48 protein-coding genes, 1 pseudogene and 1 riboswitch (1 of these 50 cut by a window edge) are annotated in these 57,250 nt (G+C 71.4%); of the genes and pseudogenes, 12 read left to right on the forward strand and 37 right to left on the reverse strand.

Annotated features, from left to right (window positions below; genetic code table 11):
* Positions 1-147: 147 nt before the first annotated feature.
* From ilvC to ACFWRT_RS07700, 5 genes are all read right to left on the reverse strand, one after another.
* Positions 148-1,149: a ketol-acid reductoisomerase gene (gene ilvC / locus ACFWRT_RS07680; protein ID WP_073878074.1), complete on the reverse strand. Its 1,002-nt coding sequence runs from the start codon at positions 1,147-1,149 to the stop codon at positions 148-150.
* A gap of 110 nt (positions 1,150-1,259) precedes the next feature.
* On the reverse strand, positions 1,260-1,787 hold the full coding sequence (ilvN, locus tag ACFWRT_RS07685) for an acetolactate synthase small subunit (protein ID WP_006127785.1): 528 nt from the start codon (positions 1,785-1,787) through the stop codon (positions 1,260-1,262).
* Positions 1,788-1,810: 23 nt separating this feature from the next.
* Complete coding sequence (locus tag ACFWRT_RS07690; RefSeq protein WP_380950933.1) at positions 1,811-3,679, reverse strand: acetolactate synthase large subunit; 1,869 nt, start codon at positions 3,677-3,679, stop codon at positions 1,811-1,813.
* A 232-nt stretch (positions 3,680-3,911) separates the two neighbouring features.
* The gene (locus ACFWRT_RS07695) at positions 3,912-6,731 is read right to left on the reverse strand and encodes a putative bifunctional diguanylate cyclase/phosphodiesterase (RefSeq protein ID WP_380950934.1); all 2,820 of its coding nucleotides are present in this window, start codon (positions 6,729-6,731) and stop codon (positions 3,912-3,914) included.
* Positions 6,732-7,066: 335 nt separating this feature from the next.
* A complete protein-coding gene (locus ACFWRT_RS07700; RefSeq protein ID WP_380950935.1) occupies positions 7,067-8,029 on the reverse strand; it encodes a 2-hydroxyacid dehydrogenase in 963 nt (320 codons plus the stop codon).
* 175 nt (positions 8,030-8,204) lie between these two features.
* On the opposite strand from ACFWRT_RS07700, the gene ACFWRT_RS07705 reads away from it, so the two are divergent.
* The 3 genes from ACFWRT_RS07705 (at position 8,205) to ACFWRT_RS07715 (ending at position 10,892) form a co-directional block, all read left to right on the forward strand.
* The gene (locus tag ACFWRT_RS07705) at positions 8,205-9,161 is read left to right on the forward strand and encodes an aldo/keto reductase (protein ID WP_380950999.1); all 957 of its coding nucleotides are present in this window, start codon (positions 8,205-8,207) and stop codon (positions 9,159-9,161) included.
* A 123-nt stretch (positions 9,162-9,284) separates the two neighbouring features.
* Positions 9,285-10,496: a PQQ-dependent sugar dehydrogenase gene (locus ACFWRT_RS07710; protein ID WP_380950936.1), complete on the forward strand. Its 1,212-nt coding sequence runs from the start codon at positions 9,285-9,287 to the stop codon at positions 10,494-10,496.
* Positions 10,497-10,571: 75 nt separating this feature from the next.
* Positions 10,572-10,892, forward strand: coding sequence for a DUF6191 domain-containing protein (locus tag ACFWRT_RS07715; protein ID WP_380950937.1), 321 nt, complete (start codon positions 10,572-10,574; stop codon positions 10,890-10,892).
* Positions 10,893-10,902: 10 nt separating this feature from the next.
* On the opposite strand, the gene ACFWRT_RS07720 is transcribed toward ACFWRT_RS07715, so the two are convergent.
* From ACFWRT_RS07720 to ACFWRT_RS07795, 16 genes are all read right to left on the reverse strand, one after another.
* Complete coding sequence (locus ACFWRT_RS07720; protein WP_380950938.1) at positions 10,903-14,052, reverse strand: helix-turn-helix transcriptional regulator; 3,150 nt, start codon at positions 14,050-14,052, stop codon at positions 10,903-10,905.
* Positions 14,053-14,105: 53 nt separating this feature from the next.
* On the reverse strand, positions 14,106-14,282 hold the full coding sequence (locus ACFWRT_RS07725) for a hypothetical protein (RefSeq protein ID WP_380950939.1): 177 nt from the start codon (positions 14,280-14,282) through the stop codon (positions 14,106-14,108).
* Between the two features lie 305 nt (positions 14,283-14,587).
* The gene (locus ACFWRT_RS07730) at positions 14,588-15,274 is read right to left on the reverse strand and encodes a hypothetical protein (RefSeq protein ID WP_380950940.1); all 687 of its coding nucleotides are present in this window, start codon (positions 15,272-15,274) and stop codon (positions 14,588-14,590) included.
* Positions 15,275-15,336: 62 nt separating this feature from the next.
* Entirely contained in the window at positions 15,337-15,894 is a 558-nt protein-coding gene (locus ACFWRT_RS07735; RefSeq protein WP_380950941.1) for a GNAT family N-acetyltransferase, read from the reverse strand.
* Positions 15,872-18,112, reverse strand: coding sequence for an MMPL family transporter (locus tag ACFWRT_RS07740; RefSeq protein ID WP_380950942.1), 2,241 nt, complete (start codon positions 18,110-18,112; stop codon positions 15,872-15,874). Before ACFWRT_RS07740 ends, ACFWRT_RS07735 begins: the two co-directional genes overlap by 23 nt.
* Before the next feature lie 213 nt (positions 18,113-18,325).
* Positions 18,326-20,437, reverse strand: coding sequence for a phosphocholine-specific phospholipase C (locus ACFWRT_RS07745; protein WP_380950944.1), 2,112 nt, complete (start codon positions 20,435-20,437; stop codon positions 18,326-18,328).
* Between the two features lie 124 nt (positions 20,438-20,561).
* Positions 20,562-21,845 carry an arsenic transporter gene (locus ACFWRT_RS07750; RefSeq protein WP_380950945.1) on the reverse strand — a complete coding sequence of 428 codons (1,284 nt, stop codon included), beginning with the start codon at positions 21,843-21,845 and terminating at the stop codon, positions 20,562-20,564.
* 191 nt (positions 21,846-22,036) lie between these two features.
* Complete coding sequence (gatB, locus tag ACFWRT_RS07755; protein ID WP_380950947.1) at positions 22,037-23,545, reverse strand: Asp-tRNA(Asn)/Glu-tRNA(Gln) amidotransferase subunit GatB; 1,509 nt, start codon at positions 23,543-23,545, stop codon at positions 22,037-22,039.
* 17 nt (positions 23,546-23,562) lie between these two features.
* Positions 23,563-23,796 (reverse strand): hypothetical protein, encoded by a 234-nt coding sequence (locus tag ACFWRT_RS07760; protein ID WP_380951000.1) that lies wholly within the window; start codon positions 23,794-23,796, stop codon positions 23,563-23,565.
* Positions 23,797-23,801: 5 nt separating this feature from the next.
* Complete coding sequence (gatA, locus tag ACFWRT_RS07765; RefSeq protein WP_380950948.1) at positions 23,802-25,304, reverse strand: Asp-tRNA(Asn)/Glu-tRNA(Gln) amidotransferase subunit GatA; 1,503 nt, start codon at positions 25,302-25,304, stop codon at positions 23,802-23,804.
* A gap of 5 nt (positions 25,305-25,309) precedes the next feature.
* Positions 25,310-25,606, reverse strand: a complete 297-nt coding sequence (gatC, locus tag ACFWRT_RS07770; protein ID WP_003966094.1) for an Asp-tRNA(Asn)/Glu-tRNA(Gln) amidotransferase subunit GatC — start codon at positions 25,604-25,606, stop codon at positions 25,310-25,312.
* Positions 25,607-25,894: 288 nt separating this feature from the next.
* Entirely contained in the window at positions 25,895-28,042 is a 2,148-nt protein-coding gene (locus ACFWRT_RS07775; RefSeq protein ID WP_380950949.1) for a putative bifunctional diguanylate cyclase/phosphodiesterase, read from the reverse strand.
* A 391-nt stretch (positions 28,043-28,433) separates the two neighbouring features.
* On the reverse strand, positions 28,434-30,731 hold the full coding sequence (ligA, locus tag ACFWRT_RS07780; protein WP_380950950.1) for an NAD-dependent DNA ligase LigA: 2,298 nt from the start codon (positions 30,729-30,731) through the stop codon (positions 28,434-28,436).
* Positions 30,732-30,764: 33 nt separating this feature from the next.
* The gene (locus ACFWRT_RS07785) at positions 30,765-31,793 is read right to left on the reverse strand and encodes a methionine synthase (RefSeq protein ID WP_380950952.1); all 1,029 of its coding nucleotides are present in this window, start codon (positions 31,791-31,793) and stop codon (positions 30,765-30,767) included.
* Positions 31,794-31,865: 72 nt separating this feature from the next.
* Positions 31,866-32,555, reverse strand: a complete 690-nt coding sequence (locus ACFWRT_RS07790) for an SDR family oxidoreductase (protein WP_380950953.1) — start codon at positions 32,553-32,555, stop codon at positions 31,866-31,868.
* A gap of 61 nt (positions 32,556-32,616) precedes the next feature.
* Positions 32,617-33,156 (reverse strand): LOG family protein, encoded by a 540-nt coding sequence (locus tag ACFWRT_RS07795; RefSeq protein ID WP_380950954.1) that lies wholly within the window; start codon positions 33,154-33,156, stop codon positions 32,617-32,619.
* Positions 33,157-33,272: 116 nt separating this feature from the next.
* Between ACFWRT_RS07795 and ACFWRT_RS07800 the strand changes: the two genes are divergently transcribed.
* Both ACFWRT_RS07800 and ACFWRT_RS07805 read left to right on the forward strand, forming a co-directional pair.
* Positions 33,273-33,608, forward strand: coding sequence for a DUF427 domain-containing protein (locus ACFWRT_RS07800; protein ID WP_380950955.1), 336 nt, complete (start codon positions 33,273-33,275; stop codon positions 33,606-33,608).
* Positions 33,609-33,674: 66 nt separating this feature from the next.
* Positions 33,675-34,472, forward strand: a complete 798-nt coding sequence (locus ACFWRT_RS07805; RefSeq protein WP_380950957.1) for an alpha/beta fold hydrolase — start codon at positions 33,675-33,677, stop codon at positions 34,470-34,472.
* A gap of 6 nt (positions 34,473-34,478) precedes the next feature.
* Here the strand turns inward: ACFWRT_RS07805 and mnmA are convergent, their stop codons facing one another.
* A complete protein-coding gene (gene mnmA, locus ACFWRT_RS07810) occupies positions 34,479-35,612 on the reverse strand; it encodes a tRNA 2-thiouridine(34) synthase MnmA (RefSeq protein ID WP_380950958.1) in 1,134 nt (377 codons plus the stop codon).
* Between the two features lie 61 nt (positions 35,613-35,673).
* Between mnmA and ACFWRT_RS07815 the strand changes: the two genes are divergently transcribed.
* The gene (locus ACFWRT_RS07815; RefSeq protein WP_380950959.1) at positions 35,674-36,471 is read left to right on the forward strand and encodes an N-acetylmuramoyl-L-alanine amidase; all 798 of its coding nucleotides are present in this window, start codon (positions 35,674-35,676) and stop codon (positions 36,469-36,471) included.
* 9 nt (positions 36,472-36,480) lie between these two features.
* On the opposite strand, the gene ACFWRT_RS07820 is transcribed toward ACFWRT_RS07815, so the two are convergent.
* The 3 genes from ACFWRT_RS07820 to ACFWRT_RS07830 form a co-directional block, all read right to left on the reverse strand.
* Positions 36,481-37,650, reverse strand: coding sequence for a cysteine desulfurase family protein (locus ACFWRT_RS07820; protein WP_380950960.1), 1,170 nt, complete (start codon positions 37,648-37,650; stop codon positions 36,481-36,483).
* Between the two features lie 40 nt (positions 37,651-37,690).
* Complete coding sequence (locus ACFWRT_RS07825; RefSeq protein WP_380950961.1) at positions 37,691-38,041, reverse strand: hypothetical protein; 351 nt, start codon at positions 38,039-38,041, stop codon at positions 37,691-37,693.
* 64 nt (positions 38,042-38,105) lie between these two features.
* Positions 38,106-38,252, reverse strand: coding sequence for a hypothetical protein (locus ACFWRT_RS07830; protein WP_380950962.1), 147 nt, complete (start codon positions 38,250-38,252; stop codon positions 38,106-38,108).
* Between the two features lie 138 nt (positions 38,253-38,390).
* On the opposite strand from ACFWRT_RS07830, the gene ACFWRT_RS07835 reads away from it, so the two are divergent.
* Positions 38,391-39,026 carry a TetR family transcriptional regulator gene (locus ACFWRT_RS07835; RefSeq protein ID WP_380950963.1) on the forward strand — a complete coding sequence of 212 codons (636 nt, stop codon included), beginning with the start codon at positions 38,391-38,393 and terminating at the stop codon, positions 39,024-39,026.
* Positions 39,027-39,097: 71 nt separating this feature from the next.
* Here the strand turns inward: ACFWRT_RS07835 and ACFWRT_RS07840 are convergent, their stop codons facing one another.
* The 10 genes and pseudogenes from ACFWRT_RS07840 to ACFWRT_RS07885 all read right to left on the reverse strand — a co-directional run bounded on the left by ACFWRT_RS07840 (position 39,098) and on the right by ACFWRT_RS07885 (position 49,537).
* Positions 39,098-39,970 (reverse strand): thioesterase family protein, encoded by an 873-nt coding sequence (locus ACFWRT_RS07840; protein WP_380950964.1) that lies wholly within the window; start codon positions 39,968-39,970, stop codon positions 39,098-39,100.
* Between the two features lie 68 nt (positions 39,971-40,038).
* Positions 40,039-40,698, reverse strand: coding sequence for a trimeric intracellular cation channel family protein (locus tag ACFWRT_RS07845; protein WP_380950965.1), 660 nt, complete (start codon positions 40,696-40,698; stop codon positions 40,039-40,041).
* Positions 40,699-40,716: 18 nt separating this feature from the next.
* A complete protein-coding gene (locus ACFWRT_RS07850) occupies positions 40,717-41,901 on the reverse strand; it encodes an ABC transporter ATP-binding protein (protein ID WP_380950966.1) in 1,185 nt (394 codons plus the stop codon).
* Positions 41,898-42,890, reverse strand: a complete 993-nt coding sequence (locus tag ACFWRT_RS07855) for an ABC transporter ATP-binding protein (protein ID WP_380950967.1) — start codon at positions 42,888-42,890, stop codon at positions 41,898-41,900. The genes ACFWRT_RS07850 and ACFWRT_RS07855 overlap by 4 nt, the downstream gene beginning before the upstream one ends.
* Positions 42,891-42,896: 6 nt before the next feature.
* Positions 42,897-43,859, reverse strand: a complete 963-nt coding sequence (locus tag ACFWRT_RS07860; protein WP_380950968.1) for an ABC transporter permease — start codon at positions 43,857-43,859, stop codon at positions 42,897-42,899.
* 1 nt (position 43,860) lies between these two features.
* Positions 43,861-44,865, reverse strand: coding sequence for an ABC transporter permease (locus ACFWRT_RS07865; protein ID WP_073878137.1), 1,005 nt, complete (start codon positions 44,863-44,865; stop codon positions 43,861-43,863).
* A gap of 85 nt (positions 44,866-44,950) precedes the next feature.
* Positions 44,951-46,622, reverse strand: a pseudogene (locus ACFWRT_RS07870) (ABC transporter substrate-binding protein).
* 325 nt (positions 46,623-46,947) lie between these two features.
* Positions 46,948-47,778, reverse strand: coding sequence for an enhanced serine sensitivity protein SseB C-terminal domain-containing protein (locus ACFWRT_RS07875; RefSeq protein ID WP_380950970.1), 831 nt, complete (start codon positions 47,776-47,778; stop codon positions 46,948-46,950).
* 201 nt (positions 47,779-47,979) lie between these two features.
* Positions 47,980-48,750 (reverse strand): enhanced serine sensitivity protein SseB, encoded by a 771-nt coding sequence (locus ACFWRT_RS07880; protein WP_380950971.1) that lies wholly within the window; start codon positions 48,748-48,750, stop codon positions 47,980-47,982.
* A 52-nt stretch (positions 48,751-48,802) separates the two neighbouring features.
* Complete coding sequence (locus ACFWRT_RS07885; RefSeq protein ID WP_380950972.1) at positions 48,803-49,537, reverse strand: AAA family ATPase; 735 nt, start codon at positions 49,535-49,537, stop codon at positions 48,803-48,805.
* Between the two features lie 190 nt (positions 49,538-49,727).
* Positions 49,728-49,825: riboswitch (glycine riboswitch) on the forward strand.
* Positions 49,826-50,002: 177 nt separating this feature from the next.
* Here ACFWRT_RS07885 and gcvT point away from each other — a divergent pair.
* The 4 genes from gcvT (at position 50,003) to ACFWRT_RS07905 (ending at position 54,470) form a co-directional block, all read left to right on the forward strand.
* A complete protein-coding gene (gcvT, locus tag ACFWRT_RS07890; protein ID WP_380950973.1) occupies positions 50,003-51,118 on the forward strand; it encodes a glycine cleavage system aminomethyltransferase GcvT in 1,116 nt (371 codons plus the stop codon).
* A gap of 130 nt (positions 51,119-51,248) precedes the next feature.
* Complete coding sequence (gene gcvH, locus ACFWRT_RS07895; protein WP_018509777.1) at positions 51,249-51,626, forward strand: glycine cleavage system protein GcvH; 378 nt, start codon at positions 51,249-51,251, stop codon at positions 51,624-51,626.
* Positions 51,627-51,652: 26 nt separating this feature from the next.
* Entirely contained in the window at positions 51,653-52,912 is a 1,260-nt protein-coding gene (gene glyA, locus ACFWRT_RS07900) for a serine hydroxymethyltransferase (RefSeq protein ID WP_380950974.1), read from the forward strand.
* A 172-nt stretch (positions 52,913-53,084) separates the two neighbouring features.
* A complete protein-coding gene (locus ACFWRT_RS07905) occupies positions 53,085-54,470 on the forward strand; it encodes an L-serine ammonia-lyase (protein ID WP_380950975.1) in 1,386 nt (461 codons plus the stop codon).
* Between the two features lie 146 nt (positions 54,471-54,616).
* Here ACFWRT_RS07905 and ACFWRT_RS07910 read toward each other — a convergent pair whose 3' ends face one another.
* Positions 54,617-55,528: a DUF6615 family protein gene (locus ACFWRT_RS07910; protein ID WP_380950976.1), complete on the reverse strand. Its 912-nt coding sequence runs from the start codon at positions 55,526-55,528 to the stop codon at positions 54,617-54,619.
* Positions 55,529-56,285: 757 nt separating this feature from the next.
* Here ACFWRT_RS07910 and ACFWRT_RS07915 point away from each other — a divergent pair.
* Complete coding sequence (locus ACFWRT_RS07915) at positions 56,286-56,996, forward strand: helix-turn-helix domain-containing protein (RefSeq protein ID WP_380950977.1); 711 nt, start codon at positions 56,286-56,288, stop codon at positions 56,994-56,996.
* An 80-nt stretch (positions 56,997-57,076) separates the two neighbouring features.
* Here the strand turns inward: ACFWRT_RS07915 and ACFWRT_RS07920 are convergent, their stop codons facing one another.
* On the reverse strand, positions 57,077-57,250 hold the final stretch of the coding sequence (locus ACFWRT_RS07920) for a glycosyltransferase family 2 protein (RefSeq protein WP_380950978.1). Its footprint extends 705 nt past the window's final position; the window shows 174 of its 879 coding nt (coding positions 706-879); its start codon lies off the right edge, out of view; the stop codon is at positions 57,077-57,079.

The following is a 57,250-nucleotide window of genomic DNA, read 5'->3' on the forward strand; positions in this document are numbered from 1 at the left end:
TTTTTTTTTTTTTTTACTTTTCTTGGTTGTTTTTCCTCCCTCTGGTTGTGTGTTTTTTTTTACTTCGGGGGGGGGGGGGCGGCCGGCGTGGGGGGGGGGGGGGGGGGGGCGGGCCCCCCCCCCCCCCCCCCCCGCTCCCCCGAGGCCTTACGCCTCTTCGTCGTTCACCCAGCTCATGAGCTTGCGCAGCTCACGGCCGGTGGTCTCCAGCAGGTGGTCGCTGTCGGCCTTCTTGTACTCGTTGTACTTGGGCAGACCGTTGTGGTACTCGGCCATCCAGGCATTGGCGAAGGTGCCGTCCTGGATCTCGGTGAGGACCTTCTTCATCTCGGCCTTGGTGGCGTCGGTGATGATCCGCGGGCCGGTGACGTAGTCGCCCCACTCGGCGGTCTCCGAGATGGACCAGCGCATCTTCTCCAGGCCGCCCTCGTACATGAGGTCGACGATGAGCTTCAGCTCGTGCAGGCACTCGAAGTACGCGATCTCGGGCTGGTAGCCCGCCTCGGTCAGCGTCTCGAAACCGGCCTTCACCAGGGCGGCGGTGCCACCGCAGAGGACGGCCTGCTCACCGAACAGGTCGGTCTCGGTCTCCTCGGTGAAGGTGGTCTTGATGACCCCGGCCCGGGTGCCGCCGATGCCCTTGGCGTACGACAGGGCGAGCTCCAGGCCCTTGCCCGAGGCGTCCTGCTCGACGGCCACGATGCACGGAACGCCGCGGCCCTCCTCGTACTGGCGGCGGACCAGGTGGCCGGGGCCCTTCGGGGCGACCATGCAGACGTCCACGCCTGCCGGCGGCTTGATGAAGCCGAAGCGGATGTTCAGGCCGTGGCCGAAGAACAGCGCGTCGCCGTCCTTGAGGTTGTCCTTGACGGACTCCTCGTAGACCTGGGCCTGGATCGGGTCCGGGACGAGGATCATGATGACGTCGGCCTCGGCGGCGGCCTCGGACGGGGTCACCACGCGCAGGCCCTGCTCCTCGGCCTTGGCCTTGGACTTCGAGCCCTCGTGCAGACCGACGCGGACGTCGACGCCGGAGTCACGGAGCGACAGCGCGTGGGCGTGGCCCTGGCTGCCGTAACCCAGAACCGCGACCTTGCGGCCCTGGATGATGGACAGGTCGGCATCGTCGTCGTAGAACAGCTCGGCCACTGGGTCTTCTCCTTGGTGTGCAGGTGTTGCGTCCCACCGTACGGCGGGGGCGTCGTGTACGTGATCGGGTCTCGCCATGCGAACCGGAGCCAGGGGCTCCGCGGATCCGCTCAGGCCGAGCGGTCGAGGGCGCGCAGGGAGCGGTCGGTGATGGAGCGCGCGCCGCGCCCTATGGCGATGGTGCCGGACTGGACGAGCTCCTTGATGCCGTACTGCTCCAGCATCTTGAGCATCGCCTCCAGCTTGTCGGCCCCTCCGGTCGCCTCGATCGTGACGGCCTCCGGGGAGACGTCGACGGTCTTGGCGCGGAACAGCTGGACGATCTCGACGATCTGGGAGCGGGTCTCGCTGTCGGCGCGGACCTTCACCAGGACGAGCTCCCGCTGGATCGCGGCGGACGGCTCGAGTTCGACGATCTTCAGGACGTTGACCAGCTTGTTGAGCTGCTTGGTCACCTGCTCCAGGGGCAGGCCCTCGACATTCACGACGATGGTGATGCGGGAGATGTCGGGGTGTTCGGTGGTGCCGACCGCGAGTGAGTCGATGTTGAAGCCGCGTCGGGAGAACAGGGCGGTGATCCGGGCGAGGACACCGGGCTTGTTCTCGACCAGGACGGAGAGCGTGTGCTTTTCGGACATGGGAGTCGTTCTCTCTCTGTCTCTCAGTCGTCTTCGTTGTCGCCGAAGTCGGGGCGGACGCCGCGTGCGGCCTGGACCTCGTCGTTGGAGGTGCCGGCGGCGACCATCGGCCAGACCATGGCGTCCTCGTGGACGATGAAGTCGATCACGACGGGGCGGTCGTTGACGGAGTTGGCCTCTTCGATGACCTTGTCCAGGTCGGCCGGGTCCTCGCAGCGGATGGCGTGGCAGCCCATGGCCTCGGAGAGCTTGACGAAGTCCGGGACGCGGGTGCCCTTGGCGGCGTTGCCGTCCGTGTCCGCGCCGGAGTGCAGCACGGTGTTGGAGTAGCGCTGGTTGTAGAAGAGGGTCTGCCACTGGCGGACCATCCCGAGGGCGCCGTTGTTGATGATGGCGACCTTGATCGGGATGTTGTTGAGCGCGCAGGTGGCCAGTTCCTGGTTGGTCATCTGGAAGCAGCCGTCGCCGTCGATGGCCCAGACCGTGCGGTCGGGTGCGCCGGCCTTGGCGCCCATCGCGGCCGGGACCGCGTATCCCATCGTCCCGGCGCCGCCGCTGTTGAGCCAGGTGGCGGGCTGCTCGTAGTCGATGTAGTGGGCGGCCCACATCTGGTGCTGGCCGACGCCGGCCGTGAAGATCGTGCCTTCGGGGGCGAGCTTGCCGATGCGCTGGATGACCTGCTGCGGCGAGAGGCTGCCGTCGTCGGGCAGGTCGTAGCCGAGCGGGTAGGTGTCGCGCCAGCGGTTGAGGTCCTTCCACCAGTCTGCGTACTGCCTGGCGGCCTCACCGGTGATGCCCTCGGTGTGCTCGGCCTGGACGGCCTGGACCAGGTCGGCCAGGACCTCGCGGGCGTCGCCGACGATGGGGACGTCGGCGGTGCGGTTCTTGCCGATCTCGGCCGGGTCGATGTCGGCGTGGACGATCTTGGCGTACGGGGCGAAGCTGTCCAGCTTGCCGGTGACGCGGTCGTCGAAGCGGGCTCCGAGGGCGACGATCAGGTCGGCCTTCTGCAGCGCGGTGACGGCGGTGACCGCACCGTGCATGCCCGGCATTCCCACGTGCAGCGGGTGGCTGTCGGGGAAGGCGCCGAGCGCCATCAGGGTGGTGGTGACGGGCGCTCCGGTCAGCTCCGCGAGGACCTTCAGCTCGGCGGTGGCCCCGGCCTTGATGACACCGCCGCCGACGTAGAGCACGGGGCGCTTGGCCTGGGTGATCAGCTTGGCGGCTTCGCGGATCTGCTTGGCGTGCGGCTTGGTGACGGGCCGGTAGCCGGGCAGGTCCTGGGCGGGCGGCCAGCTGAAGGTGGTCTGCGCCTGGAGGGCGTCCTTGGCGATGTCGACGAGGACGGGGCCCGGGCGGCCGGTGGAGGCGATGTGGAAGGCCTCGGCGATGGTGTGCGCGATGTCCTCGGCCCGGGTGACCAGGAAGTTGTGCTTGGTGATCGGCATCGTGATGCCGCAGATGTCGGCTTCCTGGAAGGCGTCGGTGCCGATCGCCTTGGAGGCGACCTGGCCGGTGATCGCGACGAGCGGCACGGAGTCCATGTGCGCGTCGGCGATCGGGGTGACCAGGTTGGTGGCGCCGGGGCCCGAGGTGGCCATGCAGACGCCGACCTTGCCGGTGGCCTGCGCGTACCCGGTGGCGGCGTGGCCCGCGCCCTGCTCGTGGCGGACCAGGACGTGGCGGACCTTGGTGGAGTCCATCATCGGGTCGTAGGCGGGGAGGATGCAGCCGCCGGGGATGCCGAATACCGTGTCGGCGCCGACTTCCTCGAGAGAGCGGATGAGGGACTGCGCGCCCGTGACGTGCTCAACGGTGACGGACGGCTGTCCGCCGTTACGGGCGCGCGGCTGCGGGTGGTGGGCCCCGGTGGCCTGCTCGGTCATCGGCATTCTCTTCTCGAAGCTGAGGGTGTTCGCGGGTGGTTTTTCGCGGGTGTTTTGCAGCGTTTTGAGAGGTGTCAGTGCAACAAAAAACCCCTCGTGCCGTGAGGCAAGCGAGGGGAGCGCGCCGGGTGCGGTCCGCAGAGTGTCGTGGAGTGACTCTGCTTCAGCCGACGCGCTTTCCAAGTACGAGAATTCGGGTGCGCATGGCATTGACCCTCTCTCCGGCACGCATGACGTGTCAAGTGGGTGGGACGGGCGTCTCAGCATGTGATCCGGTGAGCAGCGGGATCGAGCCGCCCGCCATCACCGTACGGGGGCCGGGGACGCCCGGCACGGGGAACTGGCCGCGCACCAGGGCGCGGCGCAGCCGGTACTCGTCGAGCGGGCCGGAGAAGGCCATCCCCTGGCCGTGGGTGCAGCCCATGGCGCGGAGCGCGAGGACCTGCTCGGGGACGTCGACCCCGTCGGCGACGGACTGGAGGCCGAGGTCGCAGGCGATCCGGAGCAGCCCGCTGGTGATCTTGTGCAGCCTGGCCGATTCCACCACCCCCTCGACCAGGTTCCGGTCGAGTTTCAGTACGTCGATGGGGAGGCGGCGCAGCGCGTTGATCGCGGCGAAACCGCTGCCGAAGCCGTCCAGGGCGATCCGGACGCCGAGCCGGCGCAGGGCCACCAGGCGCCGCTCCAGCTCGTCGAAGGAGACCCGGGGGTCGCTGTCGGCCACCTCGATCATCAGCGCCCCCGACGGCAGCCCGTGGCGGGTCAGGAGCGCCTCGATGGAGCCGAAGGGCAGGGCCTTGTCGAGCAGCCGGGTGGCGGTCAGGCGGACGGAGACGGCGACGGGATGTCCGGCCCTGGCCCGGTCGGCGGCCTGCTTCACGGCCTCCTCCAGCAGCCAGCGGCCGAGCTCGGCGGTGCGGTCGTCGTCGCCGGTGACCCGGAGGAACTCGGCGGGGGTGAAGAGGATGCCCTGCGCGGAGCGCCAGCGGGCCTGGGCGGCGACGGCGGCGACCGAGCCGCTGGCGAGGTGGACGACGGGCTGGTGCAGCAGGGCGAACTCGCCCTCGCGCAGGGCGGTGCGCAGCCGGGTGGCCAGCTCGGACCGGCGTACGACGTCGGCCTGCATCTGGGGCGCGTACAGCTCGACCCGGTCCTTGCCGCCGGCCTTGGCGCGGTACATCGCGAGGTCCGCGTTGCGCATGAGGTCGGTGGGGGTGATGCCGGGCTCGGCGAAGGCGACGCCGATGGAGGCGGCCACCCGGACCTCGCTGGGGCCGATCCGGTAGGGCTGGGAGAGGGTGAGGCGGAGGCGGTCGGCGATCTCGTGGACCTGGTACTCCCGGGCGCCCTGGTCACGGGTGCCGTCGCCCGTGATGAGCGCGGCGAACTCGTCGCCGCCGAGGCGGGCCGCGGTGTCGCCGGCCCGGACGGACTCCTGGAGGCGGCGGGCGGCCTGGATGAGCAGCTCGTCGCCGGCCTGGTGGCCGATGGTGTCGTTGACCGCCTTGAAGCCGTCGAGGTCGATGAAGAGCACGGCGGTGCCGGAGTCGCCGGCGCGGCGGCCGGTGAGCGCCTGGCGGACCCGGGAGGTGAACAGGGCCCGGTTGGGCAGGTCGGTGAGCGGGTCGTGCTCGGCGTTGTGCTGCAACTGGGCCTGGAGCCTGACCCGTTCGGTGACGTCCCGGCTGTTGAGCAGGAGCCCGCCCTGGTGCCGGTTGACGGTGGACTCGGCGTGGAGCCAGTCGCCGGTGCCGGAGCGGAAGCGGCACTCGATGCGGGTGGTGGGCTCCTCGTGGGGCGGGGCGGCGAGGAAGCGCCGCACCTCGTGGACGACCCGGCCGAGGTCCTCGGGGTGGATGATCGAGGAGAGCTCGGCGCCGACGAGATCCTCCGCGTCGCGCCCGTAGACCCCGGCGGCGGCGGGGCTGACGTAGCGCAGGGTGCCGCTGGGGGCGGCGATCATGATGACGTCGCTGGAGCCCTGGACCAGGGAGCGGAAGTGGTTCTCCTTCTGGGCCAGCTCCTGGGTGAGGGAGATGTTGTCCAGCAGCATGATCCCCTGCCGGACGACCAGGGCGAGGACGACCGTGCAGCCGGTGAAGATGACGACCCGGTCCACCCGGCGCCCCTCGACCACGTTGTACAGGATGCCCAACGTGCAGACGGCGGCGGCGAGATACGGGGTCAGCGCGGCCAGCGACCCGGCGATCGGGCGGCTCATGGCGCGCGGCGGGCCCGGGCGGTCGGTGCCGGGTGCCCGGCTCCGTACGCCCCAGGGCGCGTAGGCGAGGAGCAGCGAGCCGGCGAACCAGCCGGCGTCGAGCAACTGGCCCGAGTGGTAGGTGGATCGCAGCAGCGGCGAGGTGAACACCGCGTCGCACAGGACGGTCAGCGCCAGGGCGGCGATCGCGGTGTTGACCGCCGAGCGGTTGGCCCCCGAGCGGCGGAAGTGCAGCGCGAGCACCATGGAGACGAGCACGATGTCCAGCAGCGGATAGGCCAGCGAGAGCGCCGCCGGGCCCACGCTGGCGTCCTGGACGCCCGCCATGTGCGCCGCGTGCGCGAGGGCGAGGCTCCAGGCGAGGGTCAGCAGGGAGCCGCCGATCAGCCAGGCGTCCAGGGCCAGACAGACCCAGCCGGCCCGGGTGACGGGGCGCTTGGCGAGCACGAGCAGTCCGACGATGGCGGGCGGCGCGAAGCAGAGGAAGAAGGCGTCGGCCGCCGACGGGGTGGGCACGGGGACGCCGAGCACCACCTCGTACCACCCCCAGACGGCGTTGCCGCAGGCCGCCATGAGGGAGGAGAGCGAGAAGAGCAGCCAGGCGGGCCGCAGCCGCCCGGCGCTCACCCGGGCGTAGAGGAAGCAGGAGACGGCGGCGACCAGCGCCGCCGCGGCGAGGCCGAAGTCCCCCATGAAGCGGGCCAGTTCCGGTGATCCCCAGCCGACGGCCGCTCCGACCGAATATCCGCCGCAGACGACGCCGAGCAGGATCCGGGCCCGCAGCCCCGAGGAGCCGACGGCGGAACGCGGCGAGAGCCAGGCCCCCAGGGCGCTCACCGGAGGGCTCCCCGCCCCGGCCCCGGGCGCCGGCCCGGGGTGGAATCCGGCCACCCGCGGGCGGCCTGTCCGGGCAGCGGCGATGGCCGCCGCAGCCCGCTCGGCCGCCTCGGATCGTCTCTCCATGGCCAGCACATCGTCCGTCGCCCCCTCGCGTTCCGATGCTGCCCCCGCGCCGCCCCTGCCACCGCGCGGCGCTCCGGTCCGGACGATACACCAGATTCGTCACTCAGGGCCATAGCTTCTCTACGCTCCGTGACGAAACACGAGGTGGGCGGCACTGTACGCATGCGGATCACGCCTCGGCGTGATCGCCCGGGGCCGTCCGGGGCGCCTCAGCCGGTGGTGCTGACGACGTTCGCGAGCGCCTCCCCCGCGGCGAAGCGGGTGAGCTGCGTGGCCAGCAGCCGCTTGGCGCGCGGTTCGAACGCCGAGGTGCTGCCGCCCACATGAGGCGTGATCAAGACATTCGGAGCATGCCAGAGAGGATGGCCGGACGGCAGGGGTTCCGGGTCGGTGACGTCGAGTGCCGCCCGCAGCCGTCCGGATTCCAGTTCGGCCAGCAGGGCCTTGGTGTCCACTACCGGGCCCCGGGCGACGTTGACGAGGAGGGCCCCGTCCGGCATCGCGGCGAGGAAGTCGGCGTCCACGAGCCCCCGTGTGGAGGGGTTCAGCGGGGTGGAGAGCACGACGACGTCGGCCTCGGGCAGCAGGGCCGGGAGGTCGTCGAGCGTGTGTACGGGGCCGCGCCCGGTGGTCCGGGCGGAGCGCGCGACGCGGGCGACCCGCGCGCACTCGAAGGGCGCGAGCCGGTCCTCGATGGCCGCGCCGATGGAGCCGTACCCCACGATGAGGACGGACTTGTCGGCGAGCGCCGGGTAGAAGCCGGACCGCCACTCCTGCCTGTCCTGGCCGTGGACGAAGCCGGGGATGTCGCGCAGGGAGGCCAGGATCAGGGCGAGCGTCAGCTCCGCCGTGGACGCCTCGTGCACCCCCTTGGCGTTGCAGAGGCGTACACCGGCGGGCAGCAGGCCGAGCCCCGGCTCCACGTGGTCGATGCCCGCGGAGAGCGTCTGCACGACCTGGACGGCGCTCATGGCGTCCATCGGCCGGACGGCGACCTCTGAACCCTTCAGGTAGGGGACGACGTAGTACACGCAGTCCGCGGGGTCGCCGGGGAACTCCGGGCCGCCGTCCCAGAAGAGGTAGTCGAGGCCTTCGGGGAGGCCGTCGATCTCCTCGGCCGGAAAGGGCAGCCATACATCGGCACGTGTCGCGCCGGCAGTCGTCTCAGTCATGGTCAGGAGGCTATGCGACGGGTGTGCGAGTGCTCCAGGACGGCTGCGGGACGGCTGATCGAAGTCGTGGCCGGGCCAGAGGTTAGTTTGGGGTGCGGTACGGCCCCGTGACCGCGGGAACGAGGGAGGGTTCGGGGAGTTGGAGCGCAGGACGATCGGGGCGTCGGGGCTCGCCGTGGGCGCGGTCGGGCTGGGCTGCATGCCGATGAGCTGGGGCTACAGCGCGTCGCAGCAGCTCGGTGACCGCTCGGTGCGTACGGTGCACGCGGCGCTCGACGCCGGTGTCCGGCTGCTCGACACCGCGGACATGTACGGGCCGTTCACCAACGAGCTCCTGGTGGGGCGAGCGCTCAAGGGGCGCCGCTCCGAGGCGTTCCTCTCCACCAAGTGCGGGCTCCTGGTGGGCGATCAGCACATCGTCGCCAACGGCCGCCCCGGTTACGTACGACGGGCCTGTGACGCCTCGCTGCGACGCCTCCAGACCGATGTGATCGACCTCTACCAACTGCACCGGGCCGACCCCGAGGTGCCGGTGGAGGAGACCTGGGGCGCGATGGCGGAGCTGGTGACCGCGGGCAAGGTGCGTTCGCTGGGACTGTGCGCGGTGGGGGCGCGCGCCCCGCGCAGATCCGCGGCCGGGCCGCATGCGGGAACGATCCGGCAGTTGGAGCGGATCCAGCAGGTCTTCCCGGTCAGCGCCGTGGAGGCGGAGCTGTCGGTGTGGTCGCCGGAGGCGCTGGAGGAGCTGCTGCCCTGGTGTGCGGCGCGGGGGGTCGGGGTACTCGCCGCGATGCCGCTGGGCAGCGGCTATCTGACCGGGACGCTCAAGCCGGGCCAGGGGTTCGAGCCCGAGGATCTGCGGGCCCGGCACCCCCGGTTCACGGCCGAGATGATGGCGGCGAACCAGCCGGTGGTGGCCGGGCTGCGGCGGATCGCGGAGCGGCGCGGGGCGAGTGTGGCGCAGGTGGCGCTGGCGTGGGTGCTGCGGCAGGGGCCGCACGTGGTGGCGGTGCCGGGCGCGAAGCGGGAGGAGTGGGCGGTGGAGAACGCGCGGGCGGCTGAGGTGGAGCTGGACGAGGCGGACCTGGCGGAGATCGCCGGGCTGCCCCGGGCGCGGGGGTCGTGGGACTGAGGCCGCGCGCCCGGAAGAGGGTGGCGGGAGAATGGGCCGCACCGGGAACTTCGGGCGGGGCCGCGAGGTAAGAACAGGTAGAGCGAAAGAGCCAGTCGGGCAGCCGTCGAAAGGATCGGTCCAGTGCGCGGTGCTGTGTTCGGGTCAGTTCAGTCCCCCGCGGTGCGCAGGGGGGTGGTGGCCGCACTGGCGACGGCCTCGCTGGTCCTGTCCGCCGCGTGCTCCACGGGCGGGGAGGAGGGCACGTCCGGTACGGGCGCCGCCTCACCGACCGCCTCACGGAGCCCCGGTTCCTCCGCGTCGCCGAGCGCGTCGGCCGATCTGCCCCCCGCCAAGGGCTCGGCGAAGGTGGTCTCGACGCTGACCGAGGGGCTGAAGTCGCCCTGGGGGCTGACCGCGCTGCCGGGCGGTGACCTGCTGGTCGCCTCGCGTGACGAGGGGACGGTCCACCGGATCGACGGCGAGAGCGGGAAGCAGACCCTGCTCGGCTCGGTGCCCGGGGTCTCCCCGGCGGGCGAGGGCGGTCTGCTGGGGCTCGCGGTCCCCTCGACGTTCGCCGCGGACGGATGGGTGTACGCGTACCTCACCACCACCTCCGACAACCGCATCGTCCGCATGAGTTACGACGAGAAGCGCCCGGCCGGACAGCAGCTCGGCGCCCCGGACACCATCCTGCGCGGCATCCCCAAGGGGAACATCCACAACGGCGGCCGGATCGCGTTCGGCCCGGACAAGATGCTGTACGCGGGCACCGGGGAGACCGGGGACACCGGGCTCGCGCAGGACAAGGAGTCGCTGGCGGGCAAGATCCTGCGGATGACCCCGGACGGGGAGCCGGTGCACGGCAACCCGGAGGCGGACTCGGTGGTGTATTCGTACGGGCACCGCAATGTCCAGGGGCTCGCCTGGGACGCGCGGAAGCGGCTGTGGGCGGCCGAGTTCGGCCAGAACACCTGGGACGAGCTCAACCTGATCGAGCCCGGCGGCAACTACGGGTGGCCCGAGGTGGAGGGCCAGGAGGGCGAGGACGGGTTCATCGACCCGGTCGCGCAGTGGAAGACCTCCGAGGCCTCGCCCAGCGGTATCGCGTACGCGGAGGGCTCGATCTGGATGGCGGGGCTGCGGGGCGAGCGGCTCTGGCGCATCCCGCTCTCCGGTGACGCGGACAAGGAACCTTTGGCCGCCCCCCAGTCGTTCCTGGATGAGAAGCACGGCCGGCTGCGCACCGTGGTGAGCGCGGGCGGCGACCGGCTCTGGCTGGTCACCAGCAACACGGACGGCCGGGGAGAGCCGAGGTCCGGGGACGACAGGATCCTGCTGGTCGAAGTGGGGTAGGCGGACTCGGACACCCCGCGCCCCGCCCGGCGCACCACGTCCGGCCCACGCACCATGTTCGGAGGGAGCACGACCGTGTTCAATTTCTTCGAGGAGCTCTTCGCCCCGGGGCGCAAGCACGGCGCCGACGAGCAGAAGAGGCTGGAGCTGAGCCGGGTGGACGTCGCCGCCGGTGACCCGGGCCGCGGGCCGATAGACCTCACCTCCGGCAAGGTGACGGTCCGGGCGCCGGAGGCGGAGCCGGCCCCGGACGATGAGCGCGGACCGGCCGACCGCATGCGGAAGGCGCCGCTGGAGCAGGACGCCGTGCTCGCCCCCCGTACGCGCGTCGTCACGGAGCCGGCGGACGACCGGGGCGACGGGGACGACGGTCACGACGGGCCGCACGAGCGCTGACGGGCAGGGTCTACGGGGCCGGGTAGAGGCGGAGGCGGTGGGCCAGGGCCGCCGCCTCGCCGCGAGAGGCGACACCGAGCTTGGCCAGGATGTTGGAGACGTGCACGCTCGCGGTCTTCGGTGAGATGAACAGCTCCTCGGCGATCCTCCGGTTGGTGTGGCCGGCCGCGACCAGCCGGTGCACGTCCTGCTCGCGCGGGGTCAGCCCGAAGGACTCGACGGCGGTGATGGCCGGGTCCCTGTCCTCGGCGGACGGCCGCCCCGGGCCCACTGCGGCAGGTTCGGTGGTCAGGACGGCCGGGTGGATGGCGGTGTCGTGACCGGGTGGCGCGCCGGAGTCGTCCAGGACTATGCGGGCGCGGGCCGCAAGCTGTTCGACCGCCTCGGCGAGCGGGCGTGCGCCGAGCCGACGGGCGACCTGCAGGGCGCGGTGCAGCAGCGCCGTGGCGGTGGACCGCTCGCCGGGGGCGATGAGCAGGGATTCGGCCCAGCGGCGATGGATCTGGGCCAGGTGGTACGGGCGGCACAGCGGTTCGAAGGCCTCGGCGGCGTGTGCCCAGTGCGCGGGGGCGTCCGTGCCCTCCGCCCGGGCCAGCTCGGCCTCGATGAAGACACCGTGGGCCACCCATACGGGGACGAGCATCGGGAGGCTCTTCACGCACCGGCGGATCAGCGCCAGCAGCTCCGGGCGGCCGGGTTCGGCGGCGGGCAGTCCGCGGGCGTCCGCCTCGATCATGGCGGCGGTCTGGAGCAGCGGCAGGGCGTAGCGCTGGGTGCCGGGCGGGAAGCCGGGCCGGGCCAGCTCCTCGAACGCGGCCCGCGCCTCGGCGATCCTGCCCCGTGAGGCGGCCATCACCATGCCGTGCCGGACGGGGTCGATCAGGTGCTGGTGCTGCCGATCGCGATGCCCGAAGTGCTTGTGGACCAGCGTGAGCAACTCCTCCGCCTCGACGAAGTCCCCGCGCGCGACGGCCAGTTCGGTACGGCGGAGGGCGGCGAGCCCTTTCGACTTGGGGCCCAGCGCCAGGCGGGCGGAGGACGCGGCGGCGGCCTCGCTCTGGGGCCAGTGCCCGAGGGAGAACAGGGACTGGGACTGGTTGGCGTGCACCCAGGCCCCGGAGTCGGCCAGGCCGTGGCTGTGGCAGATCTCGATGCCGTGGTCGGCGGCGGCGACGGCCTCCAGCGAGCGGCCCATCGCCTCCAGCGAGGAGGGCAGGTTGACGCTGACCCGGCCGAGGAGGTTCATCAGGTGCAGCTTCTCGGCCCGGTCCCGGACGGCGTACATCTCGGCGAGGCCGTCCTCGACGCCGCCGGCGTCCGCCGTGAGCCAACCGCGGGTGAGGCGGGCGTGCAGCTCGATGTACTCGTCACCGACGAGCCGGGCGTACTCCACCGCGCGGTCGCTGTCGGCCAGCGCCTCCGGGCCCGGCCGGTGCAGCGCCTTCCAACTGGCCACATTGGTCAGGACGTCGGCCTGCACGGGGGACGGCGGCAGTCCGCGCACCCGTTCCTGCGCGGCGGCCAGCTCCTCCCAGCCGTCCCCCTTGTCGAGCCCCTGCACCAGTCGGCTGCGCTGCACCAGGAACCAGGCCTCGCGCAGCGGGTCGGCCTCGGACTCCAGGACCCGCATGGCCTTCTTCGAGATGGCCAGGGCGCGCTTGCGGTCGCCGCCGAAGTGGGCGGCGACGGTGGCCTCGGCCATCACGTCCAGATAGCGCAGCGGCGTGTTCTCCGGGTCGGAGGCGGAGGCGGGGTAGACCTCCGCGTAGTCGAACGGGCGCAGGGTGGCGCGCACCGCGTCGGGCACGTCGTCCCAGAGCTCCATCGCCCTTTCCAGCAGCCTCAGTTGCTCGGAGTAGGCGTAGCGGCGGCGGGCCTCGACGGCGGCCCGGAGCACGGCGGGCAGGGCCTTGGCGGCGTCGTGTGCGGCGTACCAGTAGCTGGCGAGGCGGGTGGCGCGTTCGTCGTCCCGGACGAGGGAGGGGTCGGCCTCCAGGGCTTCGGCGTACCGGCGGTTGACGCGGGTGCGTTCACCGGGCAGCAGGTCGTCGCTGACGGCCTCGCGGACCAGGGAGTGGCGGAAGCGGTAGCCGCCGCTGTCGGGGGCGGGTTGCAGCAGGTTGGCGCCGACGGCCGCGCGCAGGGCCTCGTCGAGCTCGTCCTCGCCGAGGCCGGCGACGGCGGCCAGCAGGTCGTGTTCCACGAAGGAGCCGCCCTCGGCGACGATCCTGGCGACCCGCTGGGCGTGCTCCGGAAGCGCCTCCACACGGACGAGCAGGAGGTCGCGGAGCGACTCGGTCAGCCCGGAGCTGTCGCCGCAGCACTCCAGGGAGCGGGCCAGCTCCTCGACGAAGAAGGCGTTGCCGTCGGAGCGGTCGAAGATCTCGTCGACGAGTGCGGCTTCGGGGGTCTCCGCGAGGATGCCCGCCAACTGGCTGCCGACCTCGTCGTGGCTGAACCGGTCGAGTTCGACGCGGGTGATGGTGCGCAGCCGGTCCAGCTCGGCGAGGAGGGGGCGCAGGGGGTGGCGGCGGTGGATGTCGTCCGCGCGGTAGGTGCCGACGACCATGAGACGGCCGCCGCTGAGGGTGCGGAAGAGGTAGGCGAGCAGGTGCCGGGTGGAGGCGTCCGCCCAGTGCAGGTCCTCCAGGACGAGGACCACCGCCCGGTCGGCGGATATCCGTTCCAGCAGCCGGGCGGTGAGCTCGAAGAGGCGGGCGATGCTGTGTTCGTCGGTGGCGTCCCGGTGGACCTCGCCCAGTTCGGGCAGGAGCCGGGCCAGTTCGCCCTCCTGGCCGGCGCAGGCGGCGGCCATCTCCTCGGGCAGGGCCCGGCGCAGGGCGCGCAGGGCGGTCGGGAAGGGGGCGAACGGCAGCCCGTCGGCCCCGATCTCGACGCAGGCCCCGACGGCCACGACGGCATCGCGCCGCCCGGCCGCCGCGATGAACTGCTCGACCAGACGGGTCTTGCCGACACCCGCCTCGCCGCCGATCAGCAGCGCCTGCGGGTCGCCGGACGCGGCACGCGTGAGCGCCTCGGTGAGCGAGGCGAGTTCCTCCGCGCGCCCGACGAACACGGGGCTCACCGACCTGGTCTCCACGCTGCCGAGCATCGCATACGCGTACGAGGCCGCGGGATCTTTTTCGCGGACGGTGATCATGCTCCCGGCCCGGTCCGGTGCCGGCTCGGTAGGCGTCCCGGGCCGGGACACCGTCAGGCGGCCGGGGCGAAGCGGGTGCGGTCGGCCTCCCTCACCTTTCCTTCGGGGTCACCGCGTCCGGTACGACGGGCGGCCCGGCGGGCGATGCGGGCCCGGCCGATCTCGCGCTCGGCGTCGGCCCGGCGGATCAGCTCGGCGGAGGTGGCGCGGTACAGCTCGTAGTCGTACATGGAGTGCCCCTGGTTCCCGGTCGCGGCAGCGGACCGTCGTGGCAGCGGACCTGAGGGGGTGCCCGGCCGGTCGCCGGGGCCCTGTGTTCGCTGTGTGTCCACTGTCGTCGGCCAGGAGGGGGCGCCGCATGAGGCGAGTTCCGCATCTTTCCCGCGCTGGTGGCCTTAGGCCGGCCCACCCCGTGGCCCAGGGGTGAGCGGGGGCCTTAGACCGGTGCCTTAGGGGCCCGGTACCGGCTCATTCCCGTGCCGTAGGGGCCCGGTCCCGGCCCCGATACCCGTGCCGTAGGGGCCCCGGTCCCGGCTCAGCCCGCCGGTGTGCCCGCTACCGGGAGGGAGAGGAACAGGTCGAAGTACATGCCTGCGGAGATCAGCACGCCGAGGGTGCCGAGCGCGACTCCGGCCAGCGCGACCGCGCGGATCCAGGCGGGCTGCGGCCGCGTGGCGGGGGTGCCGAAGGCGGGGCGGGCCAGGACGAAGGCGCCGACGAGCAGGGCCAGCACCGCGAAGACGCCGTTGACGAGGGCGGTGGCGTGCCAGGCGTCCCCGTAGATCTCGGAGATCTGCTGGGCCGCGCTGGAGCCGCCGGCGGTCTGGATCTGGCCCATCAGGGTCTCGCGCTCGGCGGCGATCCGGCCGGACCAGGCGCCGGTCAGGGCGACGATGCCGAGGGCGGCGGAGACGACGGCCGTGGCGCCCGCGCCGACGCCGTGGCGGGCCTCGGTGAAGGGGTCGGGCTCCAGGCCGTCGGGCTCCAGGCCGTCGTCCTCGGCCTCGTCGGCGGCCTCCGCCGGCGCGGCGGTCGCGGTGGAATCCTTGGTGACCGACGGCGCGGCGGTCGCGGCAGGGTCCTCGGTGACCGACGGCGCGGCGGTCGCGGTGGAGTCCTCCGTGACGGCGGCGTCGGCGGTGCTCTTCTCGGGGTCGGCGGCGGGCGTGTCCGTCGTGGACGGGCCGGTCGTCTTGGAGGGGGTGGTGTTCATGTGCCGCACGCTAGGGGCCCCGGATGAGAACCCCCTTAACGTCCGGGTGAGCGCCCCCTCGACGCCCGGGTTCAGCGCCCGGTGCGGGCCCGCCATTCCGGGGCCAGCACGGACCAGATCTCCGAGTCGTGGCGCTCTCCCCGGTAGAGGTAGTTCTGCCGGATCACCCCGTCACGGGTCATGCCGAGCCGCTGGGCGACGGCGATCGAGCGGGTGTTGGCGGCGGACGCGTCCCACTCGATGCGGTGCATGCCCCGCTCGTACACCGCCCAGTCGATCAGGCGCTCGGCGGCCCGGGTGATCAGACCCCGGCCCTGGGCGGCCGGCTCCAGCCAGACGCCGATCTCGCAGTTGCCCGACTCCGCGTCGAAGATCCGGAAGAGGACCCCGCCGACGAGGGTGCCCTCCAGCCAGATCCCGTAGAGCCGTCCGGTGTCCGCCGCCTGCTTCTCCGCGTACCGCCGGAGCAGCGCGCGTGCGGAGTCCAGGTCGGTGGCGAAGGAGGCGAACGGGATCCACGGGTCGACCAGCTCCCGGGCCCGGTCCATATGGGTCAGGAACTCCTCGGCCTGCCAGACCTCCAGCGGGCGCAGCTCCGCCTGGTCGTCACCCAGGGATATGGCGAACATCGTGCTCCTCCTTTGCCGACGCGGCGTCCACCTCCGTGACGCGCGCACCCGGGATCCTCGCATGATCCACCGCGGTGTCGGGCGGTTCGATGCTGATCCGGGGCAGCCGGCGGTCCAGCCAGCCCGGCAGCCACCAGTTGGCGCCGCCGAGCATGTGCATCAGGGCGGGCACCAGCAGGGTGCGCAGGACGAAGGCGTCCAGGGCGACGGCGGTGGCGAGCGCGATACCGAACATGGCGATCACCCGGTCGCCGCTGAGCACGAAGGCGAGGAAGACGGAGATCATGATCACGGCGGCGGAGTTGATCACTCGGCTGGTCTCGGCGAGGCCGACCCGGACGGAGCGCCGGTTGTCGCCGGTCTCCAGCCACTCCTCGTACATCCGGCCGACCAGGAAGACCTGGTAGTCCATGGAGAGGCCGAAGAGGACCGAGACCATGATCACCGGGAGGAAGGGTTCGATGGGCCCGGCGCTGCCGAGGCCGAGCAGCTCACTCCCCCAGCCCCACTGGAAGACGGCGACGACGACGCCGAAGGAGGAGGCGACGGCGGCCACGTTCATGACGGCGGCCTTGACCGGGATGCCGATGGACCGGAAGGCCAGCAGCAGGAGCAGGCAGCCGAGGCCGATGACGACCCCCACGAAGAGGGGCAGCTTGCCGACGATGATCTCGGCGAAGTCGTCGTAGCTCGCCGTCACCCCGCCGACGTACGTCTCCAGCGAGCTGGTGTTCTTGACCGGCGGGAGCACGTCCTCCCGGAGGCGGTCGACCAGCTCGCTGGTCTCCTGCGACTGGGGCGCCGAGGTGGGGACGACGGTGAGGAAGGCGGTGTCGCCGCCGCTGTTGTACGTGACCGGGCTGACCGAGGCGACGCCATCGGTGGTACGCAGCCTCTCGGGCAGCGAGTCCAGGGCGAGCCGGTCGTCGGCGCCGTCGAGCTGGGCGGCGATGGTGAGGGGTCCGTTGACGCCGGGGCCGAAACCGTCGGCGATCAGGTCGTACGCCTGGCGGGTGGTGGTCGTGGCCGGGTTGTTGCCCTGGTCGGAGGTGCCGAGGTGGAGCCCGAGCGCGGGCAGGGCGAGGACGGTCATGACGACCACCGCGATCCCGCCGAGCAGCCTCGGGTGGCGCTCCACGAAGGCGGACCAGCGGGCGGCGAAGCCGGTGGGCAGTTCGGGGCGCGGGCCGTGTTCGGCGAGCTGCCGGCGTTCGCGGCGGCTGAGCGCCCGCATCCCTATGCGGGAGAGGAGCGCCGGCAGCAGGGTGACGGAGGCGGCCACGGTCAGGACGACGGTGAGCGAGGCGGCGATGGCGACGCCGTTGAGGAAGCTGAGCCGCAGGATCAGCATGCCGAGCAGGGCGATACAGACGGTGGCCCCGGCGAAGACGACCGCGCGTCCGGTGGTCGTGACGGCGTTCTGGGCCGCTTCGTCGACGGACATCCCGCGCCGGAGCCCCCTGCGGTGCCGGGTGACGATGAAGAGCGCGTAGTCGATGCCGACGCCGAGCCCGATGAGCATGCCGAGCATCGGGGCGAAGTCCGCCACGGTCATCACATGGCCGAGCAGGACGATGCCCGCGTAGGCGGTACCGACCGAGACCAGGGCGGTGGCGATGGGCAGCAGGCTGGCGGCGAGCGAGCCGAAGGCTAGGAAGAGGACCACGGCCGCGACGACCACGCCGACCGCCTCGGCGATATGGGCGGAGGGCGCCTCGGTGAGGGCGACGGCGGTGCCGCCCAGTTCGACCTCCAGCCCGTCCGCCTCGGCTCCCTTCGCGGTGTCCACGAGGGCCTGGGCCTCGGAGACCGGGATCTCGTCGGCGGGGCGGTCGAAGGTGACCGTGGCGTAGGCGGTACGGCCGTCCTCGCTGATCTGGCCGGTGGACTCGGCTCCGTACGGGCCGGTCACCGCGCCGACGCCGGGCAGGGCGTCGATCGCGTGGAGGGTGCGGGTCATCGTCTGTTCGACGTCGGCGGCCCGCACCGTGGAGCCGGAGGTGTGCCAGACCACTGTGTCGGTGTCACCGCCGAGGTCGGTGAAGCCGCGCGAGAGGAGCTCGGTGGCCCGGCCGGACTCCGTACCGGGCACCTCGTAGTCGTTGGAGTACGCGGAACCCGCGAACCCCGCCGCTGCGGCGGTGCCGCCGAGGGCGGCGAGCCAGATGAGGACGGCGAGCAGCCGGTGCTTGATGCACCAGCGGGCGATGGCAGCCAACGGACGAGCTCCCTGCGGGTTCGTGGACCTTTACCCGCAGATAACATGATCTGCCGCAAACGTCGCATGACCTGGACCGCCACTCTCTCAGTAGAAAGTGATCCTTTGTCCGTTTCGTGGCCATGGTCACAGGGGTTGATCTGCTCCCTACACAGGAAACCCTCCCTACACAGGAAACCCTCCGCACATAGGAAACCCTCCGCCGGATGCCGCTCAGCCGGACACGCTCGCCCGGCCGTTCTCGATGTGCCCCATGAGCCGCCGCCGGAAGCCGTCCTCCCCGTCGGCCGTGACGGCGAGGTCGTACCAGCCGTGCGCGTCGGCGGCGGAGTGCACGACCGTACGGTGCCGGCCCGGCTTGACGGTGACGCGGCGGACCCAGTCGTGCAGGTCGTCCTCGTCGACGTAGCCGAGCGGCCGGACCAGGAAGGTCAGCGGGCGGCGGCCGGTGTTGCGCAGGGTGAGGTGCACGTCGCGGTCGCGGGTGTCGATGCGGGTGGCGACCTCGGCGCCGCCCTGGACCGGCCCGGCGAACTCGCGCCGGAAGCCGTTCGGCCCGGTGACCGTGAAGCGGTACGCCTCCCCCGCCGGCGGGACGGTCCAGTGCCCGGCGCCCCGGACGTCCTTATGCTGCGGGGCCGCGAACTCACCGGCGTACGGATAGAGCGTGAAGTGCGCCGAGGACCGGCCGCTGTTGCTCAGCTCCACCCGCAGCGCGCCGCCGGCCCCCCGCCTGACCTGCGCGTCCGGCTGGTACGGCAGCGGGCGCGCCGGGCGTACGCCGGGCTCCTGCTCGGGGAGGTGCTGGACAGAAGGGGGCTTCGGCTGCCAGCGGCCGCTGAGCGGCGGGATCGCCCCGGGCACCTGGACGGCAGGCTGCCGCCGGGCCCGCGTGAAGTCGAAGGCGGAGGTGAGGTCGCCGGTGACGCGGCGCCGCCAGTCGCCGATGTTGGGCTCCTTCACGCCGGTCCAGCGCTCCAGGAATTGGATCACCGAGGTGTGGTCGAAGACCTCGGAGCAGACGTACCCGCCGACGGTCCACGGCGAGACGACGAGCAGCGGCACCCGGATGCCGAGCCCGGTCGGGCGGCCCTCCCACTGCTCCTCGGTGACCTCGGGCGGGGCGACGGGCGGCGGTACGTGGTCGAAGAAGCCGTCGTTCTCGTCGTAGTTGATCAGGACGGCGGTGTGCCGCCAGACGTCCGGGTGCTTGCCGAGCGCGTCCAGGATCTTGTAGACGATGGTGGCGCTGTGTACCGGCGATGAGGTGCTCGGGTGCTCGGAGTCGATGGCCGAGGGCACCAGGTAGGAGACCTCCGGGAGCGTCCCGGCCGCGACGTCCTGGGCGAACGCGTCGGCGAGCGTCCCGGTCGGAACCCGGCGCAGCCCGCGCTCGAACAGGCTCCGCTCCTGCTTGGTGAGCGTCGCGACGCCCTCCTCCAGCAGCCCGAGCAGCCGGGTGCGCTCGGCCTCGGAGGCGCCGCGCACCTTGGCGTAGAACGCCTCCATGTACGTGTGGCCGCCGGTCTTGGCGAGCGCCTTACGGGCGATGGCCTTGAAGGTGGCGTAGAACTCGATCTGGTTGTCGGTGAAGTTCTCCCACTCCGTGTACGTCCGCCAGCTCCGCCCCGCCTGCTCCAGCCGCTCGGCGTAGGTGGACCAGTCGTAGCCGGGGTGGCTGCCCTCGCTGTACGCGTCGTTGCCGACGGCCCGCTTCCCGTTCGCCTCGTAGCCGGTCTTGCCGCTCCAGAGGTGGTTGCGGTTGGGGCTGGTGGAGGTGTGGATCGAGGAGTGGTAGGCGTCGCAGACGGTGAAGGTGTCGGCCAGCTCGTAGTGGAGCGGGATGTCCCGGCGGTCGTAGTACGCCATGGTCGCCGCGGTCTTCGCGCTGATCCAGCCGTTCATCCAGCCGCCGCCCCAGGCCTTCGCCCCGCCGTTCCAGGAGTGGTCGAGGGCGCCGATGTACTGGAGATCCTTCTTCTGCTCCTCGGCCGCCCCGCGCACCGGGAACGGCAGGACGGTGGTGCCCGAGGGGCCGGGCTGCTCGAAGACGGTCCCGCCGGTGGGCAGCTCGACGGCGTTGCGGTCGCCGAAGCCGCGTACGCCGCGCAGGGAGCCGAAGTAGTGGTCGAAGGAACGGTTCTCCTGCATGAGGATCACCACATGCTTGATGGCTCCGAGCCCTCCGCCCCCGGACCCCGCATGGGCGGGCTGCGCGGCGATGGCTGCCTGGAGCGACGGCGGCAGGAACGATCCGGCCGCAGCGGCGCCGAGCGCGCCCCCGCCGAGGGCGAAGAGCCGCCGCCGTGACATGTCCGTGGTCAAAAGAGCCTCCCGTGCATCGGTGGTTACAGCCGGGAAGCTAGTCAGGTCAGGTGGCGTCGGGAAGGACTGCGTACGGCCCGGTGGTGAACGTCCAAGAGGTCGGACCATAAGTCCAACCGGCGGCCTATGCCCCGATGAGGTGCAGCGCCCCCCAGAGCGCGAGCGTGGAGGCGAGCAGCGTCGCCGGTACGGTCGCGAGTCCCAGCCGGGTGAAGTGGCCGAGCTCGGGGGCGTCCCCGTGGGCGTGCAGGATGCGGCGCCAGAGGAGGGTGGCGAGCGATCCGACGTACGTGAGGTTGGGGCCGATGTTCACGCCGATCAGGGCGGCCAGCAGCGGTCCGGGTCCGGCCGCCGCGACGATCGGGAGGAGGGCCAGGATCGCGGGCAGGTTGTTGATCAGGTTGGCCAGCAGCGCCGCGACCACGGCGACGCCGAGCAGCGCGGGGAGCGTGTCGCCGTCGGGGAGGAGGGCGGCGATCCCGTCGCCGAGGCCGTTGTCGACGACCGCCTTGACGACGACGCCGAGCGCGAGGACGAAGAGGCAGAACAGCGGGTTGGCCGAGCGGACGACGGCGAGCGCCGTGGTCTCCCGCTTGACGAGGGCCCGTACGGCCAGCACGGCCGCTCCCGCGAGCGCCGCCCACAGCGGCTCGGCGCCCTCGAACGAGGTGACGACGAACCCGGCCAGGGTCAGCGCCAGCACGACGAGCGTGAAGACGGGTACGGGCGTGCGCTCGGCCTCCGGGTCCGGCGCGTGTGCCCCGGCGGCCAGGTCGGCCCGGAAAGCCCGGCGGAACACCACGTACTCCACGGCGATCGCGGCGAGCCACGGCAGCGCCATCAGCGCGGCGAACCGGGTGAAGGAGAGGCCGCTCGCGGTGAACGCCAGGAGGTTGGTCAGGTTGGAGACGGGGAGCAGGAGGGAGGCGGAGTTGGCGAGGTGCGCGCAGGCGTAGACGTACGGGCGTGGCCGCGCGCCGACCCGGGCCGCCGTGGCGAGGACGACCGGGGTGAGCAGGACCACGGTGGCGTCCAGGCTGAGGACGGCGGTGATGAGCGAGGCGACGACGAAGACCCCGCCGAGCAGCGGCCGGGTCTGCCCCCGGCAGGCGCGGGCCACCAGATCCCCGGCGGCCCGGAAGAGCCCTTCGTCGGCGCAGAGCTGGGCCAGCACGAGGATCGCCGCGAGGAACCCGACGACGGGGAGCAGCTCGCCGACCTGCTCCCGGGCCTCGGGCCAGGACACCGCGCCGACGGCCACCACGATGACGGCGGCGGGCACGGCGACGGTCGCCTCCGGCAGGCCCCGGGGGCGGACGACGGCGAAGGCGAGGACGCCCAGGAGGAGGGCGAAGGAGACGAGCTCGGCGGTGACGGTGTTCAGGGGGCTCTCCGAGCGGGGGTTCACGGCTGAGGGGACGGTGCCCCGGTGACGTACGGAGCACGGCGGAAGGGGCGACGCGCCTGCGGTGACGTACGCAGGACGGCCGAAGGGACTGTGCCCCCGCGACGGCGCACGGAACACGGCCGAAGGGGCGGCGCGCCCGCGCGTAGGTGAGTACGTGCGGGTGCACCGCCCCTTCGGGGACGATTCTGTGATCAGCCCTCGACGCCCAGCTTCTCCAGGATCAGCTCGCGCACGCGCGCCGCGTCCGCCTGGCCGCGGGTGGCCTTCATGACCGCGCCGACGAGCGCGCCCGCCGCCGCGACCTTGCCGCCGCGGATCTTGTCCGCGATGGCCGCGTTGCCCGCGATGGCCTCGTCCACGGCCGTGGACAGCGCGCCCTCGTCCGAGACGACCTTCAGGCCGCGCTTCTCGACGACGGTGTCCGGGTCGCCCTCGCCCGCGAGGACGCCCTCGATGACCTGGCGGGCCAGCTTGTCGTTGAGGTCGCCCTTGGCCACGAGCGCGGCCACCCGGGCGACCTGCGCTGGGGTGATCGGCAGCTCGTCCAGACCGCGGCCGGTCTCGTTGGCGTTACGGGCCAGCTCGCCCATCCACCACTTGCGGGCCTGGTCCGCCGGGGCGCCCGCCTCGATCGTGGCGACGATCAGCTCGACCGCGCCCGCGTTGAGGATGGACTGCATGTCGTGGTCGTTGACACCCCACTCCTCCTTGAGCCGCGCCCGGCGCAGCCGGGGCAGCTCGGGGAGGCCCTTGCGCAGCTCCTCGACCCAGTCGCGCGCGGGCGCGACGGGGACCAGGTCCGGCTCGGGGAAGTAGCGGTAGTCCTCGGCGTTGTCCTTGATGCGGCCGGCCGTGGTGGAGCCGTCCTCCTCGTGGAAGTGCCGGGTCTCCTGCACGATGGTGCCGCCCGAGGACAGCACGGCGGCGTGCCGCTGGATCTCGAAGCGCGCGGCCCGCTCGACGGAGCGCAGCGAGTTCACGTTCTTCGTCTCGGAGCGGGTGCCGAACTTCTCGGTGCCGTTGGGCCGCAGCGACAGGTTGACGTCGCAGCGCATCTGGCCCATCTCCATGCGCGCCTCGGAGACCCCGAGCGCCTTGATCAGCTCGCGCAGCTCGGCGACGTACGCCTTGGCGACCTCGGGCGCACGCGCCCCGGCTCCCTCGATCGGCTTGGTGACGATCTCGATGAGCGGGATACCGGCCCGGTTGTAGTCGAGCAGGGAGTGGGACGCGCCGTGGATACGGCCGGTGGCGCCGCCGACGTGCGTCGACTTGCCGGTGTCCTCCTCCATGTGGGCGCGCTCGATCTGCACCCGGAAGATCTCCCCGTCCTCCAGTTGGACGTCCAGATAGCCGTCGAAGGCGATCGGCTCGTCGTACTGGGAGGTCTGGAAGTTCTTCGGCATGTCCGGATAGAAGTAGTTCTTCCGGGCGAAGCGGCACCACTCGGCGATCTCGCAGTTGAGCGCGAGGCCGATCTTGATGGCCGACTCCACGCCGATCTCGTTGACGACCGGCAGCGCGCCGGGCAGTCCGAGGCAGACCGGGCAGGTCTGGGAGTTGGCGTCCTGCTTCAGCTCCGTGGAGCAGCCGCAGAACATCTTCGTCTTCGTGCCGAGCTCGACATGGACTTCGAGGCCCATGACGGGGTCGTAGGACGCGAGCGCGTCCTCGTACGACACCAGGTCAGTGACAGTCACGGTGAAACTTTTCCCTCTCAGCCCAGCAGGACGTCGTCGTCGCCGAGACGCTTCAGTTCGCGATAGAGGATCGCGAGTCCGGTGACGATGGCGGCCGCGGAGACGGCCGCGTCGACGAGACGCAGCACGTCGTTGTCGGTGCGGGCGAGCTTCGCCTGCTTGGCGACGCTGATCGCGCCGAACGCGGTACTGCCGAGCGCGACGTACAGCCCGGTCTTGGACTTCTTGAAGTTCTTGGCCTTCTTTGCCATGGCACTCACAGCGACGGAGCCTCCTCAAGCAGCGGGTGCCCCCACTTTTCCACGAACGCGGCCTCGACGGCGGATCCGACCTTGTAGAGCCGGTCGTCCTTCATGGCGGGGGCGATGATCTGCAGTCCGACCGGCAGCCCGTCCTCCGGGGCCAGGCCGCAGGGAAGCGACATGGCGGAGTTGCCGGCCAGGTTGGTCGGGATGGTGCACAGGTCCGCGAGGTACATCGCCATCGGGTCGTCGGCGCGCTCGCCGATCGGGAAGGCGGTGGTCGGGGTCGTCGGGGAGACGATCACGTCGACCTGCTCGAAGGCCTTCTCGAAGTCCTGGGTGATGAGGGTGCGGACCTTCTGGGCCGAGCCGTAGTACGCGTCGTAGTAGCCGGAGCTCAGCGCGTACGTGCCCAGGATGATGCGGCGCTTCACCTCGTCGCCGAAGCCGGCCTCGCGGGTGAGCGCGGTGACCTCCTCGGCCGACTTCGTGCCGTCGTCGCCGACCCGCAGGCCGTAGCGCATGGCGTCGAAGCGGGCCAGGTTGGAGGAGCACTCGGAGGGCGCGATCAGGTAGTACGCGGAGAGCGCCAGGTCGAAGGACGGGCAGTCCAGCTCGACGATGTCGGCGCCCAGCGACTTCAGCAGCTCGACCGACTCGTCGAAACGCTGGAGGACGCCGGCCTGGTAGCCCTCGCCGCGGAACTGCTTGACGACGCCGACGCGCATGCCCTGGACCGAGCCGTTGCGGGCGGCCTCGACGACCGGCGGGACCGGGGCGTCGATGGAGGTCGAGTCCAGCGGGTCGTGCCCGGCGATGGCCTCGTGGAGCAGCGCCGCGTCCAGGACCGTACGGGCGCAGGGCCCGCCCTGGTCGAGGGAGGACGAGAAGGCGACCATGCCGTAGCGGGAGACGCCGCCGTAGGTGGGCTTGACGCCGACCGTGCCGGTGACGGCTGCGGGCTGGCGGATGGAGCCGCCGGTGTCCGTGCCGATGGCGAGCGGGGCCTCGTAGGAGGCGAGGGCGGCGGAGGAGCCGCCGCCGGAGCCGCCGGGGATGCGGGTGAGGTCCCACGGGTTGCCGGTGGGGCCGTAGGCGCTGTTCTCGGTGGAGGACCCCATGGCGAACTCGTCCATGTTGGTCTTGCCGAGGATGACGACGTCGGCGGCGCGCAGCTTCCGCGTCAGCGTGGCGTCGTACGGCGGGACCCAGCCCTCGAGGATCTTGGAACCGACGGTGGTCGGCATGTCCTTGGTGGTGAAGATGTCCTTCAGCGCGAGCGGGACGCCGGCCAGCGGGCCGAGCTTCTCGCCCGCCTCACGCTTGGCGTCCACGGCACGGGCCTGGGCGAGGGCGCCCTCGCGGTCGATGTGCAGGAAGGCGTGGACCTTCTCGTCGACCGCGTCGATCCGTGCCAGGTGCGCCTCGGTGACCTCGACGGCCGTGAGCTCGCCGGAGGCGATCTTCGCGGCGATCTCGGCCGCGGTGAGCTTGATGATGGTGCTGTGGTCCGTCATGGCGGTTAGTCCTCCCCCAGGATCTGCGGCACCTTGAAACGCTGCTGCTCCTGGGCCGGGGCGCCGGAGAGCGCCTGCGCGGGGGTGAGCGACGGACGGACCTCGTCCGCGCGCATGACGTTGGTCAGCGGCAGCGGGTGGGAGGTCGGCGGTACGTCTTGGTCGGCGACCTCGGAGACGCGGGCGACCGCGCCGATGATGTCGTCGAGCTGACCGGCGAAGTGATCGAGCTCTTCGCCCTTCAGCTCCAGACGCGCCAGCCGGGCGAGGTGGGCGACCTCCTCGCGCGTGATGCCAGGCATGCAGCGATCCTCAGGGGTTGGTGTGTGGTTTTGGCTGGGGGTCGGTGGCACATTTCCGCCGTCCGTCCGGAGGACGGGCCGCGCGGCGTATGGTGCGTGCGATCGCAAGGCGCCGGAGCGCCCTCGTGGCGGAGCCACGTGGGCGTTTCGGCAACGCGGCGAGCGTGCGTGCCAGGCGTCGCGCGGCAGGTGGAAATGTGCCACCGACCCCCAATCCTATGGGGTCCCCCGAGGCCGGGTACCCCACCCCGATCGGCCCACCCTTTTTGCCCGGACCGCCGCCGCGCCTCAGGTCGTCGCCGGGCCCGAGACCGTACGTCCCTGGGGGTGCGGCTTGGCCTCCGTCTTGCCGTTCGCCGCGGCCGCCGCCTGGGCCGCCAGCTCCGCGGGGCGGCGCCAGCCGTGCCGGCCGCGGGCCCGGAGCCAGGCCGTCGTCTCCTGGGGCGGCATCGCGGCCGCCACCAGCCAGCCCTGCACCGCGTCGCACCGCAGGTCCCTCAGCCGCTCCCAGGTCTCGTCGTCCTCGACGCCCTCGGCGACGACGACCAGGCCGAGCGAGTGGGCCAGGTCGATCGTGCAGCGGACGATCTCCCCGTCCTCGTGGTCCAGGGCGAGGCGGGCCACGAAGGAGCGGTCGATCTTCAGCTCGCTCACCGGCAGCCGACGCAGGTGGACGAGGGAGGAGTACCCCGTACCGAAGTCGTCCAGGGACATCTTCACGCCGTGCGCGGTCAGCCCGGCCAGGGTGTCGGCGGCCCGCTGCGGGTCCTCCAGCAGCACGTGCTCGGTGATCTCCAACTGGAGCGCCGAGGCCGGGACGCCGTGCCGGGCGAGGCGGGCGGCGACCCCGCCCGCGAAGCCGGGGGTGTGCACGTCGCGCGGGGAGACGTTGACCGCGACCGGCACGAACAGGCCCTGCGCCCGCCACCGGGCGACCTGGGCGAGCGCCGTCTCCAGGACGTACTCCGTGAGGTGCGGCATCAGCCCCGAGGACTCCGCGATGGCGATGAACTCGTCCGGGGGGACCCGGCCGCGCTCGGGGTGCACCCAGCGCACCAGCGCCTCCAGGCCGGCCACCTGCCCGTCGAAGCGGACCTTGGGCTGGTAGTGCAGCTCGACGTCGCCCGCGTCCAGCGCCCGGCGCAGGTCGCCGAGGAGTCCGAGCCGGTCGGGGGTGTTGCTGTCCCGCTTCGACTCGTACACCTCCACGCCCGTACGGTCGCGCTTGGCCTGGTACATCGCGACGTCCGCGCGGCGCAGCAGCCCCTCGGCGTCCAGCGCGTGGTCCGGGTAGACGGCGACCCCGGCACTGGCCTCCAGCACGAGGACAAGACCGTCCAGGTCGAGCGGCGAGGACAGCTCGGCGACCAGGTGGCGGGCGACCCGCTGGGCGCTGGTGGTCGAGTCGGCCTGCGGCAGGAGTACGGCGAACTCGTCGCCGCCGAGCCGGGCCGCCTCGGCGCCCGGCGGCAGGGCGAGGCGGAGGCGTTCCGCTATCTGGAGCAGCAGCCGGTCCCCGGCGAGGTGGCCGAGGGTGTCGTTGACCGCGCGGAAGCGGTCCAGGTCGATCAGGACCAGCGCCGACCGGGTGCCCACGCTCTCGGCGTCCTCCAGGGCCGACCAGGTCCGCTCCAGCAGCCACTGGCGGTTGGGCAGCCCGGTCAGCGGATCGCGCAACTGCTCCTCGGCGCGGGCACGGGCGATCCAGAGCGTGGAGTCCAGGGCGATCAGCGGGACCGCGAAGAGCGGCAGCACGACGGGCATGGACATCGCGACGACGCAGATCAGCGGGGCGAGGCCGAGCAGGGCCACGGCGACGAGCCCCTGGCGCAGCAGGGCGGTGCGGGCGATGGTCGGCAGCCCGCCGTTCTGCGGGGCTCCGGCGTACCACAGCAGGACCCGGGTGACGAGCAGATACGTCGACGCCGTCAGGAGCAGCTCCGGCACGGCGGCGATGCCCCAGTCGAGTGGCAGCCAGGGCCGCTCCACGGTCGGCACCTCGCCGAACGCGGCCAGCACGAGCGCCGCCGCCCCGATGCCGAGGATGTCCACCGCGCCGTGCAGGAGCCCCTGCCACCAGCGGTGTCTGCGGGCGCTCCCGACGAGGACCACGACGACCAGGCTGACCAGGCCCGCGGGCAGCCAGCCGTAGAGCAGCAGCACGGCGAGGGTGAGGGCGGCCCCGGAGCCGGTGCCGCCCCACCAGCGGTCGCGGCCGAGCGCGACCAGGTGGCCGACGATGACCCCGGTGAGCACGGCGATCGACCAGCCCTCGGCGCCGTCCGGGAAGAGGGCTTGGCCGTCTCGCACGGTCCGGTAGAAGCCGGCCGCCAGCAGTAACGCGGCGATCCCGATGACGGCGGCGCCCACGGGCGACGTGAGGCCGACGAAACCTTGCAGCCGCGACACCGGGGCGGCGCTCTCGGTCGGTTTCATTCCGTCCCTCTCACAGCCGGCGGTGCCGAAGTCCCTCGGTGGCCCCCGCTCCCTTGCTCGCACGGCCCCGGACGGGCGGCCGGTGCACGGCAGGCGCTACCCCTCAACAGTAGGCCGCTGAAGGCTTCCAGGGGCAGCGCTCTACAGCTCTTGCCGAAGGCGAACCGACGACCCGTCACCATCTGCTATGCGCCGAACGGGTGACGCCGGTGGGCCGTTCGGGCTCCGGCCGACCCTTCTTCGCCCCTCTGCCCCGTTTCTTCCCCACCCGGGGCGCGCCACGCCGGGGCCGCGTCTCGAAGTCGTCTCGATCCGGCGAACGGAGGGTGTCCGGGAGTGGCGGGCGCGCCGCAGGGGCGGACGGTCCACTCGGGCGCGGATTCCGGGCGGTCTACTCGGGCGCGGGTTCCGGGGCTTCCCCAGCCGCTTTCGGGGAGGCTTCCGCGGCCGCTTCCTGCGCCGCTCCCGGGGCAGCTTCCGGCTCGGCCGCCGCCGGCTCCGGCACCGGCAGGGCCGCCTCCCGGGCGGCGTCGGGGCCCTGTTCGAGGAGGACGGCGAACCCGGCCTCGTCCAGCACCGGGACCTTCAGCTGCATGGCCTTGTCGTACTTGGAGCCGGGGTTGTCGCCGACGACCACGAACGCGGTCTTCTTCGACACCGATCCGGTGACCTTCGCCCCGAGGCTCTGGAGCGCCTCCTTGGCGCCGTCCCGGGTGTAGGCGGTGAGGGTGCCGGTGACGACGACGGTGAGCCCTTCGAGGGGGCGGGGGCCCTGCTCCTCGTCCGAGCCCTCGTCGGCCATGCGGACCCCGGCCTCGCGCCACTTGCGCAGGATCTCGCGGTGCCAGTCCTCGGCGAACCACTGCTTGACGGAGGCGGCGATGATGGGGCCGACGCCGTCCGCGTCGGCCAGCTCCTGCTCGGTGGCCTCGTCGATCCGGTCGATGGAGCGGAACCGACGGGCCAGCTCCTGGGCGGCGACCGGCCCGACGTGCCGGATGGAGAGCCCGGTGAGGACCCGCGCCAGCGGCGCCTCCTTGGCCGCGGCGATGCCCTCCAGCATGGCCACCGCGTTCTTCTTCGCCTCGCCCTGCTTGTTGGCGAAGACCGTCGCGATCTTCTCCTCACCCGTCTTCGGGTCACGCTTGGGCAGCCCGCTGTCCTGGTCGAGGACGTACGCCCGGATCGGCAGCAGCTCCTCGATGGTGAGGTCGAACAGGCCGCTCTCGTCCTTGAGGACCGGCTCGGCGGGCTCCAGGGGCCGGGTCAGGGCCGCGGCGGCCACATAGCCGAAGTGGTCGATGTCCAGGCTCTTGCGCCCGGCGAGGTAGAAGACCCGCTCGCGCAACTGGGCGGGGCAGGTGCGGGCGTTGGGGCAGCGGAGGTCGATGTCGGCCTCCTTCATCGCGCGCAGCTCCGTACCGCACTCGGGGCAGTGCGTCGGCATCTCGAACGCCTTCTCGGTGCCGTCGCGCAGGTCGACGACGGGGCCGAGGATCTCCGGGATGACGTCGCCCGCCTTGCGGATGACCACGGTGTCGCCGATGAGGACGCCCTTGGCCTTGACCACCTCCTGGTTGTGGAGGGTGGCGAACTCGACCTCGGATCCGGCCACTTCGACCGGCTCGACCTGGGCGTACGGCGTGACGCGGCCGGTGCGGCCGACGCCGACGCGGATGTTGACCAGCTTGGTGTTGACCTCTTCGGGGGCGTACTTCCAGGCGATGGCCCAGCGCGGGGCGCGCGAGGTGGAGCCCAGGCGGCCCTGGAGCGGGATCTCGTCGAGCTTGACGACGACCCCGTCGATCTCGTGCTCCACGGAGTGCCGGTGCTCGCCGAAGTAGGCGATGAACTCCCGTACGCCTGCGAGGGAGTCGACGACCTTGTTGTGCCGGGCGGTGGGCAGGCCCCAGGTGTGGAGGAGCTCGTAGGCCTGGGAGAGGCGGTCGAGGGTGAGGCCCTCGTGGGCGCCGATGCCGTGCACCACCATGTGGAGCGGGCGGGTGGCGGTGACCTTGGGGTCCTTCTGGCGCAGCGAACCGGCCGCCGCGTTGCGCGGGTTGGCGAACGGCTTGTCGTCGGCGGCCACCAGCCGGGCGTTCAGCTCCTCGAAGGCCTCCATCGGGAAGAAGACCTCGCCCCGGATCTCGACCAGCGCGGGGATGTCGTCGCCCTGGAGGCGGTGCGGGATCTCCGCGATCGTGCGGACGTTGGGCGTGATGTCCTCGCCGGTGCGGCCGTCGCCCCGGGTCGCCGCCCGGGTGAGGCGGCCGTGCTCGTAGGTGAGGTTGACGGCGAGCCCGTCCACCTTCAGCTCGCACAGGAAGTGGTGGTCGGGCGTGCCGACGTCCTTGGCGACGCGCTCGGCCCAGGCGGCCAGCTCCTCGTCGTCGAAGGCGTTGTCCAGGGAGAGCATCCGCTCGGCGTGCTCGACGGAGGTGAACTCCGTGCGGTAGGGCCCGGCGACCTTCTGGGTCGGGGAGTCCGGGGTGCGGAGCGGGGGGTGCTCCTCCTCCAGGGCCTCCAGCGCACGCATCTGCCGGTCGAAGTCGGCGTCGCTGACGACCGGCTGGTCCTTCACGTAGTAGCGGAAGCGGTGCTCCTCGATCTGCTCCGCCAGCAGCGCGTGCTTCTCCCGCGCATCCGCCGGTACCGAGCTCTCCTGCTCCACCCGCTGTTCCGCCACCATCGTCCCCATCCTCCCGTTGACCCGTCGTGCCCGTCACTCAGGGTTGTCGGCGAGCGACCTCGCCGCCCTCGCGCTGTGGGCGAGCGCGGCGCGGGCGTGCGCGGGCGACGCGCCCGCGAGACCGCACGACGGGGTGATCGCGACGGACTCGGCGAGAGTCCCCGGATTCAGCCCCAGCCTGCTCCACAACGTCCTGACCCCCATGACGCTACCGCCCGGGTCTGACAATGCCGTCGTTGCCGCGTCGGTGGAGGGCACCACGCCCAGGAACAACTGGGTGCCGCCTTCGACCGCTTCCCCGATCGTCTCCTCCTCACGCTCCGTGAGCAAGGAGAAGTCGAACGAGATCCCGTCCGCCCCCGCCCGGCGCAGCAGCGCGAACGGCACCTCGGGCGCGCAGGAGTGGACGATCGTCGTCCCCTCCCCGCCCGCGGCGGCGAGGACGTCGCGCAGGGCCGACTCGACGACCTGGCGGTCGACGGCCCGGTAGGTGCGGTAGCCGCTGGCGGAGCGGACCCGGCCCAGCAGGACGGCGGTCAGGGAGGGTTCGTCGAGCTGGAGGACCACCTCGGCCCCGGGCATCCGGCGCCGCACCTCGGCGAGGTGGGCGCGGAGCCCCTCGGCCAGCGAACCGGCCAGGTCGCGGCAGGCCCCGGGGTCGCCGAGCATGGCCTCGCCGCCGCGCAGTTCCAGTCCGGCGGCCAGCGTCCACGGGCCGACGGCCTGGACCTTGAGCAGGCCCTCGTACCCCTGGGTGAACTCCTCCAGGGCGTCCAGGTCCTCGCCGAGCCAGGAGCGGGCACGGCGGGTGTCGCGGCCGGGCCGGTCGCTGATCCGCCAGCCGCTCGGCTCGACGTGCCCGTACATCTCGACGAGCATGCCGATGGTCCGGCCGATCATGTCGGCGCCCGGTCCGCGCGCCGGCAGCTCCGCCAGGTACGGCATGCCCTGTCCGTCGGCGAAGGAGCCGGTGACGGTCTTCGCCGCCTCCCGCGCGTCTCCCCCGGGCATCGACCCGATCCCGGTCGCCGGGCACCCGCTCAACTTGCTCTTCTCGCTCACGCCGGAAGCCTACGGTCCCCCGCGTACCCCCCGCGTACGCGGGGTTTCGGCGGCCAGGGCGAACGGTGGGCTTCAGCGGCCCGGGCGGACCGTGAGGTCGTTCACCTCGGCGTCGCGCGGCAGGTCGATCGCCATCAGGATCGTGGTGGCCACCGACTCGGGGTCGATCCAGCGCTCCGCGTCGTACTCCTTGCCCTCCTGCTGGTGCACCTTGGCCTGCATGGGGCTGGCGGTGCGCCCGGGGTAGACGGAGGTGACCCGCACCCCGTTGCCGTGCTCCTCGTGGCGCAGCGAGTCGGCGAGCGCCTTCAGGCCGTGCTTGCTCGCGGCGTACGCGCTCCACCCGGCGTGGGCGTTGAGCCCGGCGCCGGAGTTCACGAACAGGACGTGGCCCTGGGCGGCGCGGAGCTGCGGGATGAGGAGGCGGGTGATCTCGGCGGGGGCGATGAGGTTGGCGTTGAGCTGGAAGTGCCAGGCCTTGGGGGTGAGCTCGCCGACCGTGCCGAGCTCGACGACGCCCGCGATGTGCAGCAGGGTGTCGATCCGCTCGGGCATGGGCTGCTGGCCGAACGCCCAGGAGAGCCGGTCGGGGTTGGAGAGGTCGCCGACGAGGGTTCGCGCGCCCGGGTAGCGGTCGGCGAACTCCTTGGCGCGGCCGGCGTCGCGGGCGAGGAGGACGAGGTCGTCGCCGCGCTCCAGGAGGCGGCGGGCGACAGCGGCCCCGATGCCGGAACCGGCGCCGGTGATGAGGTGGGTAGGCATGGGGCGATCCTAGATCCGGGGCTTCTGCTGCAGCCCGGCGGACTCCTCCGGACACGCGGGATCACTGCAGCCCTGCGGACTCCTCCAGATACGCCAGCGCGCCCACGCCGTCCTTGGCGAAGAAGACCAGCTCGGTCAGGGGCAGCGGCAGGAACCCCTCGTCCTCCATCCGCTGGAACTGCTCGCGCAGCCCGTCGTAGAAGCCCGCCGTGTTGAGCAGGACGACCGGCTTGGTGTGCTTGCCGTGCTTCTTCAGCTCCAGGATCTCGGTGGCCTCGTCCAGCGTCCCGGTCCCGCCTACCATGATCACGATCGCGTCGGCCTTCTCCAGGAGGAGGGCCTTGCGCTCGGCGAGGTCGCGGGCGATGACCATCTCGTCGGCGTTCTCGCGGGCCTTGGCGGCGAGGAAGTCGACCGAGACCCCGACCAGCCGTCCGCCCGCCTCCTGCACCCCGTCCGCGACGACCTTCATCAGGCCGCTCTCCGAACCGCCCCAGACCAGGGTGTGCCCGCCTCTGCCGAGCAGTTCGGCGAACTCCCGGGCGGGCACGGTGTAGCGGTCGTCGAGGTCGGCGGCGGAGAGGAAGACGCAGATGTTCATGGAGCCACCGTACGACCCGGCTCGGACACTCCCCCGTGGGGCTCGGACACTCCCCCGTTGTGGGGAAGGTCCGGCGTCCGGGGAAGATTCCCGGCCCGTACGCCGCTGAGAGAGGCATGACTTCCACCCGAGGACACCACATCACCGTCGAGCCGGGCACCGTGCACGTCAGGGCGGTGCACGGGGGCCAGGTGCTGGCCGAGAGCCGCCGCCCCCTCATCCTGCGCGAGACGGGCTGTCCGGACCGCTACTACCTGCCGCCGGAGGACGTCCGCACCGAGCTGCTCACCCCGTCGGACACCACCACCCACTGTCCGTTCAAGGGCGACGCCTCCTACTGGTCGCTCCCCGGCGCCGCCGACCTCGTCTGGGCCTACCCGGACCCGAAGCCGGAAGTCGCCGCGATCCAGGACCACTTCTGCTTCTACGGGACGGAGCCGGTGGCCGACTGACCTGCGCACCGCCGAATTCTTCCGGCGGAGCGATGAGTTTTCCGGGCCGTCCCGGTCTCCCCTCCCATGGACAGGATTCTCTCCGCCGACGGGACGCCGATCGCCTACCGCCGCCAGGGCGAGGGGCCACCACTGGTGCTGGTCGGCGGGGCACTGAGCACCGCGGCGACCGACGCGCCCCTGGCCGCCCTGCTGGCGCCGCGCTTCACCGTGGTCACGTACGACCGCCGGGGGCGCGGCGCCAGTGGCGGTGGTGCGGGCACCGTGCGCCGGGAGATCGAGGACCTGGCCGCCGTCGTGGGTGCGGCGGGCAGCGGCGCCTCGGTCTTCGGGATGTCCTCCGGCGGCGCGCTGGCCCTGGAGGCGGCCGCCGCCGGGCTCCCCGTCGGCCTGCTCGCCGTCTACGAACCGCCCTACACCCCCGGCGCCTCCGGCCTCCGTCTCAAGGCCCGCTGCACGGACCGGCTGCACCGGCTGCTGGCGGCCGGGAACCGGGCCGGGGCGGTGGAGCTGTTCCTCACGGCGACGGGCGTCGACCCGGCGACGGTGGCCCGGATGCGGCGCGCGCCCCTGTGGCCGGGCCTGGAGGCGCTGGCGCACACCCTGGCGTACGACGACGCGCTGCTGGGCGACGGGGCGGTCCCGGTCGAGCGGTTCGCCGCCGTGACCGCCCGCACGCTGGTGGTCTGCGGCGGCTTCAGCTCGGCCGGGACCCGGGCGGCCACCCGGACCCTGGCCGAGGCCCTGCCGCGCGCCCGGCACCGCACGCTGACGGGCCAGATGCGCGAGGTGGCGCCCCAGGTGCTCGCCCCGGTGCTGGCGGACTTCTTCGCCCGGGACGTCTACGTACGCCAGGCGTCGTAGGCCGGTTCAGCCCGCGGTCACTCGCTCACGCCGCACCGTCGTCGCGATGGTGGCCGAGCCGACGACCCGGCTGCCGTCGTACAGGACGACCGCCTGGCCGGGGGCCACGCCCCGTACCGGCTCGGCGAAGGTGACGTGCAGCTCCGAGCCGTCCACCAGCTCGGCCGTCACCTCGGTCTCGCCGCCGTGCGCGCGGAGCTGGGCCGTGTACGTGCCCGGGCCGGACGGAGGCGTTCCGCACCAGCGGGGCTTGATCGCGGTCAGCGAGGTCACGTCGAGGGCCTCGACCGGGCCGACGGTGACCGTGTTGTTGACCGGTGAGATGTCCAGTACGTAGCGCGGCTTGCCGTCGGGGGCGGGGTGACCGATCTTCAGGCCCTTGCGCTGGCCGATGGTGAAGCCGAACGCGCCGTCGTGGGTGCCGAGCTTCGTACCGGTCTCGTCCAGGATGTCGCCCTCGGCCGGGCCGCCGAGGCGGTTCGCCAGGAAGCCCTGGGTGTCGCCGTCGGCGATGAAGCAGATGTCGTGGCTGTCGGGCTTCTTGGCGACGGCCAGGCCGCGGCGCTCGGCCTCGGCGCGGATCTCGTCCTTGGTGGTCAGGGTGTCGCCGAGCGGGAACATGGCGTGGGCGAGCTGCTTCTCGTCCAGGACGCCCAGCACATAGCTCTGGTCCTTGGCCATGTCGGAGGCGCGGTGCAGCTCACGGCTGCCGTCCTCGGCGAGCACGACGGTGGCGTAGTGGCCGGTGCAGACGGCGTCGAAGCCGAGGGCGAGGGCCTTGTCCAGCAGCGCGGCAAACTTGATCTTCTCGTTGCAGCGCAGGCACGGGTTGGGCGTGCGCCCGGCCTCGTACTCCGCGACGAAGTCCTCCACGACGTCCTCGCGGAAACGTTCCGCGAGGTCCCAGACGTAGAACGGGATACCGATGACGTCGGCGGCACGGCGCGCGTCCCGGGAGTCCTCGATGGTGCAACAGCCGCGCGCCCCGGTCCGGAAGGACTGGGGGTTCGCGGACAGGGCGAGGTGGACACCGGTCACGTCGTGGCCCGCTTCGGCGGCGCGGGCCGCGGCGACGGCGGAGTCCACGCCGCCCGACATCGCGGCGAGGACACGCAGGGGGCGCTGGGAAGTCTGAGTCATAGCCCCTCCAGGGTACGGGTCGCCGGGAACCGAACGCTCGCGGATAAGCGTTGACGATCACATGGGGAACAACGGGAGCACCGGGGCGTCGGACAAGCCCTCAGGCACGTCGTCACGCAAGGCTTCGCGGAAGACTTCACAGAAGGGTTCGCGGAAGGGTTCGCGGAAGGGTTCGCGGAAGAAGCCCTCCGGCGGCGTCAGCCGGCGCGCGCTGCTGATCGGCGGCGGCGGTGTGGTGGCCGCCGGGACGGTCGCCGTGCTCGTGCGCGACGAGGTGAAGCGGGTCTGGTGGCAGGTGCCCGGCGTGGAGAAGCCCCGCAAGGCCGGTGAGCTGGACTACGGGGCGGCCACCTGGGTCGCAGCCTCCGAGGCGAACTGGCGGCGGGCGGACCGCCCGGACGACTTCCGGATCGACCGCGTGATCATCCATGTCACCCAGGGCAGCTTCGACAGCGCGGTACGGGTCTTCCAGAACCCCGCCCACCGGGCCGCGACGCACTACATCGTGGGCCAGGACGGGCGGGTGGTGCAGATGATCCGCGAGCTGGACGTGGCGTACCAGGCGGGCAACCGCTCCTTCAACGAGCGGGCCGTCGGCATCGAGCACGAGGGGTTCGTGGACCGGCCGAAGGACCTCACGAAGGCGATGTACGAGTCGTCGGCGCGGCTCACGGCGTCGATCTGCGCGCGGTACGGCATACCCGTCGACCGGGAGCACATCATCGGCCATGTGGAGGTGCCGGGCACCGACCACACCGACCCCGGGCCGCACTGGGACTGGGACCGCTATCTGAAGCTGGTGCGGCGGGCGGCGACGGCACCGCCGGCGCCGTCGCCTTCCGCCACACGCGCCGAGTGACAGCCGGTCTCAGCTCAGTCCGGCCGTCCGTGCCCGCTCCACCGCCGGGCCGATCGCCTGGGCCAGCGCCTTGACGTCCTCCTCGGTCGAGGTGTGGCCGAGCGAGAAGCGCAGGGTGCCCCGGGCCAGGTCCGTATCGGTGCCGGTGGCCAGGAGTACGTGGCTGGGCTGGGCGATCCCGGCGGTGCAGGCGGAGCCGGTGGAGCACTCGATGCCCTGGGCGTCCAGGAGGAGCAGGAGGGAGTCGCCCTCGCAGCCGGGGAAGCTGAAGTGGGCGTTGGCGGGGAGGCGTCCGGCCGGGTCCGGGTCGCCGCCGAGGACGGCGTCCGGGACGGCGTGGCGCACGGCGGCCACCAGGTCGTCGCGGAGCCCTCCGACGCGCCGGGCGAAGTGCTCGCGCCTCTCGGCGGCCAGCCGCCCCGCCACCGCGAAGGAGGCGATGGCGGGCACGTCCAGGGTGCCCGAGCGCACGTGCCGCTCCTGGCCGCCGCCGTGCAGTACGGGTACGGGGGTGTGGTCACGGCCCAGCAGCAGCGCGCCGATGCCGAACGGGCCGCCGATCTTGTGGCCGCTCACCGTCATCGCGGCCAGCCCGGAGGCGGCGAAGCCGACCTCCAGCTGACCGAAGGCCTGCACCGCGTCGGCGTGCATCGGGATCCCGAACTCGGCGGCGACCGAGGCCAGTTCCCGTACCGGCATGATCGTGCCGATCTCGTTGTTGGCCCACATCACGGTGATCATCGCGACGTCGTCGGGGTTGCGGAGGATCGCCTCGCGGAGGTCCTCGGGGTGGACCCGGCCGTGGCGGTCGACCGGGAGATAGTCGACGGTGGCGCCCTCGTGCTCGGCGAGCCAGTCGACGGCGTCCAGGACTGCGTGGTGCTCGACGGGGCCGGAGAGGACCCGGGTGCGGCGGGGATCGGCGTCGCGCCGGGACCAGTACAGGCCCTTGACGGCGAGGTTGTCGGCCTCCGTGCCGCCGGAGGTGAACACCACTTCGCTGGGGCGTGCGCCGAGGGCGTCGGCGAGGGTTTCTCTGGACTCCTCGACGGTACGGCGGGCCCTGCGCCCGGCCGCGTGCAGGGAGGACGCGTTGCCGGTGACGGAGAGCTGGGCGGTCATCGCCTCGATCGCTTCGGGAAGCATCGGCGTGGTCGCGGCGTGGTCGAGGTAGGCCATGGTGGAGCCGATTCTACGAGCCCGCCTCGGGGCGCCCGCGTCAGGCGCCGAAGTTCCAGGCGACCGTGCCGTTGACGGTGACCAGGACGGCCAGCACGACGAGGTCGGCGACGCCGAGTGCCAGGCCCAGGTAGGCGCGGCCGGGGCGGCGGGTGCGGCGGGCCAGGGAGAGCAGCGCCATCACGATCGCGGTGGGGCCGAGGAGCAGGTTGAACGCCAGCAGGCCGACGAGGCCGAGGACGAACGAGGCGACGGCGAGACCGTCCGCCTCCCGGCCGGCGGCCCGACGCGGGGTGGGATCGGGCGCCTGGGCGGGGGTCGCCTCGGGAGCCACGGCCTGGTCGGTGACGTCGTCCGTACGGCGGGTGCGGTCGATGAGGGTGAGGGTCATGGTGCGAGCTCCTTCGGATCGGTCCGGGTACGGCGGGCGCGACGAACGCCGAAGCGGGTGCGGGTCAGCGGGCGCGGCGTTCCCGTACGGCGAAGATCAGCAGCCAGCAGCCGATCACCGTCGCGGCGGCCAAGGAGACCGGGAGCGGAAGGTGGGCCACGGCCCCGAGGGCGATACCCAGGAGCAGCAGTGCGGCGACGAGGACAAGCACGGCGGAACCTCTCTGTGCGAAGTCGGTGCGCAGTCGGTGCGACGGACAAAGCCATTCGGAGTACGAGTGTTCACTGACTTGCCAGCCTAAACCTCCGGCCCCTTCCTTGGCTCGGAGAACAGTTGTTTACTGAATGGCATGAGTCACACCGCCGGAATCCGCCAGACCCAGAAACTGAAGACCCGCCAGGCCCTTCTCGACGCCGCGCTCCTGCTGCTGGAGCACCAGAGTCTGAGCAGCCTGGGGCTGCGCGAGGTGACCCGGGCCGTCGGGGTCACCCCCACCGCCTTCTACCGGCACTTCGCGGACACCGCGGCGCTCGGGGTGGCCCTGGTGGAGGAGACGCTGGGCAGCCTGCACGGGCTGATCGCCGCGGTGCTCCTGGAGACCGGCGACAGCGAGGAGCGGGTGGACCGCAGCGTGGAGGTGATAGCGCGGCACGTCGGCGCCCAGCCCGCGCACTTCCGGTTCATCGCGCGCGAGCAGCACGGCGGGGTGGAACCGGTGCGCGAGGCCATCGCGGCGCAGTTGTTCCGGTTCGCCGAGGAGGTGGCGTGCGCGCTCAAGGTGGAGCCGGGGTCGGCCGGGTGGAGCGAGGAGGACCTGCTGATGCTGGGCGGGTTCTACGTGGACCACATGGTGATGACCGCGTCGGCGCTGCTGGACGCGGGCCCCGAGCATGAGCGGGACGTGGCCCGGCAGGCCAAGCGGCGGCTGCGGCTGGTGACGATCGGCCGCGCCCACTGGCTGGACGAGGCGCCCGCCCGGGACTGAGAACTCGACGAGGCGCCCGCCCGGGACCGAGCCGGACCGAGCCGGGGCGGGCGAGCCGTTCTTCGTACGCGCTACTCGGTGCGCGGGGCCTTCGCCAGTTGGCGGGACTGGGCGACGAGGCGGTCGGCGCTGTCCCAGACCTCGGCGTCCTCCTCCAGGAAGCCGCCCGCGAGGTTGCGGGTGGTGATGGAGACGCGCAGCGGGCCCGGGGCGGGGCGGCAGCGGATGTGGGTCGTCAGCTCGACGGTGGGGGTCCAGCCGGTGAGGCCCAGCTCGAACGAGGTCGGCGGCAGGGCGTCCACGGTGAGCAGCAGGGAGAGCGCGTCGGGGTCGCGGCCGTCCGCGAGGCCGAACCAGCCGCGCATCTCGCCCTTGCCGGACGGGGCGCCGACCGCCCAGCCGACGGTCGCCGGGTCGAGCTTGATGTCGAGCCGGTCGGTGATGGCGGAGCTGCCGGGAATCCTGGGCGCGCCGTCGCTCGGGCCGAGGCAGTGGTCCCGGTCGGGCATGGCGGGCGGCAGGGCGGTGGTGCGTACGTCGTCGGGGAGGGCGTCCAGGTCGCCGTAGGTGGCGAGGACCCGGATGCGCTCGATCTCGCTGCCGTCCTCCGCGTACTGGAAGAGCGAGGCCTGTCCGGTGGAGAGCGTACGGCCGGTGCGGACGGTCTGGGTCCGGATCACCGCGGGGCCGGGGACGGAGGCGGTGAGGTAGTGCGCGGAGACCGAGAACGGGTCGGGGTGCGGCAGGGCGTCGCCCAGCGCGCGGCCGAGGAGGGCGAGCAGGTAGCCGCCGTTGACGGCGTGGATGATGGTCCAGCCCGCGGAGAGCTCGGCGTCGTAGACGCCCTCCTCGCGCAGGGTGACCGCGGTGTCGCGGTCGAACTCGCTGTCGCCGATGGTTGCCGGAGCGGTCTGTGCCGCCGCCTCTGTCGCTGCCTGTGCCATGGCATGCACGGTACATGGACTGCATTACTGAGCGGTAGCTTTTTGGGGCGCCCAATCCCGGACACGCCCTACGCCTCCTCCGCCCGCGCGGAGGACCGGTTGTACGCGCGCGGCGCCCGCCAGTGGAAGCGCAGGGCCAGCAGACGCAGGGTGAAGGCGGCGATCACCGCCAAGCCGCTGGTCAGGGCGTTGAGGGTGTCGAAGCGGATGCACAGGACGACCATGGTCGCGCCGACGATCGCGGGCACCGCGTACAGGTCGCGGTCCCAGCGCAGCAGCGAGGGCACCTCGTTGGCCAGCACGTCCCGCAGCACACCGCCGCCCACCGCGGTGGCCAGCCCGAGCGCGGCCGATGCCGTGAGCCCGAGGCCGTACTCGTACGCCTTGACCGTGCCGGTCACGCAGAACAGACCGAGCCCCGCCGCGTCGAAGACGTTGACGCCGGCCTGGATGCGCTCCACGTGCGGGTGGAGGAAGAAGACCAGGACGGCGGCGAAGAGCGGGGTGATGAAGTAGCCGAGGTCGGTGAAGGCGGCGGGCGGGATCGCACCGATCATCACGTCACGGAACAGCCCTCCGCCCAGCGCTGTTACCTCGGCGAGGACCGCGATGCCGAAGACATCGAAGTTCTTGCGTACGGCGAGCAGGGCACCCGAGATCGCGAAGACGAAGATGCCGACGAGATCGAGCGCATGCTGGACGGAGGGCGTGAACAGTTCGGTGAGCACCGGGCAATTGTGCCGGTCTCAGGCCTTGGGGCTCTCCTCCGCCCGTTCGGCCTCTCCCGCGTCGGCCTGAGCCGGTACGGTCGCCGGCTCCGCCTTCTTCACGGGAGCATCGGGGACCTCGGCGTCCCCCTCCGAGACCTCCACCGCCTCGGCCGCGACCGCCTCCGTGGCGACCACCGCCTCGATCCCCGTCGCCAGGGTCTGCTTCACCGTCCCGGCCTCGATCTCGGCCGTGAAGTGGCAGGCCACCTTGTGCCCGTCACCGGTGTCCAGCAGCGGCGGGCGCTCGGTGGCGCACTTGGTCTCCTGCACCCACGGGCAGCGGGTGTGGAAGCGGCAGCCCGCCGGCGGGTTGGCCGGCGAGGGCAGGTCGCCGTGGAGCAGGATGCGTGTCCGGCGGTCCTCGACCTCCGGGTCCGGGACCGGGACGGCCGACATCAGCGCCTTGGTGTACGGGTGCCGGGGCCCCGCGTACAGCGCGTCGCTCGGCGCCTCCTCGACCAGGCCGCCCAGGTACATGACCCCGATGACGTCCGAGATGTGCCGGACGACGGCGAGGTCGTGCGCGATGACCAGGTAGGTCAGGCCGAGGGACTCCTGGAGCTCCTCCAGCAGGTTGATGACCTGCGCCTGGACCGAGACGTCCAGTGCGGAGACCGGCTCGTCGCAGATGATCACGTCGGGTTCCAGGACCAGCGCGCGGGCGATGCCGATGCGCTGGCGCTGGCCGCCGGAGAACTCGTGCGGGTAGCGGGACATCGCGTTGGCCGGCAGGCCGACCTTGGCGAGGATCTCCTTGATCTTCTCCCGGCGCTCCGCCTGGTCCTTGCCGATGTTGTGGGCGGCCATGCCCTCGGCGAGGATCGACTCGATGTTCTGCCGGGGGTTGAGGCTGCCGAGCGGGTCCTGGAAGACCATCTGGAGGCGGCGGCGGAAGGTCCGCATCTCCTCGGACGGCAGCTTCGCGAGGTCGGTGCCGTCGAAGACGACCGCCCCGTCGGTGATGTCGTTCAGCCGCAGCACCGCGCGGCCGAGCGTCGTCTTGCCGCACCCCGACTCGCCGACCAGGCCGTACGTCTGGCCCGCCTCCACGCTGAGCGAGACGCCGTCGACGGCGTAGACATGGCCCACCGTACGGTCGAAGAAGAGGCCCTTCTTGACCGGGAAGTGGACTTTGACGCCGTCCAGTTCGAGCAGGCTCATGCCGGGACCTCCGCCTTGGGCAGGACCGGGTTGACGCAGCGGACCTGGTGTCCGGCGGCGCGTGGTTCGGTCAGTTCGGGGGTGCCGGTGAGGCACTCCATCGTGTAGTGGTCGCACCGGGGTGCGAAGGCGCAGCCGTCGGCCCAGGCGATCTTGTCGTTGATGGAGCCGCGGATCGGGTTGAGCGGCTCGCCGCGCGGGGCGTCCAGGCGCGGGATGGAGCCGAGCAGCCCGTGCGCGTACGGGTGCGTGGGGTGGGCGAACAGCTCGCGGCGGCCCGCCGATTCCACCGCCCGGCCGGCGTAGAGGACGTTGACCTCGTCGCAGAGTCCGGCGACCACACCGAGGTCGTGGGTGATCATCAGGAGGGCGGTGCCCTCCTGGTCGACCAGCTCCTTGAGCAGCTCCAGGATCTGCGCCTGGATGGTGACGTCCAGTGCCGTGGTCGGCTCGTCGGCGATCAGCAGGCGGGGCGCGCACGCCACCGCCATGGCGATCAGCGCACGCTGGCGCATACCGCCGGAGAGCTGGTGCGGGTACTCCTTGAGCCGCCGTTCCGGGTCGGGGATGCCGACCCGGTCCAGGAGCGACGCCGCTTCCTTGCGGGCCTTGTCGCCCTTGAGGCCGCGGTGGCGCTGGAGGATCTCGGTGACCTGGATACCGATGGGGACGACCGGGTTCAGCGAGGAGAGCGGGTCCTGGAAGATCATCGCCAACTGGCTGCCGCGCATGTCGCGGAGCTTGCGCTCGCTGATGCCCAGCAGGTTCTGGCCGTCGAACTCCGCCCGTCCGCCGATCCGTACCCCCTTGCGGGGCAGCAGCCCCATCAGGGCGAGCGAGGTGACGGACTTGCCGCACCCCGACTCGCCCACCAGGCCGACGACCTGGCCCTGGTCGACGTCGAAGGAGACGCCGTCCACGGCCGTGGCGTCCTTGCGGCCGCGCGCGGTGAAGGTGACGCTGAGTTCTTCAACTGAGAGCAGTGGCATGGGACGTCAGCCTCGCAGCTTCGGGTCGAGGGCTTCGCGCATGGCCTCGCCGAGCAGGGTGAAGCCGAGTGCGGTGATGATGATCCCGATGGCCGGATAGGCGGCCATCATCGGCTCGTTGTCGAAGAAGCGCTGCGCCTGGGAGAGCATCACGCCCCACTCGGGAACGGCCGGATCGGGGTTGCCGAGCCCCAGGTAGGACAGGGCCGCCGCCTCGATGATCGCGGTGGCGAGGCTCAGCGTCGCCTGGACGATCACCGGGCTCAGCGAGTTCGGCAGGATCTGGGTCAGCACGATCCGCTTGCGCCGGATGCCGACCGCCTTGGCAGCGAGCACGTAGTCCGCGCCGCCCTGGACCAGCATCGAACCCCGCAGCAGGCGGGCGAAGATGGGGATCTGGACGACACCGACGGCGATCATCACGGTGGTCAGCGACTGTCCGAGCACCGCGGCGATGGAGACCGCCAGCAGCAGGGACGGCAGCGACAGCATGATGTCGGTGAACCGCATGACGACGGTGTCGATGCGCTGGCCGACCTTGCCGCCGAGGGTGGCGGCGGCGCCGGAGAGGATGCCGACCGCGGCGCCGATGATCAGGCCGATGAGCATGGAAACCACACCGACGAGGAGCGTCTGGCGGGCGCCGACGAGCCAGCGGGAGAACATGTCGCGGCCCAGGTGGTCCAGGCCGAACCAGTTCTCGCCGCGCATGCCGACGAACTTGCCCTGGTTGGGGAAGACCTCGCTGCGCCAGTTCTGCGCGGTGGGGCCGTGCGGGGCCAGCATCGGACCGACGATGGCGACGACCACGAACGCGGCGATGATGGCCGCGCCGATGATCGCCATCTTGCTGGAGCGCATCCGGCGGAACGCCTCGCGCCACAGGCTGGTACCGGCGACGGACTCGGAGCTCTGGGTCAGCTCGGCGAGACGGTCGATCTTGTCTGCTTTGTTGGTCAGAAGCGTCACGTCAGTGCACCCGCACTCTCGGGTCGATGATGCTGTACGCGAGGTCGACCAGGAGGTTGATGAGCACGTACACCATCGCGATGAAGAGAATGAACCCGACGAGGACCGGGTAGTCGCGGCCGTCGATCGCGGTACGGATGAACGAGCCGATGCCGCCGAAGTCGAAGACGGACTCGGTGAGCACCGCTCCGGAGAGCAGGCTGCCGGTCAGCAGGCCGACCGCGGTGATCACCGGCAGCAGCGCGTTGCGCAGCACATGGCGGCCGCGGACGACGCGCTTGTCCAGGCCCTTGGACTCGGCGGTGCGGATGTAGTCCTCGCCGAGCACCTCCAGGACGCTGGCGCGGGTCATCCGGACGATGACGGCGAGCGGGATCGAGGCCAGCGCGACGGCGGGCAGGACCAGGTGCATGATCGCGTCCCAGCTCGCGTCGAACTCGCCGGTCAGCAAGCCGTCCAGGACCGAGAACCCGGTGATGTCGGTGGCGTTGAGGCCGGTGGTGAGCCTGCCCTGGCTGGGGAACCAGCCGAGCTGGACGGAGAAGATCCCGCGCAGCAGCATGGCCAGGAAGAAGACCGGGATGCAGATGCCGAGCAGCGATCCGGAGACGGACGCGACGTCCAGCCAGCCGCCGCGGTGCTTGGCCGCGAGGTAGCCCATCGGGATGCCGACGACCACGGCGATCAGGATGGCGGCGACGCTGAGCTCCACGGTGGCCGGGAAGCGCAGGGCGAATTCGTCCCACACCGGCTGGCCGGTCTGGGTGGAGGTTCCGAGGTCGAGCTCGAAGATGCGCTTCAGGAAGCGCCAGTACTGGACGTGCACCGGCTCGTCGAGCCCGAGTGCACGGTTGATTCTCGCCACTTCGGCTTCGGTGGCCCGCTCGCCCAGGATCGCTGAGGCGGGTCCGCCGGGCAGTCGGTTCAGCCAGAGGAACAGCAGGACCGACAGGCCGAGCAGGGTGGGAATGAGCTGGAGAAGTCTTCTTACGACGAGTCGCAGCACCCCGCATGCCCCTTTCTCACGTGCGTCGATGCGGGTCCGCCCGGCCACCTGACTGCTGTGGCCGGGCGGACCCGCTGGTGTGCGATTACTTGAAGGAGACCTCGGCGAAGTTCTCCTGCGTCAGCGGGGAGACCTTCGGCGGGTTGACGTTCTTGGCGAACGCGATCGCCGGCGGGGACGAGGAGATCGGCACGCCCGGGACGTACTCCATGATGGCCTCGTTGGCCTTCTTGTACGCCTCGGTGCGGGCGGCCGGGTCGGTGACCTTGGAGGCCGCGTTCACGGCGTCGAAGACCTTCTTGTCCTTGAAGCCCCACTGCTTGTCGGGCCCGGCGAACCAGGTGCCGATGAAGTTGTAGCCGTCGTTGAAGTCACCGGTCCAGCCGAGCAGGTGCAGGGCGCAGGAGCCGGCCTCGGTGGCGTCCAGGTAGTCCGGGGCCCACTTCATGGCCTTCGGCTTGACGGTGATGCCGGCCTTCTCCAGGTCGGCCTTCATCAGCTCGAACATGTCCTGCGGGGCAGGCATGTACGGGGCGGGTGACCTCGGTCGGGTAGCAGAAGTCGATGGAGAGCTTCTCCTCGCCGGCCTGCTTGAGGAGGTCCTTCGCCTTGGCGGTGTCGAACGGGTACGTCTTCACCTTGTCGGAGAAGCCGGCGACCGTGTCGGGCATGAACTGCGTCGCGGCCTTGCCGCCCTCGGGCAGCTGGGTGTTGACGAGGTTCTCGCGGTCGATGGCGTGCGTGATCGCCTGACGGACCTCGGGCTTCTTCAGCGCGGGGTTGGCCGACTGGCTCATGCCCACGTAGAAGATGTTGAAGACGTCACGGGTCGGGACCTCGTAACCCTCCTTCTCCAGCGTCGTCACATCGGCCGGGGCGACCAGGTCGTAGCCGTCGATGTCACCCGCCTGGAGCGCCTGGCGGCGGGTCTCCTCGGTGGAGATGGTGCGGAAGACCAGGTTCTTCACCTTGGCCTTGTCGCCCCAGTAGTCGTCGAAGCGCTCCAGGGAGACTTCCTTGTTCCCCTTGTTCCACTTCACGATCTTGTACGGGCCGGTGCCGGCGACCGTGCCGGCCTCCTGGCTGTACTTGGGGTACGTGATCGCGTCGCCCTTGGCGGACGCGTCCTGCTTCTCGTACTCCTTGATCGCCTTCGGCGAGTGGATCGCGAGCGCCTGGAGGGAGAATCCGCCCGGCAGGTTCGCCGAGGGCTCGTTCACCTCGATGACGGCCGTGTTCTCGTCCTTGGCGGTGCAGGACTTGTAGTTCGCCTTGGGCGCCTCGGCGTCCTCGTTCTTCGCGAACCCGCCCATGATGGTCTGCCAGTAGTAGGAGACCGCGCTGGACTGGTACGTGCCCTTCCAGTTGAACCAGTGGTCGTAGTTCGCGCAGACCGCGGCGGCGTTGAACGCCTCGCCGTCGTGGAACTTCACGCCCTGGCGCAGGTTGAACGTCCAGACCTTGCCGGCCGCGTCGCTCTCCCACTTCTCGGCGAGGCCGCCGACCAGCTTGCTGCCGCCGGGCTCGTGCTCCAGCAGCGCCTCGAAGGCCTGACGGGTGACGCGGAACGTCTCGCCGTCGCTCGCGAGGGCCGGGTCGAGGGAGCCGGGGTCACCGGATCCGGCGAAGACGAAGGTGTCCTTGTCGCCCCCCTTGGCTCCGTCGGCGTCCCGCTCGCTGGAACAGCCCGTGGCGATCAGACCGACAGCGACCGCTGTCGTGATCGCCCGGACAGCCCGGGACTTGAATATGCGCATGGGTCCACCCCTGGTTCGCCATGTGGTGAGGTTTGATGGCCGCACACTACAGACGGGGTACATCGCAAGAGAACAGTCCGGATAGCGGTGATACCTAGTCGAGACCCGGACAGTTAACAAACCGTCCAGTTCCGGGACATCCCTCCGGGCCCGGTTAACAAGCCGGACATCTGGGGGTGTTCGGCGAGGACGGTCCCGGCGCGCGGTTCGGCGGCGCCGGACGGACCCGCAGCTCAGCGGGGCAGCGGTGGCGGTATCAGCTGTGCTCCCGGGGCGGTTTCAGCGGTGCTGCTGGGGCGGTTTCTGCGGTGCTCCCGGGGCGGTTTCAGCGGTGCTGCTGGGGCGGGTATCCGTAACCGGGGGCGGCGGCCGGCGGGGGTCCTGCGGGGGCGTGCGCCTCGCGGTCGTAGAACGGGCGGGCGTTGGCGCGCAGCCACATCGCGACCGGGTCGTACTCGTCGGACAGGGCGACGGTGGAGACGGGCAGCCCGTCGGGGACCGCGCCGATCGACTGCCGCATCATCGCGCGCACCGCGTCGACGGAGGCCCGCCCGGTGTCGTACAGGTCGAGCCCGATCGCGAGGTACGGGACGCCGACGGCGGGGTGCACCCAGGCGCGGCGCAACGAGCGGACGGCCGGGGTGCGGTGGGCGTTCTGGGTGAGCTGGGCGTAGAACTGCGGGAGTTCCACGGCGGGTTCGGTCAGCCGGAGCGGGCCCGCCGGCAGCCGGTCCAGGCCGGTGGAGATCCGGCGCAGGTCCAGCCAGGGGATGCCGACGCCGCCGCCGGGGGCGTGCGGGTTGAGCCAGATGCCCCAGCGGTCGGGGAAGAGCGTACGGGCGATGTCCCGGCCGGAGACCAGCTCGTGGGCCCGGCTCCAGCCGCTGGCGGAGAGCTCCTGGGCGGAGGTGACGCACGGGGCGTAGCCGAGTCCTTCGACCTCCATGGAGCCGTACTGCGCGTCCGGGGAGCCGGCCGTACCGTGCCAGAGCAGCATCCAGACCCGGCCGTCGGCGAGGGACGCGAGCAGCGCCTCGTAGGCGTCGTAACGCCCGGGGCTGACCTGGCGCAGCATGTGCTCGACCGTTCCCCCAGCTCTCGGCTCCGCTCGAGCAGGGGAGGCCCCACTGTCCGCCGCAGTGCCTGACGCACTCACCCTGGTCCCGCCCCTCATCGTTCCGTCGACGCTCCCGGGCACACGGGAGCGGCCTCGCCATCAAACCAGCTTATGCGCCACTTCTGACCCCGACTTGACGCCACGGTCGGACGGCGCCCGATCCCCGGGGGGCCGGTGGCTTGCGCGCCGTACGTCCGGTGGCCTCCGCGCCGTACGTCCGGTGGCCTGGGAACCGTACGTTCAGTGGCCCTCGCGCCGGTAGAACGGGCGCACCTTCTCCCGCATCCAGTCGCCCACCAGATCCTGGGCCACGTCCAGCAGGACCAGGTTCACCGGCCAGGGCACCTCGATCCGGCCGAGCGCCCGGCCCAGGGCGTCCATCGGGGCGCTCTGGCCCGCGCCGTCCCAGGTGGCGAACTCGACGCCGACGAAGAGCACCGGGTCGCCGCCCTCGATGCTGGCGAGCGCCCGGCGGGCGGTGGACACCACGCCGGTGGCCTCGAACTCGGCGGAGACGGCGGAGAGGAAGTCGACCGGGTCTTGCTGCCAGTCCGGTTCGTACAGCTTGACCCGGCCACCGGTGGCAGGCCCGTCCAGGGCGGTGCGCCCGGCCCGGCAGAGCTCAGCGACGGCGGGCGGCGGCAGCGGGGTGCCGACCGCGCCGCCCGGGTTCACCGCGATGCCGACCTGCGGGGGCAGACCCCGGGCGAAGTCGCGGGCGGGGGCCACGGCGAAGGACATGTGGCTGCCGACGCAGCTCAGGAACTGGCCCTCGGAGCTGAAGACGGGGACGTACGCGGCGCCGTCGATGTCCATCATCGGCAGGTCGAGGTCGGCGCTGGCGGGCGAGCCTCCGGCCGGCAGCGGGACCCAGACCGAGCTGCGGCCGAGCACCTCGACCAGGCGGCCGCCCGCGTCGGCGACGCCGAGGGAGGCGGTCAGCACCTCTTCGAGCTCGTTGGCGGGCCACCCGTGCTGGGGGTGTGGCTGGGCCGGTGCCGGAATGTCCACTGCCTCTGTGCCTCTCTCGGCGGTCGTCGCTGGCGTTGTTCCGGCCAGAACCCTAACCGGAGCGGTCGGCCGGGTCGCCGGCGTCCGTGAAGGTGATCCGCTCCAGCGCGCTCGCGGCCTCCCGGTCCAGCAGCACCGCCGAGGCGCAGCCGGGGGGCAGCGTGCCCTGTTCGGTGTCGTGGATCAGCCGGGCCACCGCGTGCCGGTGGCGGGCGAAGGCGTACCCGGAGACGCCCCGGCCACGTTCGCGCTGCCCCTGGCGGGCCGTGGCCGGGTCCACGTCGAGCAGGAGCAGGCGCAGGGTGCGGCCCCGGCGGGCGGCGTGCCGGGCGAGCCAGCGGCGTACCCAGGTCTGCGTACCGCAGTCGTGGACGACCACGGACGCGCCGGAGCGCAGGACGGCCCAGAGCCCGAGGTAGTGGGCGGCGCGGACCAGGGGGCGGTAGAGGGCGTACGGCAGTAAGCCGGGCAGAGCGGCGGCCCAGCGGTCGCGGGTGTTCTGGGAGTCGATGGCGGGGCCGCTCACGGCCTGCCGGATCAGGGTGGACTTGCCCCCGCCGGGCAGCCCGGAGACGACCACGATGTCACCGGGGGTGAAGTCGAGGCTGTACGGGCCGTGGGCGGTGCGCCCGCGCAGGTCGCGTACCACCGGCGCGTGCTCGGTGATCAGCTCCTGTACGGGTGCGCCGGACTGTACGGGAGCGCCGGACTGTACGGGAGCGCCGGACTGTGCGGGCATCGCGCTGTGCGCGACCCCCGCGGTCGGTACCGACCGCTGCAACGTCATCGCCCATCCCCCTGCTGTCGGGCCGCCCGAACCCAGGGCCTGTGGTCAGGAGCAGGCCCTGCCCCTGAAGTGTAAAGAAATGGCAAGGCTCCACAACTGTCCCCGCTGTTCGCACAAGCGTTGCCGACCGGCCGCCCCACTCTGCCGCAAGGCGTGCGATGATGACCCCGCCAACTGCATACCGGCCGTTCGAATCCGCGCGGGAGAGTTCCGGCCACAGTGTGAGCCGGGCGCCGAAGGAGCAAGATCCTCCCTTGAATCTCTCAGGCCCCGTACCGCGTGGATGAGGCAGATCTGAAAAGCGAGCCGCCCCGCGGCTCCACCCAAGGTGCAAGCCGACCCCTGTGAACAGGGGCGCCCCTCTCCGGGGGCATACCCCGTCAGGGGCTATCGGCGAACCTCTCAGGTTCCGATGACAGATGGGGAGGATTCGTCCTGACGTCGTCATGCCCTGGAGCCGTATCCATGAGCACTGCCCCCCGTCTCACCGCCCTCGACGCGCTGCACCGCTCGCTCGGCGCCACCATGACCGACTTCGCGGGCTGGGACATGCCGCTGCGGTACGCCAGTGAGCGCGACGAGCACAACGCCGTACGCACCCGGGCCGGTCTCTTCGACCTGTCCCACATGGGCGAGATCACCGTCACCGGACCCGGGGCCGCGGCCTTCCTGAGCTACGCGCTGGTGGGCAACATCGCCACCGTCGGCAACGGCCGGGCCCGCTACACGATGATCGTCCAGGAGGACGGCGGGATCGTGGACGACCTGATCGTCTACCGCCTCGGCGAGACGGAATACATGGTCGTCGCGAACGCGGGCAACGCCCAGATCGTGCTGGACGCGCTCACCGCCCGGGTGGAGGGCTTCGACGCCGAGGTGCGCGACGACCGGGACGCGTACGCGCTGCTCGCGGTCCAGGGCCCGGAGTCGCCGGCCATCATGAAGGCCGTCACCGACGCGGACCTGGACGGGCTGAAGTACTACGCGGGCCTGCCGGGCACGGTCGCCGGGGTCCCGGCGCTCATCGCCCGTACCGGCTACACGGGCGAGGACGGCTTTGAACTCTTCGTCGCGCCCGAGCACGCGGAGGCCCTGTGGCGGGCCCTGACGGAGGCCGGCGAGGCGCACGGGCTGATCCCCTGCGGCCTCTCCTGCCGGGACACGCTGCGCCTGGAGGCGGGCATGCCGCTGTACGGGCACGAGCTGACGACGGCGCTGACCCCGTTCGACGCGGGCCTCGGCCGGGTCGTGAAGTTCGAGAAGGAGGGCGACTTCGTGGGGCGCGAGGCGCTCCAGGCCGCCGCCGAGCGTGCCGAGACCGCCCCGCCGCGCAAGCTGGTCGGCCTGATCGCCGAAGGCCGCCGGGTCCCGCGCGCCGGTTTCCCGGTCGTCGCGGACGGCCAGGTGATCGGCGAGGTCACCTCCGGCGCCCCCTCCCCCACCCTGGGCAAGCCGATCGCCATGGCGTACGTGGACGCGGCCTTCGCCGCGCCGGGCACCGAGGGCGTGGGCGTGGACATCCGGGGCACGCACGAGCCGTACGAGGTCGTCGCGCTGCCGTTCTACAAGCGCCAGAAGTGATATCCCGGAAGGAACCGTTGGTTTCCGGGCCTTCGCGCCGCACGCAGGCGTCACGGAAGTGACGTACCTCCGTCTCACACCGTAAGACCACCGTCATCAGCACTCCCCCGCGTACAGGAGAATTCAGGTCATGAGCAACCCCCAGCAGCTGCGGTACAGCAAGGAGCACGAGTGGCTGTCGGCCGTCGAGGACGGCGTGGCCACGATCGGCATCACGGAGTACGCGGCCAACGCGCTCGGTGACGTCGTCTACGCCCAGCTTCCGGAGGTCGGTGACACGGTGACCGCGGGCGAGACCTGCGGTGAGCTGGAGTCGACCAAGTCCGTCAGCGATCTGTACTCGCCGGTGACCGGAGAGGTGACGGCGGCCAACCAGGACGTCGTGGACGACCCCTCGCTGGTGAACTCCGCTCCCTTCGAGGGCGGCTGGCTGTTCAAGGTGCGCGTCACGGAGGAGCCGGCCGACCTGCTCTCCGCCGACGAGTACACCGCGTTCTCCGGCAACTGAGACCTGAGACCTTAAGGGACCCCCTGATGTCGCTTCTGAACTCCTCCCTCCACGACCTGGACCCGGACGTCGCCGCCGCCGTCGACGCCGAGCTCCACCGTCAGCAGTCCACCCTCGAAATGATCGCCTCGGAGAACTTCGCTCCGGTCGCCGTCATGGAGGCCCAGGGCTCCGTCCTCACCAACAAGTACGCCGAGGGCTACCCCGGCCGCCGCTACTACGGCGGCTGTGAGCACGTCGACGTGGTCGAGCAGATCGCGATCGACCGGATCAAGGCCCTGTTCGGCGCCGAGGCCGCGAACGTCCAGCCGCACTCCGGTGCGCAGGCGAACGCCGCCGCGATGTTCGCGCTGCTGAAGCCGGGCGACACGATCATGGGCCTGAACCTGGCCCACGGCGGTCACCTGACCCACGGCATGAAGATCAACTTCTCCGGCAAGCTCTACAACGTGGTCCCGTACCACGTCGACGAGAGCGGCCTCGTGGACATGGAGGAGGTCGAGCGCCTCGCCAAGGAGTCGCAGCCGAAGCTGATCGTGGCCGGCTGGTCCGCCTACCCGCGCCAGCTCGACTTCGCGGCCTTCCGCCGGATCGCGGACGAGGTCGGCGCGTACCTGATGGTCGACATGGCGCACTTCGCGGGCCTGGTGGCGGCCGGTCTGCACCCCAACCCGGTACCGCACGCCCATGTCGTCACCACCACCACGCACAAGACCCTCGGCGGTCCGCGCGGTGGCGTGATCCTCTCCACCCAGGAGCTCGCCAAGAAGATCAACTCGGCGGTCTTCCCGGGCCAGCAGGGCGGCCCGCTGGAGCACGTGATCGCGGCCAAGGCCGTCTCGTTCAAGATCGCGGCGGGCGAGGAGTTCAAGGAGCGCCAGCAGCGCACCCTGGAGGGCGCGCGCATCCTGGCCGAGCGCCTGGTCCAGCCGGACGTCACCGAGGTGGGCGTCTCCGTCCTCTCCGGCGGCACCGACGTGCACCTGGTCCTGGTCGACCTGCGCAACTCCGAGCTGGACGGCCAGCAGGCCGAGGACCGGCTCCACGAGCTGGGCATCACGGTCAACCGGAACGCCATCCCGAACGACCCGCGCCCCCCGATGGTCACCTCGGGCCTGCGGATCGGCACCCCGGCGCTGGCCACCCGTGGCTTCGGCGCCGAGGACTTCACGGAGGTCGCGGAGATCATCGCCGCCGCCCTCAAGCCGTCCTACGACGCGGACGACCTCAAGGCCCGCGTGGTGGCGCTGGCCGAGAAGTTCCCGCTGTACCCCGGCCTGAAGTAGCACCTGGCCTGCGGTTCCGCGCATCCGGACGGGGCACCGCGCACACTGAGGAGAGTGAGCGCGGTGCCCCGTTCCTTGCCCCCCTCCCGTTTGTTTTCTCCCGCTTGCCCCGCTTGTCCCCGCACCGCCCAGGCAGACAACGGCGTCTTCCAACCCCCCAAGGAGTCCTCCCGTGGCCATCTCGGTCTTCGACCTCTTCTCGGTCGGCATCGGCCCGTCCAGCTCCCACACGGTGGGCCCGATGCGGGCCGCCCGGATGTTCGCGCGCCGCCTGAAGAACGAGGGCCTGCTCGCGCACACGACCTCGATACGGGCCGAGCTGTACGGCTCCCTAGGCGCGACCGGCCACGGCCACGGCACCCCGAAGGCGGTCCTGCTCGGCCTGGAGGGCGAGTCACCCCAGACCGTGAACGTGGAGACGGCGGACACCCGGGTCGAGGAGATCCGCTCCACCGGCCGCATCAACCTGCTCGGCATGCACGAGATCGCGTTCACCTTCGACGACGACCTGATCCTGCACCGCCGCAAGGCGCTCCCGTACCACGCCAACGGCATGACGATCTTCGCGTACGACACCGAGGGCGCCCCGGTCCTGGAGAAGACGTACTACTCGGTCGGCGGCGGCTTCGTGGTCGACGAGGACGCGGTGGCGGGCGAGAACCCGATCGTCCCGGACGACACGGTCCTGCGCCACCCCTTCCGCACCGGCGACGAGCTGCTGCGCCTGTCCCGCGAGACCGGCCTCTCCATCTCCCGGATGATGCTGGAGAACGAGCTGGCCTGGCGCACCGAGGCGGAGATCCGCTCCGGGCTGCTGGACATCTGGCGGGTCATGCAGGCCTGCGTCTCGCGCGGCATGTCCCGCGAGGGCATCCTCCCCGGCGGCCTCAAGGTCCGCCGCCGCGCCGCGAACTCGGCCCGCCAACTGCGCGCAGAGGGCGACCCGCAGGCCCACGCGATGGAGTGGATCACCCTCTACGCGATGGCGGTCAACGAGGAGAACGCGGCGGGCGGCCGCGTGGTCACCGCCCCCACGAACGGCGCGGCGGGCATCATCCCGGCCGTCCTGCACTACTACATGAACTTCGCGTCCCACGGCTGCACCGAGGCGGAGAAGGAGGACAGCGTCGTCCGCTTCCTCCTCGCCGCCGGCGCCATCGGCCTGCTCTTCAAGGAGAACGCCTCCATCTCCGGCGCCGAGGTCGGCTGCCAGGGCGAGGTCGGCTCGGCCTGCTCGATGGCGGCCGGCGCCCTGGCCGAGGTCCTGGGCGGCTCCCCCGAGCAGGTGGAGAACGCCGCCGAGATCGGCATGGAGCACAACCTGGGCCTGACCTGCGACCCGGTCGGCGGCCTCGTCCAGATCCCGTGCATCGAGCGCAACGGCATGGCGGCGGTGAAGGCGGTGACGGCGGCGAAGATGGCGCTGCGGGGGGACGGCAGCCACAAGGTCTCGCTGGACAAGGTCATCAAGACCATGAAGGAGACGGGCGCCGACATGAGCGTCAAGTACAAGGAGACGGCCCGGGGCGGGCTCGCGGTGAACATCATCGAGTGCTGAGGGGGCGGGGCCCTGACCAGAGCGTTCATGTCCTTCGGCGCCGTCAGGGGCCGTTCCCGCCCAGGCGACGGAGAAGTCCTGGGATGCCCGGTGGGCACCCGTTCGCAGAGTGGCCTCAGCCCCTGCGGTCCGCCGCAGTCGCCCGGTCAGCGGTCGGTAAGGGCCACGACAGCCACCCCTGCGACACGCTCGTCGGGCGGCTCGGGCAGCTCGCCATGGAGGAGAACACTCCTGATCCGCTCAGGCAACAGCGGCGGAGGACTGTCGGCGAGTACGTCGAGCGCTCGGTACAGCGCACTGTCCACCGCTTCCGTTTGGTGCAACTCAGTATCCAACGCATCCCTGCGAGGCCGCTCGGGCACGTCCTCGTACGGAACCGTCAGGTCACTCGTCACAAAGCGGCGTACCCTACCCTCGCCTTCCTCTGTCTGCCCGGCGGTGTCTGCCCGGACCGGAGGCCGCTGAGCAGCCAGCCGTAGATCATGTCTTCCCGCGTTGTGGAGCGCCCCCATGTGGTCGAACGCGGTTTCCAGACTGGTGACATCCGCGCGCCGCCTGTACGAGTCGCAGACAAAACGGTTCCAGGGCAGGCTGTGCCGCTTGACGTGGTCACTCGACCGGGGCATTCTCTCGGCCATGACGCGCTGGACCACCAGCGCCGAGACGATCGTGCATCCCGTCTGGCGCTGGTCGGCCTGGGTGTGATCACAGTCCCTCGGTGCGAGCCGGTCGTCGGTCGCGGTCCAGCTCTTGTGGTTGTAGAAGACATAGAAGGGCAGGCAGCCCGAGGCGGCCGCGTCCTCGATCAGTTGCGTGCTCTGCAGCGCCCCGGTTCCACGGACAATGTGCCGGAGTGCGTAACGACCGTCCTTGTGGGCCTTCTTGGCCTGGACACGCATGCCGAAGCCGTGCGTGCCGTCATGAAACCACCATTCCCAGTCGGCGCCGTTCCTGGACTCCTCTCGTCGGTTGTACTGACGGATGATCACTCGATCCGGATGTGCCTGGCGAATGTCCTGAAGGTTGTAGTCGGTGAAGGACTCCTCCCCCAGTGCCATGCCCGCGAGATGACTCTCGGCAAGGCGCTCGTAGGTCCGCTCCGCGCACCGGCACAGGGTGCGGCACAGCTCGCCCGTTCGCTGTCCTTGCTTGCCGCTGGGCCGCACAGCGAAGCCGCACGTGGGGCAGAAGCGGAAGTCGTCGTCGATCTCACGTCCGCAGTCGCAGAACCGATCCGGGCTACCCCGCCCTATCGATGCCCGTGTCTCCCCTGTCATCCGGCGGCCCGTTCTCGTGGACCGCGAGCCGAAGACAGTGATCGCACATGACCGAGGTCGATCGGGCATCCGCTTCGTTCTGACCGCCCAGGCCGATACTCCAGTCCTCGTTGACGTGTTCGGGCATGGAACACACCGGCTCGACGGGTTCGACGACCCCCCCGACAGCGACTACCTCGCCGACCAGGTGAACACCGGCGCCGTACACGGTGGACAGTTCCGACTGCCTTCTCATCTGTCACCGATACAGCTTAGTGAACGGTCTGCACAACAAACGAGTGAGGCTGCCGCCAGTATCGGGAGGCCCGCGAGGGGTACACCAACCAGAAATGCACCCCCAGTCTCTACCGGGAAGTAGCCCCTGGAAATACGGGTACATAGCACCACGAAAAACAGTAGTCATTAGTCAAGGCGTCTTCTCCGTGGCCACCCTCCTTCTCCTGAGCGCCTTGAACTTGTTCGGGAGGGCAGGCACGTGCACGCTACTGCTCGCCATGGGTCAGCCCGCGACCCGGCGGACCGGGAGGGGACAGAAGCAATGCCGACGAAGACCTACGGATCAGGAAGGGACTGGAGGCCGGTGAACGACGCCTTGATCGAGCTACTGGAGTGCCGACGCCTGGAACGCCGATTGACCTACGGTCAGTTAGCGGTACTCATCAAGCGAGACTCGTCGACCGTCTCACGGGCATTGTCCGGACGGAAAATTCCGTCTCGGGCAGTAGTCCAACTGATGGCTCGTTCACTGCACATGGACGAAGCGACCGTGATGGCCATCAGAGACGAAGCTGCCGCGATCAAGCGAGAGAGCCAAGCCCTCCGAGCCGCTGGCGGCCCCCCTGACGGAATGAAAACCCATGGCGATTTCTTGAACGCCCTCGGAGAGCTCATTCGGGGGGCGAATCTCTCTCAACGTGAGATTGGGCTAAAGAGTTACGGGGAGCTCAAGCGTTCAACCATCGGCGCGGCGCTCCGGGGCGAACGCAGCGCGTCGCTCTCCTTGGTCATGAGCATCGTGCAGATCTGCGAAGTCCGGCACCCGGACGCCGTTTCGGCGTGGGAAAAGGCGTGGTATGACCTCGCATATCCCGACCGAGAAAGGCGTCGTCAGCGTAGGTGGGAAGCGTACAGCTTTCTGCGCTACCTCCGTAGCCTGCCGGGACACAGGCAGGCGTCAGCCTGGGCCATGTACAAAGCGAGAAGACGTTGTGATCAAACTCCGCGCTCGGGTTCCGGTGACATCAGGTAGGGCGGTGCGTGTCCGTCGGCGGGAACTGTTCAGCAAGGCCAACTGCGTTCCTCGCCACAGAAATCACCCAGCGGACAGGGTCAGAACACAGGCGGTCGCCCGGCCGTCGTGAGCCGGAGCACGGTTCGCCAGGACATGGGCTGCCTCGGGCCCTGCCCACCGGCGAGCCCTTCACGGAAGCCGGCGAGCGTGACGCGGAGCGCTTCCCGGTCGCGGATGCGCCACAGGGTGATCAGGCACCAGGTGGCGAGGTT

Origin of the sequence: Streptomyces cyaneofuscatus, from assembly GCF_042718795.1 — a bacterium.
Taxonomy (GTDB): Bacteria; Actinomycetota; Actinomycetes; order Streptomycetales; family Streptomycetaceae; genus Streptomyces; species Streptomyces cyaneofuscatus_A.

Excerpts from the sequence above, each read along its gene's own strand:
- ilvN (WP_006127785.1), bottom strand. The coding sequence starts at position 1,787 with ATGTCCGAAAAGCACACGCTCTCCGTCCTGGTCGAGAACAAGCCCGGT.
- ACFWRT_RS07690 (WP_380950933.1), bottom strand. The coding sequence starts at position 3,679 with ATGCCGATGACCGAGCAGGCCACCGGGGCCCACCACCCGCAGCCGCGC.
- ACFWRT_RS07700 (WP_380950935.1), bottom strand. The coding sequence starts at position 8,029 with ATGACTGAGACGACTGCCGGCGCGACACGTGCCGATGTATGGCTGCCC.
- ACFWRT_RS07720 (WP_380950938.1), bottom strand. The coding sequence starts at position 14,052 with ATGATCACCGTCCGCGAAAAAGATCCCGCGGCCTCGTACGCGTATGCG.
- ACFWRT_RS07725 (WP_380950939.1), bottom strand. The coding sequence starts at position 14,282 with ATGTACGACTACGAGCTGTACCGCGCCACCTCCGCCGAGCTGATCCGC.
- ACFWRT_RS07735 (WP_380950941.1), bottom strand. The coding sequence starts at position 15,894 with ATGTTCGCCATATCCCTGGGTGACGACCAGGCGGAGCTGCGCCCGCTG.
- ACFWRT_RS07760 (WP_380951000.1), bottom strand. The coding sequence starts at position 23,796 with ATGGCAAAGAAGGCCAAGAACTTCAAGAAGTCCAAGACCGGGCTGTAC.
- gatA (WP_380950948.1), bottom strand. The coding sequence starts at position 25,304 with ATGACGGACCACAGCACCATCATCAAGCTCACCGCGGCCGAGATCGCC.
- gatC (WP_003966094.1), bottom strand. The coding sequence starts at position 25,606 with ATGCCTGGCATCACGCGCGAGGAGGTCGCCCACCTCGCCCGGCTGGCG.
- ACFWRT_RS07775 (WP_380950949.1), bottom strand. The coding sequence starts at position 28,042 with ATGAAACCGACCGAGAGCGCCGCCCCGGTGTCGCGGCTGCAAGGTTTC.
- ligA (WP_380950950.1), bottom strand. The coding sequence starts at position 30,731 with ATGGTGGCGGAACAGCGGGTGGAGCAGGAGAGCTCGGTACCGGCGGAT.
- ACFWRT_RS07790 (WP_380950953.1), bottom strand. The coding sequence starts at position 32,555 with ATGCCTACCCACCTCATCACCGGCGCCGGTTCCGGCATCGGGGCCGCT.
- ACFWRT_RS07795 (WP_380950954.1), bottom strand. The coding sequence starts at position 33,156 with ATGAACATCTGCGTCTTCCTCTCCGCCGCCGACCTCGACGACCGCTAC.
- ACFWRT_RS07800 (WP_380950955.1), top strand. The coding sequence starts at position 33,273 with ATGACTTCCACCCGAGGACACCACATCACCGTCGAGCCGGGCACCGTG.
- ACFWRT_RS07805 (WP_380950957.1), top strand. The coding sequence starts at position 33,675 with ATGGACAGGATTCTCTCCGCCGACGGGACGCCGATCGCCTACCGCCGC.
- mnmA (WP_380950958.1), bottom strand. The coding sequence starts at position 35,612 with ATGACTCAGACTTCCCAGCGCCCCCTGCGTGTCCTCGCCGCGATGTCG.
- ACFWRT_RS07815 (WP_380950959.1), top strand. The coding sequence starts at position 35,674 with ATGGGGAACAACGGGAGCACCGGGGCGTCGGACAAGCCCTCAGGCACG.
- ACFWRT_RS07820 (WP_380950960.1), bottom strand. The coding sequence starts at position 37,650 with ATGGCCTACCTCGACCACGCCGCGACCACGCCGATGCTTCCCGAAGCG.
- ACFWRT_RS07825 (WP_380950961.1), bottom strand. The coding sequence starts at position 38,041 with ATGACCCTCACCCTCATCGACCGCACCCGCCGTACGGACGACGTCACC.
- ACFWRT_RS07835 (WP_380950963.1), top strand. The coding sequence starts at position 38,391 with ATGAGTCACACCGCCGGAATCCGCCAGACCCAGAAACTGAAGACCCGC.
- ACFWRT_RS07840 (WP_380950964.1), bottom strand. The coding sequence starts at position 39,970 with ATGGCACAGGCAGCGACAGAGGCGGCGGCACAGACCGCTCCGGCAACC.
- ACFWRT_RS07850 (WP_380950966.1), bottom strand. The coding sequence starts at position 41,901 with ATGAGCCTGCTCGAACTGGACGGCGTCAAAGTCCACTTCCCGGTCAAG.
- ACFWRT_RS07855 (WP_380950967.1), bottom strand. The coding sequence starts at position 42,890 with ATGCCACTGCTCTCAGTTGAAGAACTCAGCGTCACCTTCACCGCGCGC.
- ACFWRT_RS07885 (WP_380950972.1), bottom strand. The coding sequence starts at position 49,537 with ATGACGTTGCAGCGGTCGGTACCGACCGCGGGGGTCGCGCACAGCGCG.
- gcvT (WP_380950973.1), top strand. The coding sequence starts at position 50,003 with ATGAGCACTGCCCCCCGTCTCACCGCCCTCGACGCGCTGCACCGCTCG.
- gcvH (WP_018509777.1), top strand. The coding sequence starts at position 51,249 with ATGAGCAACCCCCAGCAGCTGCGGTACAGCAAGGAGCACGAGTGGCTG.
- glyA (WP_380950974.1), top strand. The coding sequence starts at position 51,653 with ATGTCGCTTCTGAACTCCTCCCTCCACGACCTGGACCCGGACGTCGCC.
- ACFWRT_RS07910 (WP_380950976.1), bottom strand. The coding sequence starts at position 55,528 with ATGGCACTGGGGGAGGAGTCCTTCACCGACTACAACCTTCAGGACATT.
- ACFWRT_RS07915 (WP_380950977.1), top strand. The coding sequence starts at position 56,286 with ATGCCGACGAAGACCTACGGATCAGGAAGGGACTGGAGGCCGGTGAAC.